The 55,558-nt window shown below is 62.3% G+C and carries 54 protein-coding genes, 1 tRNA gene and 1 riboswitch (1 of these 56 cut by a window edge); of the genes, 38 read left to right on the forward strand and 17 right to left on the reverse strand.

Features of this window, described 5'->3' with window-relative positions:
- Positions 1-10: 10 nt before the first annotated feature.
- A tRNA-Tyr gene (locus AB5Y80_RS14850) sits at positions 11-95 on the reverse strand.
- A gap of 126 nt (positions 96-221) precedes the next feature.
- Here AB5Y80_RS14850 and AB5Y80_RS14855 point away from each other — a divergent pair.
- Positions 222-734, forward strand: coding sequence for a VC2046/SO_2500 family protein (locus AB5Y80_RS14855; RefSeq protein WP_041215524.1), 513 nt, complete (start codon positions 222-224; stop codon positions 732-734).
- Positions 735-797: 63 nt separating this feature from the next.
- Here AB5Y80_RS14855 and raiA read toward each other — a convergent pair whose 3' ends face one another.
- A complete protein-coding gene (gene raiA, locus AB5Y80_RS14860) occupies positions 798-1,130 on the reverse strand; it encodes a ribosome-associated translation inhibitor RaiA (protein ID WP_010674126.1) in 333 nt (110 codons plus the stop codon).
- A gap of 392 nt (positions 1,131-1,522) precedes the next feature.
- Between raiA and AB5Y80_RS14865 the strand changes: the two genes are divergently transcribed.
- The 5 genes from AB5Y80_RS14865 to yciA all read left to right on the forward strand — a co-directional run bounded on the left by AB5Y80_RS14865 (position 1,523) and on the right by yciA (position 8,816).
- Positions 1,523-4,042 (forward strand): putative bifunctional diguanylate cyclase/phosphodiesterase, encoded by a 2,520-nt coding sequence (locus tag AB5Y80_RS14865; protein ID WP_368173130.1) that lies wholly within the window; start codon positions 1,523-1,525, stop codon positions 4,040-4,042.
- Between the two features lie 83 nt (positions 4,043-4,125).
- Complete coding sequence (locus AB5Y80_RS14870; protein ID WP_368173131.1) at positions 4,126-6,042, forward strand: transglycosylase SLT domain-containing protein; 1,917 nt, start codon at positions 4,126-4,128, stop codon at positions 6,040-6,042.
- A 177-nt stretch (positions 6,043-6,219) separates the two neighbouring features.
- On the forward strand, positions 6,220-7,218 hold the full coding sequence (locus AB5Y80_RS14875; RefSeq protein ID WP_039038828.1) for a LacI family DNA-binding transcriptional regulator: 999 nt from the start codon (positions 6,220-6,222) through the stop codon (positions 7,216-7,218).
- A gap of 247 nt (positions 7,219-7,465) precedes the next feature.
- On the forward strand, positions 7,466-8,278 hold the full coding sequence (locus AB5Y80_RS14880) for an NAD-dependent epimerase/dehydratase family protein (protein WP_368173132.1): 813 nt from the start codon (positions 7,466-7,468) through the stop codon (positions 8,276-8,278).
- A 139-nt stretch (positions 8,279-8,417) separates the two neighbouring features.
- The gene (gene yciA, locus AB5Y80_RS14885; RefSeq protein ID WP_029314261.1) at positions 8,418-8,816 is read left to right on the forward strand and encodes an acyl-CoA thioester hydrolase YciA; all 399 of its coding nucleotides are present in this window, start codon (positions 8,418-8,420) and stop codon (positions 8,814-8,816) included.
- A gap of 6 nt (positions 8,817-8,822) precedes the next feature.
- Here the strand turns inward: yciA and AB5Y80_RS14890 are convergent, their stop codons facing one another.
- Positions 8,823-9,047, reverse strand: coding sequence for a hypothetical protein (locus AB5Y80_RS14890; protein WP_010674132.1), 225 nt, complete (start codon positions 9,045-9,047; stop codon positions 8,823-8,825).
- 111 nt (positions 9,048-9,158) lie between these two features.
- Between AB5Y80_RS14890 and AB5Y80_RS14895 the strand changes: the two genes are divergently transcribed.
- Positions 9,159-10,004 carry an endonuclease/exonuclease/phosphatase family protein gene (locus tag AB5Y80_RS14895; protein WP_029314263.1) on the forward strand — a complete coding sequence of 282 codons (846 nt, stop codon included), beginning with the start codon at positions 9,159-9,161 and terminating at the stop codon, positions 10,002-10,004.
- Between the two features lie 95 nt (positions 10,005-10,099).
- Here the strand turns inward: AB5Y80_RS14895 and AB5Y80_RS14900 are convergent, their stop codons facing one another.
- Positions 10,100-11,422 carry a LysM peptidoglycan-binding domain-containing protein gene (locus tag AB5Y80_RS14900; protein WP_223302529.1) on the reverse strand — a complete coding sequence of 441 codons (1,323 nt, stop codon included), beginning with the start codon at positions 11,420-11,422 and terminating at the stop codon, positions 10,100-10,102.
- Between AB5Y80_RS14900 and AB5Y80_RS14905 the strand changes: the two genes are divergently transcribed.
- Positions 11,351-11,623: a hypothetical protein gene (locus AB5Y80_RS14905; protein WP_010674135.1), complete on the forward strand. Its 273-nt coding sequence runs from the start codon at positions 11,351-11,353 to the stop codon at positions 11,621-11,623. The two genes, AB5Y80_RS14900 and AB5Y80_RS14905, sit on opposite strands and share 72 nt — an antisense overlap.
- 87 nt (positions 11,624-11,710) lie before the next feature.
- Here AB5Y80_RS14905 and gloB read toward each other — a convergent pair whose 3' ends face one another.
- On the reverse strand, positions 11,711-12,475 hold the full coding sequence (gene gloB / locus AB5Y80_RS14910; RefSeq protein ID WP_039038832.1) for a hydroxyacylglutathione hydrolase: 765 nt from the start codon (positions 12,473-12,475) through the stop codon (positions 11,711-11,713).
- Positions 12,476-12,554: 79 nt separating this feature from the next.
- Here gloB and AB5Y80_RS14915 point away from each other — a divergent pair, with 79 nt between their 5' ends.
- Complete coding sequence (locus AB5Y80_RS14915) at positions 12,555-13,277, forward strand: class I SAM-dependent methyltransferase (protein WP_010674137.1); 723 nt, start codon at positions 12,555-12,557, stop codon at positions 13,275-13,277.
- A 6-nt stretch (positions 13,278-13,283) separates the two neighbouring features.
- Here the strand turns inward: AB5Y80_RS14915 and rnhA are convergent, their stop codons facing one another.
- Complete coding sequence (gene rnhA / locus AB5Y80_RS14920) at positions 13,284-13,748, reverse strand: ribonuclease HI (protein ID WP_010674138.1); 465 nt, start codon at positions 13,746-13,748, stop codon at positions 13,284-13,286.
- 75 nt (positions 13,749-13,823) lie between these two features.
- Here rnhA and dnaQ point away from each other — a divergent pair, with 75 nt between their 5' ends.
- Together dnaQ and AB5Y80_RS14930 are read left to right on the forward strand one after the other, a co-directional pair.
- The gene (gene dnaQ / locus AB5Y80_RS14925; RefSeq protein WP_161653403.1) at positions 13,824-14,558 is read left to right on the forward strand and encodes a DNA polymerase III subunit epsilon; all 735 of its coding nucleotides are present in this window, start codon (positions 13,824-13,826) and stop codon (positions 14,556-14,558) included.
- Positions 14,555-15,805 carry a TIGR03503 family protein gene (locus AB5Y80_RS14930; protein WP_226044884.1) on the forward strand — a complete coding sequence of 417 codons (1,251 nt, stop codon included), beginning with the start codon at positions 14,555-14,557 and terminating at the stop codon, positions 15,803-15,805. Before dnaQ ends, AB5Y80_RS14930 begins: the two co-directional genes overlap by 4 nt.
- Positions 15,806-15,880: 75 nt before the next feature.
- Here the strand turns inward: AB5Y80_RS14930 and AB5Y80_RS14935 are convergent, their stop codons facing one another.
- Both AB5Y80_RS14935 and fadE read right to left on the reverse strand, forming a co-directional pair.
- Positions 15,881-17,398: an HD domain-containing phosphohydrolase gene (locus AB5Y80_RS14935; protein WP_039038835.1), complete on the reverse strand. Its 1,518-nt coding sequence runs from the start codon at positions 17,396-17,398 to the stop codon at positions 15,881-15,883.
- Positions 17,399-17,572: 174 nt separating this feature from the next.
- Positions 17,573-20,029 carry an acyl-CoA dehydrogenase FadE gene (gene fadE / locus AB5Y80_RS14940; protein WP_053288599.1) on the reverse strand — a complete coding sequence of 819 codons (2,457 nt, stop codon included), beginning with the start codon at positions 20,027-20,029 and terminating at the stop codon, positions 17,573-17,575.
- 252 nt (positions 20,030-20,281) lie between these two features.
- Here fadE and lpcA point away from each other — a divergent pair, with 252 nt between their 5' ends.
- The 3 genes from lpcA (at position 20,282) to AB5Y80_RS14955 (ending at position 22,405) form a co-directional block, all read left to right on the forward strand.
- Positions 20,282-20,860 (forward strand): D-sedoheptulose 7-phosphate isomerase, encoded by a 579-nt coding sequence (gene lpcA / locus AB5Y80_RS14945; RefSeq protein WP_010674142.1) that lies wholly within the window; start codon positions 20,282-20,284, stop codon positions 20,858-20,860.
- 111 nt (positions 20,861-20,971) lie between these two features.
- Complete coding sequence (locus tag AB5Y80_RS14950) at positions 20,972-21,769, forward strand: class II glutamine amidotransferase (RefSeq protein ID WP_223954905.1); 798 nt, start codon at positions 20,972-20,974, stop codon at positions 21,767-21,769.
- A gap of 300 nt (positions 21,770-22,069) precedes the next feature.
- Positions 22,070-22,405 carry an Hpt domain-containing protein gene (locus AB5Y80_RS14955; RefSeq protein ID WP_039038838.1) on the forward strand — a complete coding sequence of 112 codons (336 nt, stop codon included), beginning with the start codon at positions 22,070-22,072 and terminating at the stop codon, positions 22,403-22,405.
- A 12-nt stretch (positions 22,406-22,417) separates the two neighbouring features.
- Here AB5Y80_RS14955 and yvcK read toward each other — a convergent pair whose 3' ends face one another.
- Entirely contained in the window at positions 22,418-23,341 is a 924-nt protein-coding gene (yvcK, locus tag AB5Y80_RS14960) for a uridine diphosphate-N-acetylglucosamine-binding protein YvcK (RefSeq protein WP_029314269.1), read from the reverse strand.
- 113 nt (positions 23,342-23,454) lie between these two features.
- Between yvcK and AB5Y80_RS14965 the strand changes: the two genes are divergently transcribed.
- Complete coding sequence (locus tag AB5Y80_RS14965) at positions 23,455-24,636, forward strand: FIST signal transduction protein (RefSeq protein WP_167824921.1); 1,182 nt, start codon at positions 23,455-23,457, stop codon at positions 24,634-24,636.
- 18 nt (positions 24,637-24,654) lie between these two features.
- Positions 24,655-26,730, forward strand: a complete 2,076-nt coding sequence (locus AB5Y80_RS14970) for an ATP-binding protein (RefSeq protein WP_182951319.1) — start codon at positions 24,655-24,657, stop codon at positions 26,728-26,730.
- 272 nt (positions 26,731-27,002) lie between these two features.
- Here the strand turns inward: AB5Y80_RS14970 and AB5Y80_RS14975 are convergent, their stop codons facing one another.
- The 4 genes from AB5Y80_RS14975 to narQ form a co-directional block, all read right to left on the reverse strand.
- On the reverse strand, positions 27,003-27,578 hold the full coding sequence (locus AB5Y80_RS14975) for an LON peptidase substrate-binding domain-containing protein (RefSeq protein WP_368173133.1): 576 nt from the start codon (positions 27,576-27,578) through the stop codon (positions 27,003-27,005).
- A 302-nt stretch (positions 27,579-27,880) separates the two neighbouring features.
- Entirely contained in the window at positions 27,881-28,306 is a 426-nt protein-coding gene (locus AB5Y80_RS14980; protein WP_039038868.1) for a globin domain-containing protein, read from the reverse strand.
- Between the two features lie 145 nt (positions 28,307-28,451).
- Positions 28,452-29,090 (reverse strand): two-component system response regulator NarL, encoded by a 639-nt coding sequence (gene narL / locus AB5Y80_RS14985; RefSeq protein WP_039038841.1) that lies wholly within the window; start codon positions 29,088-29,090, stop codon positions 28,452-28,454.
- Positions 29,090-30,802, reverse strand: coding sequence for a nitrate/nitrite two-component system sensor histidine kinase NarQ (gene narQ, locus AB5Y80_RS14990; protein WP_069784862.1), 1,713 nt, complete (start codon positions 30,800-30,802; stop codon positions 29,090-29,092). Before narQ ends, narL begins: the two co-directional genes overlap by 1 nt.
- A gap of 78 nt (positions 30,803-30,880) precedes the next feature.
- Positions 30,881-31,020, forward strand: a riboswitch (molybdenum cofactor riboswitch).
- Here narQ and moaA point away from each other — a divergent pair.
- The 18 genes from moaA (at position 31,008) to AB5Y80_RS15080 (ending at position 45,830) form a co-directional block, all read left to right on the forward strand.
- Positions 31,008-32,003, forward strand: a complete 996-nt coding sequence (gene moaA, locus AB5Y80_RS14995) for a GTP 3',8-cyclase MoaA (protein WP_010674152.1) — start codon at positions 31,008-31,010, stop codon at positions 32,001-32,003. Its footprint overlaps the riboswitch before it by 13 nt.
- Positions 32,004-32,254: 251 nt before the next feature.
- A complete protein-coding gene (napF, locus tag AB5Y80_RS15000; protein WP_010674153.1) occupies positions 32,255-32,764 on the forward strand; it encodes a ferredoxin-type protein NapF in 510 nt (169 codons plus the stop codon).
- Entirely contained in the window at positions 32,761-33,063 is a 303-nt protein-coding gene (locus tag AB5Y80_RS15005) for a chaperone NapD (RefSeq protein WP_048207324.1), read from the forward strand. Before napF ends, AB5Y80_RS15005 begins: the two co-directional genes overlap by 4 nt.
- Before the next feature lie 189 nt (positions 33,064-33,252).
- A complete protein-coding gene (gene napA, locus AB5Y80_RS15010) occupies positions 33,253-35,742 on the forward strand; it encodes a nitrate reductase catalytic subunit NapA (RefSeq protein WP_368173134.1) in 2,490 nt (829 codons plus the stop codon).
- 16 nt (positions 35,743-35,758) lie between these two features.
- Complete coding sequence (gene napG / locus AB5Y80_RS15015) at positions 35,759-36,493, forward strand: ferredoxin-type protein NapG (protein ID WP_103259832.1); 735 nt, start codon at positions 35,759-35,761, stop codon at positions 36,491-36,493.
- Positions 36,490-37,365 carry a quinol dehydrogenase ferredoxin subunit NapH gene (gene napH / locus AB5Y80_RS15020; RefSeq protein ID WP_368173135.1) on the forward strand — a complete coding sequence of 292 codons (876 nt, stop codon included), beginning with the start codon at positions 36,490-36,492 and terminating at the stop codon, positions 37,363-37,365. The genes napG and napH overlap by 4 nt, the downstream gene beginning before the upstream one ends.
- Positions 37,365-37,820 carry a nitrate reductase cytochrome c-type subunit gene (locus AB5Y80_RS15025; RefSeq protein ID WP_029314277.1) on the forward strand — a complete coding sequence of 152 codons (456 nt, stop codon included), beginning with the start codon at positions 37,365-37,367 and terminating at the stop codon, positions 37,818-37,820. The genes napH and AB5Y80_RS15025 overlap by 1 nt, the downstream gene beginning before the upstream one ends.
- An 11-nt stretch (positions 37,821-37,831) precedes the next feature.
- Positions 37,832-38,422, forward strand: coding sequence for a cytochrome c3 family protein (locus tag AB5Y80_RS15030; protein WP_010674159.1), 591 nt, complete (start codon positions 37,832-37,834; stop codon positions 38,420-38,422).
- Between the two features lie 193 nt (positions 38,423-38,615).
- Positions 38,616-39,122 carry a molybdenum cofactor biosynthesis protein B gene (moaB, locus tag AB5Y80_RS15035; protein ID WP_039038846.1) on the forward strand — a complete coding sequence of 169 codons (507 nt, stop codon included), beginning with the start codon at positions 38,616-38,618 and terminating at the stop codon, positions 39,120-39,122.
- A 50-nt stretch (positions 39,123-39,172) separates the two neighbouring features.
- The gene (gene moaC / locus AB5Y80_RS15040; protein WP_368173136.1) at positions 39,173-39,667 is read left to right on the forward strand and encodes a cyclic pyranopterin monophosphate synthase MoaC; all 495 of its coding nucleotides are present in this window, start codon (positions 39,173-39,175) and stop codon (positions 39,665-39,667) included.
- Positions 39,664-39,909 (forward strand): molybdopterin synthase sulfur carrier subunit, encoded by a 246-nt coding sequence (gene moaD, locus AB5Y80_RS15045; RefSeq protein ID WP_010674162.1) that lies wholly within the window; start codon positions 39,664-39,666, stop codon positions 39,907-39,909. Before moaC ends, moaD begins: the two co-directional genes overlap by 4 nt.
- A gap of 2 nt (positions 39,910-39,911) precedes the next feature.
- Complete coding sequence (moaE, locus tag AB5Y80_RS15050) at positions 39,912-40,391, forward strand: molybdopterin synthase catalytic subunit MoaE (RefSeq protein ID WP_368173137.1); 480 nt, start codon at positions 39,912-39,914, stop codon at positions 40,389-40,391.
- Positions 40,392-40,445: 54 nt separating this feature from the next.
- The gene (gene modA, locus AB5Y80_RS15055) at positions 40,446-41,168 is read left to right on the forward strand and encodes a molybdate ABC transporter substrate-binding protein (protein WP_368173138.1); all 723 of its coding nucleotides are present in this window, start codon (positions 40,446-40,448) and stop codon (positions 41,166-41,168) included.
- Positions 41,169-41,291: 123 nt separating this feature from the next.
- Positions 41,292-41,972 carry a molybdate ABC transporter permease subunit gene (gene modB / locus AB5Y80_RS15060; RefSeq protein ID WP_368173139.1) on the forward strand — a complete coding sequence of 227 codons (681 nt, stop codon included), beginning with the start codon at positions 41,292-41,294 and terminating at the stop codon, positions 41,970-41,972.
- Positions 41,969-43,024, forward strand: coding sequence for a molybdenum ABC transporter ATP-binding protein (gene modC, locus AB5Y80_RS15065; protein ID WP_210600196.1), 1,056 nt, complete (start codon positions 41,969-41,971; stop codon positions 43,022-43,024). Before modB ends, modC begins: the two co-directional genes overlap by 4 nt.
- Before the next feature lie 67 nt (positions 43,025-43,091).
- Entirely contained in the window at positions 43,092-43,868 is a 777-nt protein-coding gene (locus tag AB5Y80_RS15070) for an alpha/beta hydrolase (protein ID WP_324058621.1), read from the forward strand.
- Positions 43,869-43,981: 113 nt separating this feature from the next.
- Positions 43,982-45,025 carry a plasmid segregation protein ParM domain-containing protein gene (parM, locus tag AB5Y80_RS15075; RefSeq protein ID WP_223302530.1) on the forward strand — a complete coding sequence of 348 codons (1,044 nt, stop codon included), beginning with the start codon at positions 43,982-43,984 and terminating at the stop codon, positions 45,023-45,025.
- Positions 45,018-45,830, forward strand: coding sequence for a hypothetical protein (locus tag AB5Y80_RS15080; RefSeq protein WP_368173140.1), 813 nt, complete (start codon positions 45,018-45,020; stop codon positions 45,828-45,830). The genes parM and AB5Y80_RS15080 overlap by 8 nt, the downstream gene beginning before the upstream one ends.
- Positions 45,831-45,901: 71 nt before the next feature.
- Here the strand turns inward: AB5Y80_RS15080 and moeB are convergent, their stop codons facing one another.
- Both moeB and moeA read right to left on the reverse strand, forming a co-directional pair.
- Entirely contained in the window at positions 45,902-46,657 is a 756-nt protein-coding gene (gene moeB / locus AB5Y80_RS15085; protein ID WP_167824939.1) for a molybdopterin-synthase adenylyltransferase MoeB, read from the reverse strand.
- A complete protein-coding gene (gene moeA / locus AB5Y80_RS15090; protein ID WP_368173148.1) occupies positions 46,654-47,880 on the reverse strand; it encodes a molybdopterin molybdotransferase MoeA in 1,227 nt (408 codons plus the stop codon). Before moeA ends, moeB begins: the two co-directional genes overlap by 4 nt.
- A gap of 371 nt (positions 47,881-48,251) precedes the next feature.
- On the opposite strand from moeA, the gene folE reads away from it, so the two are divergent.
- The 3 genes from folE (at position 48,252) to AB5Y80_RS15105 (ending at position 53,144) form a co-directional block, all read left to right on the forward strand.
- Complete coding sequence (folE, locus tag AB5Y80_RS15095; RefSeq protein WP_010674171.1) at positions 48,252-48,908, forward strand: GTP cyclohydrolase I FolE; 657 nt, start codon at positions 48,252-48,254, stop codon at positions 48,906-48,908.
- Between the two features lie 249 nt (positions 48,909-49,157).
- The gene (locus tag AB5Y80_RS15100; RefSeq protein WP_368173141.1) at positions 49,158-50,807 is read left to right on the forward strand and encodes a methyl-accepting chemotaxis protein; all 1,650 of its coding nucleotides are present in this window, start codon (positions 49,158-49,160) and stop codon (positions 50,805-50,807) included.
- A gap of 249 nt (positions 50,808-51,056) precedes the next feature.
- Entirely contained in the window at positions 51,057-53,144 is a 2,088-nt protein-coding gene (locus tag AB5Y80_RS15105) for a methyl-accepting chemotaxis protein (RefSeq protein WP_368173142.1), read from the forward strand.
- A 126-nt stretch (positions 53,145-53,270) separates the two neighbouring features.
- On the opposite strand, the gene AB5Y80_RS15110 is transcribed toward AB5Y80_RS15105, so the two are convergent.
- Positions 53,271-55,004 carry a formate--tetrahydrofolate ligase gene (locus AB5Y80_RS15110; protein WP_368173143.1) on the reverse strand — a complete coding sequence of 578 codons (1,734 nt, stop codon included), beginning with the start codon at positions 55,002-55,004 and terminating at the stop codon, positions 53,271-53,273.
- Between the two features lie 66 nt (positions 55,005-55,070).
- Here AB5Y80_RS15110 and AB5Y80_RS15115 point away from each other — a divergent pair, with 66 nt between their 5' ends.
- On the forward strand, positions 55,071-55,472 hold the full coding sequence (locus AB5Y80_RS15115; protein ID WP_010674174.1) for a hypothetical protein: 402 nt from the start codon (positions 55,071-55,073) through the stop codon (positions 55,470-55,472).
- 8 nt (positions 55,473-55,480) lie between these two features.
- Here the strand turns inward: AB5Y80_RS15115 and AB5Y80_RS15120 are convergent, their stop codons facing one another.
- Positions 55,481-55,558, reverse strand: the final stretch of a protein-coding gene (locus AB5Y80_RS15120) for a LysR family transcriptional regulator (RefSeq protein ID WP_039038856.1). Its footprint extends 825 nt past the window's final position; the window shows 78 of its 903 coding nt (coding positions 826-903); its start codon lies off the right edge, out of view; its stop codon occupies positions 55,481-55,483.

Here is a 55,558-nt window from a genome sequence, read left to right on the forward strand (position 1 = left end):
CGCACTTGAATGGTGGAGGGAGAAGGATTCGAACCTTCGAAGGCAGAGCCGTCAGATTTACAGTCTGATCCCTTTGGCCGCTCGGGAACCCCTCCACAAGTGCGAGGCGCATACTAACAGATCTGTCGCGCTTGTGAACCCCTCTGCCGGGATTTTTAATGCTTAAAGGATCGGGTTGATGGCCGATAAGCAATGAAACCTTCATTTCCAAGATTTATCTCATGCTGCCCAGTGCGATTCGTGACCGCTTGCTCGTGGATGAGGCCCAGTTGGGCCAACGGCTCAACCAGGATCTCCGTGCGGGGGACCGTGCCGACTTCAGGCTGCACCTGGCGCTGCTGACCGATGCGGTGGAAGAGCAGCCCTGGTTTGATGCCCCGCCCAAGCCTGCGTCGGGTGAGCTGGATTGGCGCTCCCGTTTCGGTCTGATGCCCCGGGCGTCCCTGCAAGGCGGGGTGGAAGAGAGCGATGCCACCAGCCTCAACGAGCGTCTGCAACAGGGTGGGTGCATGACGGATGTGAGACTCTGGCTGGCGCTGCGCTCCCCGCCACTGGTGAGCCGAACACCCGCGCTGGATCCCGCGGTGTACGACAACCTCTCGGCACTGGGTCGCGAGCGCTGGCAGGCCCGACCTATGGGCGCTGACCCCAGGGAGGAGGCTCCACTGATGATGCTGCCGCTGCTCGATGAGCTTGCGCAAGGGGTGGATGCCAGGCTGCGCTGGCTGGGGTGACGGCACGGTAGAATGCAAAAAGGCGGGATGACCCGCCTTTTGCTTTATGAGTGGTGAACCTTGTCAGGCGTCTGCTTCGTCCGGTTGGGGCACTTCCTTGCCGGCGGCACGACGGGCGATGGGTTTTTCCGTGTGACGGTTGAGCTGGCGTTCCAGCTTCTGGCCCAGGTCCGTGATGGCGGCATAGAGATCCTCGTGCTCTGCCTGCGCAAACAGTTTGCCGTTGGGAATGCCGATAGTGGCTTCGACGATATACATCAAACGCTCTTTGGAGATGATCACATGGGGTGTGATAAGAGGCACCTGAAGACGCTCGAGCTTTTCAAAACGGGATTCAATGCGCTCGCGGATGGCTGGGGTGATGTCGATGATTTTACTGGTCATTTCGATTTTCATAATGGCCCCCTTCGGGTCGTCTTGCTTGTGTCTTCACCTCCAGATTACCCATGTCGCCAAATCAAAATGTGATCTGTGTCACGAAAAATCCCCTTGGGAATCCCGCTGTCCATAAATTGTGAGCTTTTCCCGTTTCATGCCAAAAACCGCTTGAGCTCAGTGAAACAGGCAGGCAGTATCAGCAAATAGGATCGTTTCTGTCCCCCCTCGGCAGCGCCTTGTGTCGACCCGATGTTTGGTTTTTGCCGCATAGTCTCGAATTTTCTCCACCCACATCGCCTCATCGCATCGCAACATCATTGCCATGCGCCGGTGGAGATATGCGCGCAAACGGATATGCTTTTCTGCAGGAGTCGGGGTGGATAACGTGGTTGTAGTGGTTGGAGTCGTAGATGAAGCAGCAAGCCACCCAGATGATGTGGTTTTATGATCGGCAGCATGGGCAATGGAGCCTGTCTGATCATGTCTCTTGTGAACCCTGGGCAGGGGAGGGAACCCACCCCTGGGCCACCCAACTTGAGCGGGAAGATGAAGCGGGTTTCGCCGATTTTCTTGCAAGACTCCACGATTCCGGCCAGCCTGGCCAGTTCATCGGTCACCTGCGCGATGAGGACGGCAAGGTACACCACGCGCTCTGGTACGGTCAGTGTGTGCCTGCACAGGGGCTCTGTTGTGGCTGGCTTGCCCCCCTCGAAATGATGCATCGCGAGATGGATCGCGCCGACTCCCCCGCAGGCGTGACACCGCCGCTTCCCATGTTGCAGGCCCCCTTGCTGGCCAAGCTGGCGCAGGCGCTCTCCGCCAAGACGGGGCTCGATTTTTGCCAGACCCTGGTCAACGAACTGGCCCATATCCTGGGAGCCACTGCCGTCTGGCTGACGGAGCGGGTCGGTCTCGACAGGCTCAGGGTGCTGGCGAGCCACGGCATCGACGTCAAGGAGTATGCCCTCTGTGACATGCCCTGCCAGCAGCTCTATCGCCAGGGGCCCTCCAGCGCGGTCCCCGTGAGTGAACCCCTGACTGGGTATCCCGACCTGCCCCCGGGCCAGCACTATTACGCCCAGCCGCTGCTCGATCGCAACGGTCAGATCCTGGGTCATCTCGCCCTGCTGTTCCCGAGCCAGACCCGGACCACGGATCTGGACTCCGTCCTGACCATCTTCTCGGTGCGCATGGTGGCCGAGCTGGAGCGCCTGCAGAGCGATGCCTTGATGCGGCTGTCTGCGGTGGCCTTTGAAACTCACGAAGGGATCATCATCACGGATCCCGAGTTCAAGATCCTGCGTGTCAATTACGCCTTCAGCCAGATCACCGGCTTTGACAACCAGGGGGTGATTGGTCTGCATCTTGGCAACGATCTCTGGTCGGGGCTGGGAGGGCTGGGTTACGAGCTCAACGCCCTGGATCGCTGGCAGGGGGAAACCCTGCGCCTGCACGCCGACGGTCACGCCTATCCCCAGTGGGAGATCGTCACGCCGGTGCAGGATGAGAAGGGGGGGATCAGCCACTATGTCATCTTCTTCGAGGATATTTCCGAGCGCAAGGCGGCGGAGCGCCGCATCCAGGATCTCGCCTTCTATGACGAGCTGACCGGCCTGCCCAATCGTCGTCAGCTGCACGAAACCCTGACCCAGGCGTTCACCGATGCAAATCGCAGTCACCTCATAGGGGCCCTGCTGTTCATCGATCTCGACCACTTCAAGACCATCAATGATTCCCTGGGTCACGCCACCGGCGACTGGCTTCTCAAGGAGGTGGCCAGCCGTCTCAAGCGGCTGGTGCGCCAGGGGGATTGTTTGGCCCGTCTCGGCGGCGACGAGTTCGTGTTGTTGCTGCCAGCGCTCTCCATCAGCCCGCCCCAGGCGGAGATGCAGGCCGACCTCATCGCGGAGCGGCTGATCGGGGAGATCGCCGCCCCCTATGATTTCAGAGGCCAGGTGCTGCACATCGGCGCCAGTGTCGGCATCACCCTCTTCCCCGGTCGGGAGCAGGAGGCGGGGGATCTGCTCAAGCAGGCTGACACCGCCATGTATCAGGCGAAATCGGCGGGCCGCAAGACCCGGCGCTTCTTCGATGCCTCCATGCAGTTGCAGGCCGACCGGCGTCTGCACATTCACAACGAGCTGCGCAGTGCCCTCGACAATGGGGAGCTGACCCTCCACTACCAGCCCCAGCATATGGTGGCGGGGGGGGAGATCATCGGTGTCGAGGCACTGATCCGCTGGCAACCCCCCGGGCGTGCCCTGGTGTCGCCTGCCGAGTTCATCCCCATTGCCGAGGAGACGGATCTCATTGTCGACATCGGCAACTGGGTATTGCACGAAGCCTGTACCCAGTACGTCTCCTGGGAGGAGAACGGGATCCACGTCCCCCAGCTGTCGGTCAACGTGAGCGCCAAACAGTTCCATGCTCCCGACTTTGTCGATCGCATTCACGACGTGCTGGCGGCCACCGGCATGGATCCCGCCTGCCTCAACTTGGAGATCACCGAGTCGGTGGTGCTGGGTCATGCGGAAGACACCATCAGCAAGATGGCGGAACTCAAGACCCTGGGCATCAGCTTTGCCATCGATGACTTCGGGGCGGGGTACTCTTCCCTGAGCTACCTCAAGCGGCTGCCGGCCGATGAGCTCAAGATCGACCGCTCTTTCATCCAGGACATTCCGAAGGATGGTGACAACATGGCCATCGTCGAGGCCGTGATCGCCATGGCCCGCCACATGGGGTTCAACGTGACGGCGGAGGGGGTGGAGTCCCGCCAGCAGCTGGAGTTTCTGCAGGCGCAGGGCTGCCATTTCTTCCAGGGATACCTCGCCTCCAAGCCGCTCCCTGTTCCCTACCTTGAACGCTATGTCAGCCGCCAGGTACGCGGTGATCGCCCCGTCTGCACCGATAAAAATAGTGTGGCGTAGCGCCCATATTTAACGGGTAGAATGAAGGTATCTCACCACCGCCAGCGGGCGGTGGTTATGCCTCTCAAGGGAGAATACCTTTCGTGAAAGCCGTGCAGGGAATCATCTTTTCGGCGCTGTGCGTGCCAGGGCTAGTGGCACCCGCCTTTGCGCAAACCATGGAGCAGTCTCTCTATCGCCAGGCCCATGAGGCCGTGCGTGCCAATGATCAGGTCAAATTCAGCCAGCTTCGGGCACGCCTGATCCACTATCCACTGCTGCCCTATCTGGATTACTACCAGCTTGCGTTCCGTCCCGGGGCGGCAGACTACAACGATGTGACCCGCTTCATCCGCCAGCACGGGGACACTCCTCAGTCCAACCGGCTCGAGCGCAGCTATCTCACCTATCTTGCCCAGAGCCAGCAGTGGTCCCAGTTCCTGCGCTTCTATCCGGCCAAGCCAAGCTCCACCGATCTGCTCTGTCAGCACTATCAGGCCCGCTACTACACGGGGCACCAGAGTGAAGCCCTGCAGGAGGCAGGCAAGCTCTGGTTGAGCGGTCAATCCAGGCCTGATGCCTGCGATCCCCTGTTCCAGCTCTGGCAGCAGGCGGGTCTGCGCACCCAGGAGAAGGTCTGGGAGCGCATGAACCTGGCTTTCGAGGCCCAGAACCCCAACCTCATTCGCCACCTCGGGGCCCAGCTCGGCAGCGGCATGAAGGGGTATGGCGATCAGATGATCGCCCTGTATGACCAACCCGTGCGGGCGATGAATCCGGCCAACTTCACGGCGGCGCCCCCGTCGCGCCATCTGCTCTCCCTGGGGCTGGCCCGCTACGCCAACCAGGAGCCCGACGCGGTTCTGCGCCAGCTGGGGGAGATGACCCGTCGCTTCGGCCTGAACCATGCCGAGGTGAGTCGGGTGGAGAAGGCGGCCGCCCGCCGCCTGTTGCTGGACCGATCTTCTGACCAGCGCGCCTGGCTGGATACGGCTCTGGTGCGGCTCAAGGATCCGGAGCTGGTGGAGCTGCGGGCCCGTCTTGCCATCTGGGAGCAGGATTGGCGCGGCCTCGAAGGCTGGGTCAAGCGGATGCCCATGGGGCTGCAAAAAGAGGATCGCTGGCGTTACTGGATGGCGCGCTCGCTGGAGAAACAGGGGCGGCAGAAACCGGCGCGGGACCTCTATCTCGAGACTGCGAGCCTGCGCGGCTTCTACGGCTTCATGGCGGCCCAGCGCACCGGTGTGCCCTATCGCATGAAGAACCAGAGCGTGGCGCACAAGGTGCCGGACTGGCAAAGTGCCAGCCGCCGCTGGCCCTTCCTGCTGCGGGTGCGTGAGCTGCTGGCGATGAACGAGATCACGGCGGCCCGCTCTGAGTGGATCCACAACATGGATCGCAACAGCGTGGCCCAGCGCCTGGAGTTTGGCCACATCGCCCTCAACCAGGGCTGGCACGAGCTGGCGATCCTCTCCAGCATCCGTGCCGAGGCCTGGGATGCGCTGGATCTGCGCTTCCCGCTGCCCCTCAAGCGCACCTTCTCCCAGATGGCACAAGAGCGCACCATGAACACCAGTCTGCTCTATGCCATCTCCCGTCAGGAGAGCGCACTCTATCCCCTGGCCCAGTCACCGGTCGGGGCGAGGGGGTTGATGCAGCTGATGCCTGCCACCGCGAGAGAGACGGCCGGCAAGCTTGGGGTGCCCTATCGCAACGAGCAGCAACTGTTCGACCCGGCCATGAACATTCGTCTTGGCAGCGCCTACCTCAAGCGCCTGCTGGATGTGTATGACGGCAACCGGATCCTGGCGGCGGCGGCCTACAATGCGGGTCCTGGCCGGGTCAAGCGCTGGCGCGAGCAGAGCGACAACAAGCCGATGGATGTCTGGGTGGAGAGCATCCCCTATCGGGAGACGCGCAACTATGTCCAGAACGTGCTCTCTTTCGATCTCATCTATCAACACAAGCTGCAGCAGCCCTTGCGTTTCATGTCGGAACGCGAGCTGAATCACGCCTATTGAGTTCGGGGGCAGTCGTTGTCGCGGCTGCCTCCCATTCTTGCCCCAGAATGGTTATCATCCCTTAAGCTTTGTTACAAAAGGAAACCTGCCAGGTGATCGGGCGCCGCGTCTTGGTCTGTCAGGTTCGATACAATGCCCGATCATCACTGACAGGCTTTTCCAACAAAGGAATCGAGAGTGGCAACGATCAAAGATGTGTCTCAGCTGGCGAATGTCTCCATTTCGACAGTGTCTCGAGTGATCAACAACACGGCGCAGGTGGCGCCCGAGAAGCGCGAGGCTGTCCTCGCGGCCATGAAGGAGCTCAGCTTTCGTCCAAACAGCTTCGCCCAGGCCCTGGTGAGCAAACGCTCCAACTGTATCGGTGTGCTGGTGGGGGATCTGTGTGGCGGCCCCTTCTTCGCCCAGATGATGCGCGGCATCGAAAGCATGGTCGACAAGGCGAACAAGTTCACCATCGTGGTGTCCGGAAACCACGACGCGACCCGTGAGCGACACGCCATCCAGGCGCTGCTGCAGCGCCAGTGCGATGCCCTGATCCTGCACAGCAAGGCGCTGCCTGACGAAGAGCTCAGCGAGCTGGCGTCGGGCACGACCCCCATCGTCTTCATCAACCGTCAGGTGCCAGGCTGCGAGGATCGCTGCGTCTGGCTGGACAACCAGGCCGGCATCACCACGGCTTGCCAGCATCTGCTGGACGCGGGACATCGCAAGATTGCCTTCGTCACCTCCGATGACGAGGAGTTTGTGGATGGTCAGCAGCGGATGGCCGGCTATCGCTTCGCCCTGCAACGGGCAGGTATCGAGCTGGATCCTGCCCTCATCGGCCGTGCCTATGCCGATGAAAAAGGTGGCTATGTGGCCATGAGCGAGCTGCTGGCGCGCGGCGTCGAGTTCAGCGCTGTGCTTGGTTTCAACGATGCCATGGTGGCGGGGGCCATCTCCTGTCTGCTGGAGCGGGGTTACAAGATCCCCCAGCAGGTCTCTGTGGTCGGTTTTGATGACATCCCCTATGCCCGATACATCTATCCCAAGCTCACCACGGTACGTTACCCCATCGAGGAGATGGGAGAGCGTGCCGCTGAGCTGGCCCTGAGGCTGCTGGATCACAAGCCGGTAGAGGGATTGGCGCTCAAATTCGAAGCCGAACTGGTACGGCGGGAATCTGTGGCCTGAGTCATGAAGTTGGCCCCGTGCGGGTCGACTTTTTTGCAAAACAGTGAAAGCGCTTTCAGAAATCCTTTTCAACTGTGATCCGCTTCAAAGCTTTTTGACCGCGCTGCCACTAGGATAGGCCCACGAATTAGGAGCGTGCGCTCCCGATTTTCCCGCTGTGGGAGGTAACCGGTTAATCCGGCTATTTCCTTCGTTACTTTCGACGGTCATCATTGGATGGCCGTTTTTTTTTTGTCAGGATCCGGGTATGACGAACGAATTTGAGTATCAGACGGGTATCGTGGGCGCCGGCTGGCTGGGGTTGCCCCTGGCCAGGGCATTGCAAGAGCAGGGGCAATCTGTCGCGGTGACGGTCAGTACGGCCGAAAAGGCTGAACGGCTGCGGGGGGAGGGTATTGCCGCCTGGCCGCTGTTGCTTACCCCTGACATGGGATCACTGCCTTTTCGCTGTCATGACCTGGTGATCTGTGTGCCCCCCAGCAAGACCGGTGATTACCCGGCGTCCGTGGCCAGCCTGTGTCGACAGGCGAGGGAGGCGGGTGTTCAGAGGGTTCTGTTTATCAGCGCGATTTCGGTCTGGGGGGCCGGACAGGGGGAGGATGATACGCCCGCTCCAGCCCATGACAGAGGCTTGCGGATGCGGGCGGCCGAGCTTGCCGTGCTGGAAGGGCATGTTGACTGCGCCATGATCTTGCGCCCGGCCGGACTCTATGGTCCTGACCGTCATCCCGGCCGTTTTCTGGCGGGCAAGACGCTGGCCGGGGGAGGCCAGGCTGTGAACCTGGTGCATCTGGACGACGTGGTGGCCGCCTGTGAGCTGATGCTGGCCCGGGGGCAGGATGGGGATGCCTACAATCTGAGTGCCCCCGTTCACCAACGTCGGGAGCAGCTCTACCCCTTCGCGAGCCGCCTGCTCGGGCTGGTGCCGCCGCAGTTCGTCGAGCCGGCGGGGGAGTTTGCTCCCATCGAAGGTCAGCGCATCTGCCAGCAGCTTGGTTTCGTCTATCGCTGGCCGGATCCGGCCCACTGGTTTGCGGACGGGGCGGCCTTGAAGGGTTGAACGGGTCGTCGCCATCCGGGCCCCGGAGTCGGTCATCTGGCGTGCAAACCAGATACGGCGCGCGCTCCGGGACAATTGAGGTTTGCCAAGGGGGGGATCGCCCCCTATCATGCCGCCATCCATGATAAAGAGAGCGGTAATGATGGAAGAGACCAAGCGCCACCCCGATGGGGAGCTGTTGCTGAGAACCCTGGCAATGCCAGCCGATACCAACCCCAATGGCGATATCTTCGGCGGGTGGATCATGTCCCAGATGGATATAGGTGGGGGCATCATGGCCAAGGAGCTGGCAAAAGGGCGCATCTGTACCGTCTCGGTGGAGGGGATGACCTTCCACAGCCCGGTCAAGGTGGGTGACGTGGTGTGCTGTTACGGTCGCTGCCTCAAGATTGGTCGCAGCTCCATGCGACTCAAGCTGGAGGTCTGGGTCAAGCCGGTATTGCGGGAGAACGAAGCCCAGCGGTACTGCGTGACCGAGGGCGTCTTCACCTATGTGGCCATCGACGATCAGGGCAAATCCCGCCCCGTCCCGGTCTGAGTCTGCTCAGATGAGCCGGGCATTGATGATGGATATTTCCTGCTCAAGCCCGGTTTTTTGCCGTATCATGCGCTCCAGCATCTCTTCCGACCCCACGCACTGCCGGGTGTCGAACAGACAGAGATCACATTGGGGATCCCGCCTGATTTGATAGACGGTGGAAAGCTCCACTTGATGACAGGTTCCCTGTTGATCGTAAAATGTCACGCGGTACTGGTGCTGTCTCGCCATCGTTGAATTCCTTCTGGATGAGTCGGGCCGGACACGAATAATGAGACTAGTCGGCGACCGTGGCCTGTGTGAGGGCCATGTCGTCTTGCAGAGGCAGGTGATTGTTAGCCAATGAAAAATAGTTATCGGATTCTGGGAACGTCCCTGCTGACGTTGGGGCTGGTCGGTTGCTTCGAGGTACCGGATCAAGATCATCTGGTGACTGCGGCAGGTATCATACCTGGCGCAAGCTGTGACAGACCGCCTCTGGTGGCGCTCGCCTCCACGGCCTTGCCGAGGGAGTTTGGCATCACCGTCTGGAACCTCTACAAGGGACAACGCAAGAACTGGCGGGAAGGGCTGGATGAGTATGCCAAGTCCCAGGATCTGGTGCTGCTGCAAGAGTCGGCGACCCGGCCCGAGATGCTGGACTGGCTGAAGAGAGGCGATTTCCAGTGGCAGCAGTTGCAGGCCTTCACCCAGGGAGGTGTCTCCTTTGGCGTGATGACGGTGGCGAAAACGCCGCAGGCGTTTGTCTGTGGCGTCCGTTCCCCCGAACCCCTGCTGCGCATCCCCAAGTCAGGTCTGGTCAGTCTCTATCCCTTGCAAGGGGATCCTGACGGCGTGCTGGTGGTGAATCTCCATGCGGTCAATTTCGAACTGGGCATGGCGACGTTCCGCGAGCAGCTCAACGATCTGACTGCATTGATCCATCGCCACCAGGGGCCGGTCATTCTGGGTGGCGATTTCAACACCTGGAGCGACAAGCGCGCGTTCTGGTTGAACAAGCTGGTGGGTGAGCTTGGTCTGCAGGAGGCCATACCTGTGCCTGATCTGCGTCGCACCGCTTTTGGCCGCCCGCTGGATCACCTCTACTATCGCAATCTGGATCTGGTGGAGGTGAGTTCACCGGCTACCGATGCCTCTGACCACAACCCCATTCTGGCGCGCTTTGCGGCCCAGGCCATCACTCCCTGAGTCATCCCTCAGGGGAGAGCGGCGTAGCCGCTGGTTCATGCAGACAAAAAAATACCCCGCATCAAGCGGGGTATTTTTTGGATTGCGACGAGCGATCAGCTGTTGTTCTTCACGAACAGAGTCAACTCCTGACCCGGCTTGAGATAGTCACTCTTGCCGAGCTGGTTCCAGCGCATCACATCGTTGACGGCGACCTGGAAGCGGGCTGCGATGGAGGAGAGGGAATCACCGCGGCGCACCTGATAGACCATGGACTTGTTGCTGCTCTTGCCCTGCTTGGGCCAGACCACCAGCTTCATGCCAGGCTTGAGGGCCGACTTGGCGTTCAGGCCGTTCCACTTGGCCAGGTCGGCGTGGGTGACCCCGTGTGCCTGGCTGATGCTCCACAAGTTGTCACCGGAGCGCACCTGATAGTTCACCTTGCCACCACTGCGGCTGGCGAGCTGCTGCGGCTTGCTCTGGGCAACCTGGGTTGCGCGCCCACCATTGGGGATGATCAGGCTCTGGCCACGGCGCAGGTTGTTGCCGCGCATGTTGTTGGCCAGCTTGAGCTGTTGCACGGTCACCCCGTGATTCTGGGCGATCCGTGACAGCGTATCACCACTGGTGACCTGATAGGAGCGCACACCACGGGTACGTTCACGCTGGGGCAGATCGGCCAGGGCCAGCTCCAGGGTGTCGGCGTACTCGACGGGGACCAGCAGGTTGTAAGGGCCCTGCGGCGAGGTCATGCCACGCTTGAGCGCAGGATTGAGCGCCTTGAGCTGGGAGGCGGAAACGCCAGCCAGCTGGGCGGCCACGTTCAAATCAATCTGACCACCGGTATTGATGGTTCGCAATTGCGGCTTGTTGGCCAGCACCGGCAGGGTGACATTGTATTTGTCCGCATTGCGGATCATGTCGGCCATGGCCAGGATCTTGGGCACATACATCCGGGTTTCGCGGGGCAGGTCCAGCGACCAGTAGTCGGTCGGACGACCAGCCCGTTCGTTGCGGGTGATGGCGTTGCGCACCCGACCTTCACCGGCATTGTAAGCGGCCAGGGTCTGCAGCCAGTCACCGTCGAAGAACCGGTTCAGGTACTCCAGGTAATCCAGTGCGGCATTGGTGGATGCAAGGACATCGCGTCGACCGTCGTACCAGTTGTCGTGGCGCAGGCCGAAATTCTTGCCGGTTGCAGGAACGAACTGCCAAAGACCGACCGCATTGCTGCGGGAGCGGGCATTGGGATCGAACATGCTCTCGATCATGGGGATGGTAATAAGCTCCATTGGCAGCTCACGCCGTTCGATTTCCTCTACCATCAGATACAGGTAGGGCTCAGCCCGGCTGGCAATGGTCGCCATATGCTTATCATTGCGCAACAACCAATCACGCTGTTGGCGAACCCGGGCATTATCGTGCGAGTCCAGCTGCATATCATCGCTGATACGCACCCACAGGTTATCAGTGTCATCCAGCTCTTCTATCTGTTCGTCGCCGAACAGCATCCGCGAAGAGTGTTTTTTGTACGTTTTCTTGCTGACTTGGGGGGATTTGATCGGCTCGATTGCCGTTACCGCCCGGTCATCCTGATGGCTCAGGTTTTGACAGCCGCTGAGAAACAGCGCTGCCAATAAGGCCGTTCGTAGCTTCATCTCGCTCAGGTCATCTGTGGAAAAACAGCTCGCATCATAAGGGGCAATGCCCCCCTGATCAAGGTTTGTTCAAAAAACGTCCTTCCAGGCTCGCAGAACAGCGAAGGTATCCTCTGGATTTTCCAAGCATTTAAGGGCGTATTTCTCAGCAGAAAATTTTACCGAGTCCTGCTCGCAGCGCAGAAAAACATTGAAATTCCGCTCATCTCCCAGCCGGGAGGGGAGACTCGGGAGGCCCTGCTGACGCAGTTTGCTGATCACGCCGATCTGCCGCTGGATCGCCAGGTTGTCGGGCTCGACCGCATGGGCGAAACGCAGGTTGGAGAGCGTGTATTCATGGGCACAATAAAGGAGGGTCTCATCGGGCAGTGCCGCGAGCCGTTGCAGGGAAGTGTGCATCTGTGCCGGGGTCCCTTCGAACAGACGGCCGCAACCGGCGCTGAAGAGGGTATCGCCACAAAACAGCATGCCCTGGCCGTAATAGGCGATGTGCCCCAGGGTATGACCGGGTACATGGAGGACATCCAGACTCAGGCCATGCCAGTTGATCTGATCCCCGTCGTCGAGCCATTGGCCGTGATGGTCCGGCATGGGGTCATGCTTGGGGCCATAGAGACGAGCGTGGGGGAAGTGTTGCAGCAACTCGGATACGCCCCCGACGTGATCGCGGTGGTGATGGGTCAGGAGGATGGCATCCAGCACCAGATCCAGCGCAGCCAGCCGTTCCAGCACGGGAGCGGCCTCGCCCGGATCGACGACCAGGCAGTGATTTTCATGACGGATCAACCAGATGTAGTTATCGCTGAAGGCGGGAACTGTGATGACGGTATACATGGGTCGAGGTCTCTTGTGTTCTCTTTAAGGAAGGGATCTTATATAACTGGATGGCATTCGCCCCCGAGTTGGTCCCATTATGCAACTGGCACGTACCGAACAACAGATCGCGCTTCCGACCAGTTGGTCCGCACTGCCCATGGGGGACTGGGTGGCCGCCGAGCTTCAGGAGCGCCTCGACAACTGGTGCCCCCACCTCTTTGGCTATCACTTGCTCAAGATAGGAGCCCTGAGCGCCGAACTCTCCTGCGGCTGCTCCACCATTCGCCATCAAATCGGTGTCGCTCCCGGCGGACGGCTGCTGGACATCCAGGGGGATCCGCTCGCCTTGCCGGTGCGATCGGGGAGCGTGGATGCCTGCCTGCTGGCTCACTGCCTCGATTTCTCGCCGGATCCTCATCAGGTGCTGCGGGAGGCAGAACGGGTGCTGACCGACGATGGCTGGCTCATTGTCAGCGGTTACAACCCGCTCAGCCTGGTGGGGCTGGGCCACTATCTGCCCTTCATGCGGCGGCATCTGCCCTGGTCTGCCCGCATGTTCACGCCCGCACGGGTGACCGACTGGCTGCAATTGCTCGGCTGCGAGGTGATGTTCGACGAGCGGTTCGGTTTCTCCTTCATGGGCAGGCAGAGCAAGATCGGCTGGTGGCGGGAGAGTCTGGGGCGGGACTATTGCCGCTCCCTGGCGTCTGTTTACGTGATTGCCGCCCGCAAGCGGCGTTTCCCCGTGACACCGGTGCGTCGCCGCTGGCGGCTGCCGGAGTCGATGGCCGCGCCAGGCATGGCGCGCCAGGGCGGCTAGCGGGCATCAGGGCTGGTAGCCGCTGTCTTCGGCAAGCTGCTTGCCGCTGGCGGCCTCACGGGCCAGCTCGTCACAGCGTTCGTTTTCCGGGTGGCCCGAGTGTCCTTTCACCCAGAGCCATTCGATCTGGTGACGGGCCACTTCCGCATCCAGGGCCTGCCAGAGATCGACGTTCTTGACCGGCTGACGGTTGGCGGTCATCCAGCCCTTCTTCTTCCAGCCGATGATCCATTGGGTGATCCCCTGGCGCACATACTGGCTGTCGGTGGTAAGCCGCACCTGGCAGGGTTCGTTCAGGGTCCGCAGCCCCATGATGGCAGCCATCAGCTCCATCCGGTTATTGGTGGTCAATCGAAAACCGGCGGAGATCTCCTTGCGATGCTTGCCATAGACCATGACGGCACCATAGCCGCCGGGGCCCGGGTTGCCTAAGCAGGAGCCATCCGTGAATAAATCAATCTGTTTCAACATGAGCAATCAATCTGTTTTAGCGAGAGGCTTGGGGTAAACTAGCGAGTAAAACCGAAGTTTGACATGGATTTGATCATGAGCACACCCCAACTGAATCGCCAGATCATTCTGGATACCGAAACCACCGGCATGAACACTGCGGGCGGCCCTGTCTATCTTGGGCACCGCATCATCGAGATCGGCTGTGTGGAGGTGATCAACCGCAAACTCACTGGCAACCATTTCCACGTCTACATCAAGCCGGATCGGCTGGTGGACCCCGAGGCCATCGCCGTGCACGGCATCACGGATGCCTTCCTGGCGGACAAGCCCTCTTTTAGCCAGATAGCGGACGATTTCATCGAGTTCATTCGCGGCGCCGAGCTCATCGCCCACAACGCCCCCTTTGACGTGAGCTTCATGGACTATGAGTTCAGCAAGCTCGGTCTGAACTTCAAGACGGCGGATATCTGCGGCATCACGGATACCCTGGCGATGGCGCGGGATCTCTTCCCGGGCAAGCGCAACAACCTGGACGTGTTGTGCGATCGCTACGGCATCGACAACTCTCACCGTACCCTGCACGGCGCCTTGCTCGATGCGGAGATCCTGGCGGACGTCTACCTCCTGATGACGGGTGGCCAGACCAAACTCAATCTCGCGAGCGAAACCAGCGAGAGCGAGACCAGCCAGGATACAGGCATTCGTCGTCTGGAGAGCAATCGCCCGCCGCTCAGGGTGTTGCGCGCGAGCGACGAGGTGGCGGCTGTCCATGAAGCGAGGCTGGATCTGGTACAGAAAAAAGGAGGTGCCTGCCTGTGGCGGCAATGAGATCGCTTTGGGGGCTGCTGCTGCTGGCCTCCCTCCCGGCCGCGGCCAACGAGGTGTTTGCGCCTTCCGACATTCCTCTGCTCGACAACCGCTTTCGCATCGATTATGGCGTGAAGGAGATCACCTTCATCATCAAGCGCAAGCCGGGGACGCCCTCGGTGATCCTGGTGCGACCCGATGGCAGCAAGCTCTATGTGGGCAAGGTCAAGCCGCCCGACGTGGGCTGGTTGCCCCTCAAGGATCAGGATCTCATCACCATCCGCGACCCCATGCCCGGCCCCTGGCAGGCGATCGGGGAGGTGGACCCCGACAATCGGGTGCGCCTGCTCACCGACATCCAGGTCGAGAGCGAGCCGCTGCCGGCCCGCCTCTATCAGGGTGAGCGGGTCAAACTGCAATCCCGTCTGCTGATCGATGGCGCGGCGCCTGGGGCGGGTTACTACCTCACCGATCTGGGCATGACCGTCAAGCTGCAGCAGTTCAACGATGCCAGCCAGAGCGGGGATCCCGTGTTCGAGGAGACCCTGGGACGCTACATGGATGATGGCAAGGGGGTGGACGAAGTGCCGGGGGACGGTATCTTGACCGCCGAGGCGGTACTGGACGTCCCTGCGGGAAAATACCGAGCCCTCTTCAGCACCGGCAATGAGGTCTTCTCACGAGCCCAGTCACAGCAGGTGCTGCTCTACCCTTGGCCGGTCAGCTATTCCCTGAATCCCCCCTCCGGGGAGGGGGGAGCCAAGCTCTCCCTGGTCATCGATGTGGATGAACTGGATCCCGCCTCCGTGGTCATCCAGGGCAAGGCCATCGACGGCGGGGGCAGTAGCATGACGTTCAACGAGGTGGCGACAGCGCCGCGTTTTGGCGTGGATCTCTCCGCCCTCAAGGCGGCAGGGCAGTACAAGGTGGAGGCCACCCTCTTTGGAACAACCCGGCTCGGTCGCGAGGTGCAACTGCAATTGCCGGCCAAGTCGTTCACCATAGCACCGCCTCCCCCTCCTCCCGCCCCCTCTGCGGCCATGCCCGCATCCGCCGCCACCCCCGACCGGTTCGAGGAGCGGGAGAGTCCGGTCTGGCTGCCCTGGGCGTTGGGGGGAGGTGGCGTGTTGCTGCTCTTGCTGGGGGTGGGTGGTTTCATTCTGCTGCAAAAGCGCCGCACTCTGCACAAGGCGATGGCGGCGCAGAAGGCGCAACTTGAAGAGACGCCAGCAACCCCCAAACTGGATCTCAATCTGCCGGAGCAATAATTCCGCGCACATTGCAAAGAAGCCGCCCAATGGGCGGCTTCTTCATGGTGGCAAGTGGATGGGGTGAATCCGATATCAGTGAGCGCCGATATAGATGTCTTTGTATTGCTCACGAATATCGAGGAACTTCTCCAGATTGGCCAGCATCAGGTCCACCAGGAGGGGGTCGAAGTGCTCTCCTTTCTCCTCCTTGATCAGCGCCAGCACCTGATCCAGCGGCCAGGCCTGCTTGTAGCAACGATCCGAGCCCAGGGCATCGAACACATCCGCCAGGGCGACGATGCGTCCTTCCAGCGGAATGTCCTCTCCCTTCAATCCGCGGGGATAGCCGCTGCCATTCCACTTCTCGTGATGGTTGCCCGCGATGGTGGCGCCTATCTGAAACAGGGCCAGATCACTGCCGGAGAGCATGTCCTGACCAAGCTGGGCGTGGGTTTTCATGATCTCCCACTCCTCGGGAGTGAGTTTGCCCGGTTTGTGCAAGATGGCGTCCGGGATCCCCACCTTGCCGATGTCGTGCAGGGGAGAGGCACGCTTGATGAGCTCGCACCTGTCCTCATTCATGCCGAGCAGCTTGCAGAACAGTTCGGTGTAGAGGGCCACCCGCTTGACGTGCAAGCCGGACTCTTTCGAGCGGCTCTCCACCAGTTCGCCGATGCGATAGATGATCTCTCGCTGGTTGTCACCGATCACCTCGTTGAGCCGGATATTCTCCAGCGCCACTATGATGTTTTCGGTGAACAGGCTCAGCAGCCCGGTATCCATCTGGCTGAGCGGGCGAGTGGTCTCGATGTGGAACAGCAGGTGATGACGGGCATTCTGGCAATAGAGCACCATCTGGTTGCCATCGTAGACATTGGCTCCCTTGGCCATGGCACAGCGCAGGATTTCCGGCGCATCGACGAGGCGCAGCATGGGACCATCGCTGAGCAGAGGCTCGAGCACCTGATCCCGCACCTCATACGCCAGGTGTTTCACATCGTAAATCTGGGACTCTTCCAGATTGAGCAGGGCGCTGAGCTGGGTCTGGGCTCCTTCGACGAACTGGCGCAGGGCACGCTGCTCGAAGATCCCCTTGGACGCCTCAATGACCTTCTCCAGCCCCTGTCGATTACTCTCAAGGGTTCGGATGTCCCGGTAAGAGCGCAGGCTGGCACGCAGCAGGGTGCGCAGTTTCTGGGAGGTAAGCTCGGTCTTGTCCTTGTAGTCGTTGATATCGTAGTTGGTCACCACGTCATCTTCCGGGGCCTGACCGGGCTGACCGGTTCGCAGCACGATGCGTACCATCTTGTTTTGCAGCTCGTCACGCACGAACTTGACCACCTCGAGACCGGCATGATCGACCTCCATGACGACGTCGAGCAGCAGCAGGGCGACATCCGGGGTGAGGGCGAGCAAGGCTTTGGCTTCAGCCGCAGAGTAGGCGTGCAGAAAATCGATCGGCTTGCCGTCGAATTCAAACTTGTTCAGGGTGATTTTGGTGATGCGATGCACTTCGGGTTCATCGTCCACTATCATCACCTTCCAGCCGGCGGGACGCGGTGCTGATTGGGGAAGATCTTCATCATCAATAATCAGGATTTGATCATCCATTATGCAATCCTGTGTGTGATCCTGTGCTTACCTTAACCGCTTCATTCAATATAGGAAACGGATTGATATCCAAAATATGATCCAGTCGGTTTCTCTTTCTTCGTATCGGATGCCATCCACCAGCCCTTTCATGAAAAACGCCTCCACAAGGGAGGCGTTCTGGCATCAGAGGCATCAAGCTGCCCTGTGATATGCGGAGGCTTCAAACAGTGCCTTGTTGGCCACCAGGTCGACGGGATCGAAGTCATCGACGTTGATGGTGCGAAGGCGACTCTCCTCGGCGCGCCGCAGCAGGTCCGCTTCGGCCTGATTGATGACACCGAGGCTCAGGCCCGCCTCTGCCACCTTGTCGAGCTGGGTGAAGGGGCGTTTGCTCCCTTCGGCTTTGCACACCTTGTCAAACAGTGGCTCTGCGGTCAGCACATCGTCCAGCGCCTGTTCCAGCAGCCCGAAGGGGTTGCCCTCCTCGCGCGTCAGATATTGACCCTCGGCCAGACGGCTGCGAGTGGCACTTGGCACCTGGAGCAGGCGGGCCACCTGGCTGTCGAGCTTGTCGGAGGGACGCTTCAGGTCGCGACCAAGGGGCAGCACGATGGCGCGCAGGGCCAGACCAATCCAGCGGTTCGGGAAGTTGCGCAGCAACTCGTCGATCGCTTCCTGAGCCTTGAACAGGGCGTCTTGCAGTGCCCAGTGCAGCAGCGGCAGGTCGGCCTGCTGGCGTCCTTCATCCTGATAGCGCTTGAGGGCGCTGGAGGCCAGATAGAGCTGGCTCAGCACATCGCCGAGGCGGGCAGAGACCCGCTCTTTGCGCTTGAGCTCGCCACCCAGGGTGCCCATCGCCATGTCTGACAGGAAGGCCAGGTTGGCGGAGAGGCGGGATAGTTGCTGATAGTAGCCCTTGGTCTGATCCTTGTAGGGCGCTGCGGCGAAGCGGGCACCGGTCAGCCCCAGCCAGAAGCTGCGCACCAGGTTGCTGATGGCAAAGCCCACGTGGCTGAACATCGCCTTGTCGAAATCTTTCAGCGCCTGCTCTTTGTCGGGGTGGCTGGCTGCCAGCATCTCCGGCAACACGTAGGGGTGGCAACGGATGGCTCCCTGACCGTAAATGATCATGCTGCGGGTCAGGATATTGGCTCCTTCGACGGTCACGGCGATGGGCGCCCCCTGATAGCCACGGGCCAGATAGTTGTTCGGCCCCATGCAGATGGCCTTGCCGCCATGGATGTCCATGGCATCAATGATGCACTTCTGGGCGCGGTCGGTGAGGTGGTACTTGACGATGGCGGAGATGACCGAGGGTTTTTCACCGAGATCGATGCCGGTCACCGTCAGTTTGGCGGCGGCGCCCATGATGTAGGCGTTGCCACCCAGGCGTGCCAGCGGCTCTTCAATCCCTTCCATCTTGCCAATCGGCAGCTTGAACTGGCGACGGATGCGGCTGTAGGCACCAGTGGCCAGGGCCAGCATCTTGACGCCGCCCGTGCTGTTGGAGGGCAGGGTGATGCCGCGACCGACGGAGAGACACTCCACCAGCATGCGCCAGCCCTGACCGGCCATGGCCGGGCCGCCGATGATGAAGTCGAGCGGTACAAACACGTCCTTGCCGCGGGTCGGGCCGTTCTGGAACGGCACGTTGAGCGGGAAGTGGCGGCGACCGATGTCGACTCCCTTGATGTGGGTCGGAATGAGGGCGCAGGTGATGCCGAGCTCTTCTTCCTCACCCAGCAGGTGGTCAGGGTCACGCAGCTTGAAGGCGAGGCCGAGTACGGTGGCGATGGGAGCCAGGGTAATGTAGCGCTTGTTCCAGGTCAGGCGCATGCCGAGCACCTCTTCCCCTTCCCACTCGCCTTTGCAGACGATGCCGAAGTCGGGAATCGAGCCCGCATCAGAACCCGCTTCCGGGCTGGTCAGGGCGAAACAGGGGATCTCCTTGCCGACGGCCAGACGGGGCAGATAGTAATCCTTCTGCTCGTCAGTACCGTAGTGTTGCAGCAGCTCCCCCGGCCCTAAGGAGTTGGGCACGCCGACGGTGGAGGCGAGCACGGCGCTGGCGCCGCACAGCTTTTGCAGCACGCAGGACTGGGCGTAGGCGGAGAACTCCAGCCCACCGTATTTCTTCTTGATGATCATGGCGAAGAACTTGTTGTCCTTCAGGTATTGCCACACCTCGGGGGAGAGATCGGCACGCTCGTGGGTCACTTCCCAGTCGTTGACCATGCGGCACACTTCTTCAACCGGGCCGTCCATGAAGGCCTGCTCCTCGGCGCTGAGGGTGCTCACCGGAATGGCGTGCAGCTTCTTCCAGTCCGGGTTGCCGGCAAACAGATCCGCTTCCCACCAGGTCGTCCCCGCTTCGATGGCTTCCTTCTCGGTTCGGGACATCTCCGGCATGATGGACTTGTAGATCTTGAACAGCGGCTTGGTCAGCTGGTTGCGGCGAAACTCCACCAGATTGAGGGGCAGGGCTATCACCGCGAACAGCGCCCACACCAGCAGGGGAACATGGCCATAGAAGGTGCCGGCGACCAGGGCGGCGGCCGTGGCAAGCGTGGCGGTGAACAGGGACGCACGGCGATAGGCCATGGCGCCTATCACCAGGATCACCCCGAGCAGAGTGAGGGTCGTCGTCATTGTTTGCTCCTTGCATGAATTGCCGAGGTTGGGAAATTGGCGTTAACTGATCCAGAGGTCTGACCTGTTGGATATGGCCCCTGTTGTAATTCATACGCACAAACTTATCAAGCTGTTTACAAGCCTGTTACCTTGGCTCTGTGATCGGCATAACGCGCTGCCCGCCCCATCTTGGCGGGCGGGGGGCGACGATTGGACTGGCTTGTGCGACAATGCCGCCACCCTATGTTGGACGACGAGATTTCAAGAACCATGTACCAAGAACTGATCCGCAACGAGTTGACCGAGGCTGCCAGCGTGCTTCAGGCGTTCCTGGCAGATGAGCAAAATCTGAAAAACATCGAGGCGGCGGCCAGGCTGCTCGCCGACTCCTTCAAGCAGGAAGGCAAGGTACTCTCCTGCGGCAACGGCGGCTCCCACTGCGATGCCATGCACTTTGCCGAGGAGCTGACCGGTCGTTATCGCGAGAACCGCCCAGGCTATGCCGGCATCGCCATCTCCGATCCCAGCCACCTCTCCTGCGTCTCCAACGACTTTGGCTATGACTATGTCTTCTCCCGCTATGTGGAGGCCGTCGGCCGCCGTGGTGACGTGCTGCTCGGCATCTCCACCAGCGGCAACTCCGGCAACATCCTCAAAGCCATCGAGGCGGCCCGTGCCAAAGGGATGAAGGTGATTGCCCTGACCGGCAAGGACGGCGGCAAGATGGCTGGCCTGGCCGATGTGGAGATCCGTGTGCCGCACTTCGGTTATGCCGACCGCATCCAGGAAGTGCACATCAAGGTGATCCACATCCTGATCCAGCTGGTTGAAAAAGAGATGGCCAAGTAATCAACGATCCGGGATTGAGAGGGGGGATGGGTGACCATACCGGCCCTCTCATCCAGCCGTGACGGTTGATTGACGAAACCAGAGTCAAGACATTCAGGGAGTGGATGGTATATGTGCGAACTGCTCGGCATGAGTGCCAATGTGCCGACCGACATCTGCTTCAGCTTTACCGGGCTGATGCTGCGGGGCGGCAAGACCGGTCCCCACAAGGATGGCTGGGGGATCACCTTCTATGAGGGGCGGGGTTTTCGCACCTTCAAGGATCCCGAACCCAGCGCCCAGTCTCCCATCGCCAAGCTGGTCCAGGCACTGCCCATCAAGAGCCGTGCCGTGGTCAGCCATATCCGGCAGGCGAACCGGGGGTGTGTCTCCCTGGAAAACACCCACCCCTTTACCCGCGAACTGTGGGGCCGTTACTGGACCTTTGCCCACAATGGCCAGTTGACCGGTTACAAGAGGCTGCCCACGGGGCGGCACCGCCCGGTAGGCGACACCGACAGCGAGCACGCCTTCTGCTGGCTGCTCGACAGGCTGGAGCACAAGTACCCCAAACGGCCGGCAAATTTCCCCGCCATGTTCCGCTACCTCGCGACCCTGTGCAACGAGCTGCGCGGGCTCGGGGTGTTCAACATGCTGCTGTCGGATGGAGAGTTCGTGATGACCTATTGCAGCAACAACCTTTACTGGTTGACGCGCAGGGCTCCCTTTGGCGAAGCCCGTCTGCTGGATGAGGATGTGGCCATCGACTTTCAGAGTGAAACCACGCCGAACGATGTGGTGACCCTGATCGCCACCCGGCCGCTCACCGGCAACGAGAATTGGGTGAAGATGGTGCCCGGGGAGTTCTGCCTGTTCAGGCTGGGCGAGCTGGAATATGGCAATGCAGCCAACTTGTTGAACCAGAAATAAAAAATACCAGGGTAGATATCTACCCTGGTTCTTCGCAGCAGCCATACAGGCAAAAAGGGATGAGAGAGGTGTTGCTGAGCCGCATCATTCTCATGGGTTGCATTGTTACTTTAATGTTAATTTTGTGACAACCTTTATCTCTCTCCATTCTGACTGACATACCGATAACTTGAAGCTGCTCACATTCTGGTGTCCCAAGAGCATCCGGAGCGATACGGGCATGCCCGAAGGGCGGGTGACAGCGGGGCTGTGGGCCCGCTATATTGTGGTCTGTTTGAATACCATCATAGGGAAGAGAAGATGGAGTGGCTGGATCAGAAAGTGCTGCGACAACTGGCAGATGACATCGGTCACGAGATGATGCCGGTCGTCATCTCGGTGTTTGTCGAAGAGGTAGGCGAGCAGTTGGCCCAATTAAGACCGCTTTTTGAGCAGCGGGACTGGTCAGCCCTGGCGCGTGTTGCCCACAGCATGAAATCGTCCTGTGGCAGCTATGGCGCCAAACCCAGCTATCAGCAGGTGATGGATCTGGAGTCCGCCTGTCGCCGGGAAGATGAGCAAGAGGCCGGCAGACTGCTGGCTGAGCTGGAGCACTCCCTGCCCCAGGTCTTCACCCATCTGGCCCAGTTTCACTGATCCAGAAGGGCATCAGCCCGCCATGTCGCGCTCGCCAAGCCTGCTCAGGATCACGGTGTCGAGTGCCAGCCGCAGCTTGAGGCGGTCGTGGCGGTGGGGGAGGGCCGCTTCACCCAGCTCGGCCCGAACGAGGCAGTGCTGCAACTCGGGTACCTGGGGGCCCTCGGGAGCCAGAATGGCATCGATCCGGCCGCTGCCTATCCGCTCTTCCAGCCAACGATGTTGACTGGACAGTGACAACTGGCCTGCCGGACCCTCTTCGTCCACCAGATTGCTGATGAACACGACGATGGCGCGGCTGCTGCGGATCGCCTCCGCAATCTCGCGCAGCAGCAGAGGAGGCATGATGGAGGTGAGGAAGCTGCCCGGTCCCAGGATGATCATGTCGGCCTGGCTCAGCGCCTCGACCGCTTCGCGCGTGGCGGGCACGACCGGTTTCAGGCTCAGGGCCCGTGGCGGTGTGGTGAGCTGATCGATGGAGACCTCTCCCAGGATCTGATCGCCACAGACGGTGTGGGCGCACAGATCGGTGGGATGCTCGGACATGGGCAGCAGATTGGGTTCAATTTCCAGCATGTCGCTGATGAGCCGGATGGCATCCAGGGGGCGCACGCAGAGGTTGTCGAGGGCCAGCAGCATCAGGTTGCCGAGGTTGTGGCCCGCCAGCTCGCCGCGGCCGGTAAAGCGGTGCTCGAACAGCTGGCTACCGATGCTGGGGGTGGTCACCAGCTGGTTGAGGCAGTTGCGCAGATCCCCCCAGGCGATGCACTCCTGGCTTTTGCGCAGGCGTCCGGTGGAGCCGCCATCATCCGTGGTGGTGACGATGCCCGTCAGCCGGGATCCCAAGAACGACAGGGAAGAGAGCACCCTGCCCATACCGTGCCCGCCGCCGATGGCGACGACCCGGTCGAAGTCATTGATATTTTTCTGCCACATGCAGTGATCCCGTGGGAGGCCAGTGAGCACCATTCTAGTCTCCATGGCCAGGTAATTGTTTGATAAGGGTATGATTTTTGCTTGATGCCAGCATTCCGTACCCCTAGGAGACGATGTTGAACTTCCTGACGGCTCACTCGCTTGCCGAGACGACCCCACTGGCCGCCCAACAAGTTACAGAGCGGTTGCATGCCCAGTCATCCCATGTTCCATCGCTGTTGCTGGTCTATTTTACCCAAGCACACGAGGCGGCGGAACTGCGCCGTGCGCTCAAGGCATGTTTTCCCGATACCCGGCTGATCGGTTGCAGCTCCTGCGGCGGTATCCTGACCCAGGATGGCCATCATGGTCGGCATGGCTGGAGCCTGTCGGTCGCCGCCCTTTATGATGGCAAGGGGGCCTATGGCGTGGCTGGCCAGATGGGGGATCAACCGGATGTGCGGGCATTGCTGCGCCGCGCCATCGCCGATGGTGGTCGACCGGGAGAGCTGCCGCAGCTCGTGTTGCTGCACACCAGCCCGGGGCTGGAGGAGGCTGTGCTCGCGGGGATCGACGCCGAGTTTGGCGCGACCGTTCCCGTCGTCGGCGGGTCGGCGGCAGACGACGGCGTGGCCGGGCAGTGGCAGCTGTGCTGGGACGAAGGGGAGGGATCACAAGGGTGCGTGTTGGCGGTGCTTTACCCCGACTGCCAACTGGCGTTCCAGTTTCACTCAGGCTATGTGCCCACCGAGTGTCGCGGCATCATTACCGGGATAGACGGGCGGGAGGTGCTGACCATCGATCACGAGCCGGCGGCCCGGGTCTATGGTCGCTGGACCGAGCGTGCGACGCCCTGGCCGGTGGGCCCCATCCTCAGGGAGACGACGCTCTCGCCATTGGCCCGTCAGGTCGGCATGCTCGATGACCTGCCCTACTACAAGCTCTCCCATCCCGAGGCGGTGACGGCGCGGGAGGGGCTGCGCCTCTTTACCGAGACCCGACTGGGAGAGCGGCTGCTGCTCATGTACAGCAGCCAGGAAGGGTTGTTGCAGCGTAGCCTGAATGCGGTGAATATCGAGCCTGAATATGGCATGGCGAGCAATATGCGCCCCTTTGGCGCCCTGGTGGTGTTTTGTGCCGGTTGTCGGCTGGCACTGGGGGACAGGCTGGGGGACATCGTCAGTCAATTCAGTCAGAGGCTGGGTGAGATCCCCTTCATCACGCCCTTTACCTTCGGTGAACAGGGACGATTACCCCATGGTGAGCTGGCACACGGCAACCTCATGGTGTCGAGCGTAATCTTCCTCGAGAGCTGACACTGTGCTGGATTCAAGATGATAGGCAATAGCGAACTCGAAACCCTGGGTGACAAACTGCAAACCACGCTGGTGGAGCTGATGCGTTGCCGGGAGCGGGAGGCCAGATATCGGGAGGAGTCCCAAGCCCTGCTGTGCGGGGTGGCGACCCTGGCACAGGCCCAGAGTCTGGAGCAGGTACTGGAGAGTCTCATTCTTGCTCTCAAGCCCTTTATCGGATTTGAGCAGGCGGACGTGGTCGCCTGGGAGGCCGTGAGGGGCAGCACCCATCTGAGCACCCAGCCGGACGAGGTGGGCCGGACCTGGTCGCTGACACCGCTCTTCTCCAGGGCCATCGAGGGAGAGACCCTGGTGATCTATGATCCCGCCCAACTGCCTGAGCTGGCGCCGCTGGCGGGGGCGCCGGGCTGGGCCAGCGTCATGATGACAGGCTTGCAGGGACCGGGGTTTTCCGGTGTGCTCATCTGCCGGCACAGCGTGGCGGGCACCTTCGATCTCAAGAGCAAGGCGGCGATGCAGCGTTGTCGCCCGCTCATCTCCCAGGCCCTGGTCAACATCGCCTATCGGGCTCGCCTGCAAGAACAGGTTGACCTCAAGACCCTGGCCCTGCAGGCCAGCGAACAGCGTTTTCGCAGTTTTGCCGCCATGGCTTCCGACTGGTTCTGGGAGACCGATCCCCAGCACAGGCTCAGCTATGTCTCTGCCCCTGGCTATCAGGGGGAGGTGCTGGCCCGCCAGACGGGGAGAAGCCTCTATGATTTTGCCCACGACAAGCAAGACCCGGCCTGGAGCCACTACCGGCACCTGATCGCCCACCATCTGCCGGTGCGGGGAATGCGGGCCCAGGTGATGCTGGCGGGCGGGCCTTGCTGGATGGAGATCAATGCGGAGCCTTGCCATGATGCCGGTGGCCGCTTCCTCGGCTATCGGGGCACGGCGCGGGAGATAGGCAGCCAGATCCGCCGGGAGCAGGAGCTGGCGCGGGCGCGGGACGATGCCGAGACGGCCAACCGTGCCAAATCCCAGTTCCTCGCCATGATGACCCACGAGATCCGCTCTCCCATGAACGCCGTGCTGGGGATGCTGGATCTGCTGCAGCACGGCCGGCTCGACACTCCGCAACAGACCCTCATCGGTCATGCCACCCACTCTGCGCATCTGTTGCAGACCATCATCGACGACGTGCTCGATTTCTCGAAAATAGAGTCACATACCCTGACGCTGCACTGCGAACCTTTTCAGCCTGCCGAGCTGTGCCGTGCCCTGGTGGAGCCCTTGCAGGCACAGGCCAGTGCCAAGGGAATCACACTGCACTGGCATCTGGATGAGACGCTCCCCGAACGCCTTCAAGGGGATGCCGTCCGCCTCTCCCAGGTGATAGGCAACCTGCTTGGCAATGCCGTGAAGTTCACCTCCGCCGGCAGCGTGCGTCTGGCATTGACCTGGGAGGAGGAAAAGTTGGGGGTCATGGTCAGCGACACGGGGATCGGCATCTCCACCGAGGATCAGGCGTTGCTGTTCGAACCCTTCTATCAGGTCGACAGTTCGGCAACCCGCCGCTTCTCCGGCTCGGGGCTCGGACTGGCCATCTGCAGGCGGCTGGTGCAGCTGATGGGGGGAGATATTTGCGTGCAGAGCACGCCTGGGCTGGGAAGCTGCTTCTGGTTCGAGCTGCCCGGGATGGCCTCTCCCTGTGCTCCGGCCACCGCCCCCGGCAGTGAAGAGTGCGCCAGACTGGAGCTGGATGTGCTGGTGGTGGAAGACAGTCCGGTCAATCAGCTGGTGGTATCCCTGATGCTGCAGAAGCTGGTGTGCAGGGTGAGGCTGGCAGGCAATGGTCTGGAGGCCCTGGCACAGGTGGCGAAGCAGCAGCCGGACCTTGTCCTGATGGATATGCGGATGCCGCAGATGGATGGGCTGGAGGCGACCCGGCGCCTACGGGACATGGGGTGCGAGGTGCCCATCGTCGCGTTGACGGCCAATGCCATGATGGAGGACAGGGCCCGCTGCCTTGCCCAGGGCATGAACGATTTTCTGGCCAAACCCATCAGTCTTGCCAGGCTGCGAAGCTGCCTGCTCCGCCATTGCAGGTGATGCCGGCCGATTTTGGGTAAAAAAAATGGTCAACCTGGTGGTTGACCAATTCTTCAGCAAATACTGAAGAGAGCACGGGATAAATCGGGTTGTACGGTTTTATATGAAAAAGTCGTGCCAACTTTTCAAAACCTGTTATTTGCGGCCTGTAGCTGAGTTGTGTGTTATTTATCGCTACCGTGATTGCAAAATGCAATTCTCATTTTTTCATTATAAGAATGCAGTGCCGAGAATTCGCGTTTTGCAAACCAACCGTTGACTCACTCTTTGACTCACTGTGCGATCAGTCGGCGCAAGAACTGGCGCGCCGCTTCACTGTTTTGTTTGGCAATCAACATCTGTTTTTCATAGATCGGCATGGGCAGGATCTCGAGCCAGCGTTGGCAGAGCCAGGCTGCATCGTCGAACTGCTTGTCCGGATAGAGCTCATCCAGTTCCGGGTATTGTGCAAAGACCTCTCTCAATCGGCTGACCAGCTGGTTGTCGCTGACATCAGAATCCGCACTCGGCCAGTTGGGCAACGGCTCGACCTGGGCGTGCCTGAGGCCTGTGCTATCCGTTTCCATCTCGTGGATGCAGAAGCGTTCAAGGCCGAGCACGGTGACCCCGAGCAAACCGTCGTTGAGGGTATAAAAATCAGTCACCTTGACGCGGGTTCCGACCGGGAGAATCCGTCCGCAGGTACCCGTGCTGGTGGTCTCTTCCATCACGATGCCAAAACCCCGGTCCTCGTGGAAGGACTCCTTGAGCATCTGCAGGTGGCGCGGCTCGAACAGGCGAAGGGGGAGCTTGCCGCCGGGCAGAATGTGGGACGGCAAGGGGAACAGTGCCAGTTGTTGAAGTTTCATGTTCCATCCTCCTAATCAGTCATTGCTGAATGTGACAATGCAGTGACCGTGCCAGAGAGAGGTGGCGTGGCGAAGTGGTGAGTCATTTCCCGTGGTTATTTTTAATATCCATTTAAAATCAATCTATTGTGATTTGATGTCGCGAATGCAAGCAAGGTAGTGCGAAAGGGATTCAGGTGAGGTGTTAGGGCGCCGAACATACCCCGTGTGCAGAATGAGTCTATTTTCGCATATTGCAAATTTGATTCATGCAAAATGCCTGTTACAGACCCATTGAGCGACTGGAGACAAAGGCCAGGGGATCAGGTGGTGAATTCGGTGTGCTGTGTCATGCCGTCCAGCATCAGGGCGGCTATCTCGTCATACATCTGCGACCAGGCCTGTGCCAGTGCCGGGGTAAAACCACTGCCGAGACGCCGTGCCAGTACCTGGGTCAGGGCCTGTTTGAGCAGCGCAAACTGGTGGGGTTGAACGTTGAATCGCTGGTGACGCCTGCCGAGATCGCGAATGATGAAACCCAGTGCATCCAGCTGGGAGAGGCTGGTGATGACGGTGTTCAGGGTGTCCGACACCTTGGCAACGGGCAGCTCCTGATGTGGGGGAAAGAGGGCCCTGAGTTCGGGGGACAATCTGAACAGCTCTTCATACACCTCCTGGACATAGCTGTTGTTCAGGGCACTCACCCTGCCCCAGGCTTTCTGGACCAGCTCTATCTGCTCAAAGGTCATGTCGATGTTTCCTTCCCGTGCGATGTCATGAAAATAATAATCCATCTACTCAATAGAGCACCGGGTTCCGCGCCATTTGGGGAAAAGGAAAGGGGCCAGCAAGGAGGCACGGATGGTGACCCCTTGCTGGCAGGAGGCCGGGACCTCAGTTGCGCTGTTCCAGGTACATGACGGCTGCTTCGACGCGGCTTTGGGCCTCGAGCTTTTTCAGCAGGCTCTTGACGTGGACCTTGACGGTTCCCTCGGAGATATGGAGCACGGAGGCGACCTGCTTGTTGGACAATCCCTTGGCGATTTCACGCATGATCTGCATCTCGCGTCGGGTCAGGCTCTCCAGCTTCTGCTGCAGGTGGTCCAGCTCGTAGATGTTCTCGAGATAGGGACGTAGCGGCTCGCTCAGGATCTGCTTGCCGGTCATCACGTCAGCCAGCTGGGCCAGCAGCATGTCAGGCTCGGTGTCCTTGAGCAGATAGCCGTCCGCGCCTGCCTTGAGCAGGGCAACCACATCCTGGCGGGCGTCAGAGACGGTCAGGATCACCACGCGGGAAGTCACCTCTTCGGCCCGCAGCGCCTTGAGGGTATCGAGACCTGACAACCCCTTCATGTTGAGGTCGAGCAGGATAAGGTCCGGTTCGGACTCCTTGGCCATGGCCACGGCGTCGGTGCCGTTGGAGGCCTCGCCAACCACGTCGATGTTATCCTCCAACTCCAGCAGTTGCACAATTCCCTTGCGCATCAGGGGGTGGTCATCCACGACCAGAACACTGTATTTCATCTCGTCCATCAGGCGTCTCTTGTTAGGCTGGTGGGAAAGGTCAGGTGTATGCGGGTGCCCCCGGAGGGCGGTTCACTGATGGTCAACTGGCCGCGCAATTTGCTGGCGCGTTCATTCATGATGCTGAGACCGTAGTGATTCACCGCCGAGCTTGCGCCCCTTATTCCAACACCATCGTCTGCAATCTGAACCTGGATGTTACCATCAGCCAGGGTCTCACAGCTAACGTCAATGTGCCGCGCGCTGGCATGCTTGATGGCATTGAGCACTGCCTCACGGATCAGCTGCAGGATGTGGATGTGCTGCCCCGCTTCAAGGTCGGTGTCCGTCAGGCCGTACTGGAGCCTGATGTCGGCGTGCGTCTGGGGTTTGAGCTGCTCGAGCATGACCGCGATGGCTTCACCCAGGTTGGCATCGCCGATACTGAGGCGGAAGGTGCCGAGCAGTTCGCGCAACTGGGTATAAGCATTGCTGAGTCCCTCGTCGATCTGCTCCATGGCTGCCTCGGTCTTGGCCCTGTCCCCCTTGGCGAAGGAGCGCTTGAGCAGCGTGGCCTGGATCTTCAGGTAAGAGAGGGCCTGGGCGAGGGAGTCGTGCAGTTCACGGGCGATGACGGCGCGCTCTTCCATCAGCAGCAGGCGCTGGTGCTGCAGCAGGGTCTGATCCTTGTGCAGCACCTGGGCCAGCAACATGGAGAAGTTCTTCATCAGCCGCTCGTCGATGGGGTGGTCGCTTATCAAGTCGAGCCGGCCGTACTCCTCGTCATCCATCTGCAGGTAAAAGCTCACCACGGCCGCCAGATCCCCCGGCCACCCCTTGCGCCCAGTGATGTAGACCGGCATCGCATTGTGCTCGAAGCGGGTGAGGCGGATGTACTCGATGTGCTGGTGGGCGGCGGCCCGCTCCAGCAGCTTTTGCAGGGTGCGGCGGCTGAGGGGCGCCGCGTGCAGTTTCTGGGCGGTGGAATAGAGGAAGGAGAGGGTGTCATTGGCCTGTTGCAGCTTGGCCGTTTTCTCCTCCACCTTGCTCTCCAGCTCCCGGTAGAGTTTGCCAAGCTCGTCGGCCATGGTCGCGAACGCCCCCGACAGCTCTCCCAACTCGTTTTCACAGTGGGGGGGCAGGGTGAGATCGAATTCCTGACGCTGGATCTGGCGTGCGCAATAGACCAGCTGGTTGAGGGGCGCCACCACCTGCTGGCGGGTGAAGCGCACCGTGCACCAGGCGATGGTGATGATGGCGAGCAGCCCTAGCCCCTCGGCCAGGGCCAGCATGCGCACCTTGAACTCCACGTGGTACTGCATCTGGTTGACGAAGTCATCGATGGCGGCGACGAACTGCTCCGTATTGTCGGTATAACGGCTGGGGGTGGCATTCTCGATGTGTTCGCGCATCACTTGCCATTGCAGCAGGACTTCACCATAGGTGCGGCGCAGGGAGGCGGGCGTGATCCAGCGCTGGGTCTCCTGCAGCTCGGGGGCATGAAGGGTCTGTTCAAACTGGGCGAGCCGGCCGAGGACGACCTGATCCTTCTCGATTTCATAGGCCATGCGGTAGGCCTGCATGCGCAGGGATCCCGACAGGTTGATGGCCTTGGCATCGGGAACCGAATAGAAGAGGGTGACCATGGCCACCACGGCGATCAGGCTGGCCATGAACAGGATCAGCACCATGGAGCGACCGATGGCGCTGCTGACCGACTGCACTCTGAACCATTTTCCCATGCCGACCGGCTCCCTTTTCACCCACAAAGACCCCACAAAGTAGCATGGGAGTGTACTCCAAGTTGTGCTAGCATCGAAAAACTAGATGAACTCCGAGCGATTTTGCCTAAGTCATTGAGATAGGGGGAGATCGCCGTCAGCCGCTGTTCGAGCTGAAAGGGTCAGGAAAGAAATGCCCTGGCCTCCCGTATTTGGAAAGGTGTTTATGTTGCCACTTGAAGATGGTTTTTCCCGTCGCTTTTACTATTTGCGTCTGTCGGTCACCGACGTCTGCAATTTCCGCTGTACCTACTGTCTGCCGGACGGCTATCACCCGCCGAAAGGAGATGGTGAGGGGCGCCAGTCCTTCCTCTCCCTGGAGGAGATCCGTCGCGTCGTCTCCGGGTTTGCGGCCATGGGGACGCGCAAGGTGCGTCTGACCGGAGGCGAACCCTCCCTGCGCCGTGACTTCACGGCCATCATCGAGACCGTGGCCAATACCCCCGGCATCGAGAAGGTGGCCATGACCACCAACGGGTATCGTCTCAAGGAGCGTGCCCGCGAGTGGTTCGATGCGGGGCTGACGGCCCTCAACGTCAGTGTCGACAGCCTGGATCCCCGCCAGTTCCACCAGATCACCGGCGAGAACAAGCTGGCGGAGGTGATGGCGGGGATAGACGCCGCCCTGAGTGCAGGTTTTCGGTCGGTCAAGATCAACGCCGTGCTGCTCAAGGGGCTCAATGATCATCAGCTCGAGACATTCCTCGCCTGGATCCGGGACAAACCCATCGAGCTTCGTTTCATCGAACTGATGCAGACCGGCGAGATGGACGCCCTGTTTCGCGATCACCATACCAGCGGTGAACTCATCAAGCAGCGTCTGCAAGAGAGCGGCTGGGTGCAGCAGCTGCGCGGCCTGGATGATGGCCCTGCCCAGGTGTTCACGCATCCGGACTCGAGGGGCGGGGTGGGGCTCATCATGCCCTACAGCAAGGATTTTTGCGCCGGTTGCAACCGGCTGCGGGTCTCCTCCAAGGGCAAGCTGCACCTGTGTCTCTTTGGCGACAACGGGGTGGAACTGCGGGATCTGCTCACCGATGACAGCCAGCAGGAGGCGCTGCAATGGCGTATTCGCCAGGCGCTGACCGGCAAGGCCGCCACCCATCGCCTCCATGAAGGCAATGCAGGCATGACCCCCCACCTGGCCTCCATCGGCGGCTGACAGCCGCCGTGCACCTCAAATAACCTTCGATTAATTATCAATCCTCACATAGGGGTAATTTACCTTGCCCCTGCTGTGTCTAATTGCGCCAAGGGTTTGATCCAGCGCAAGAATCCCCCCTGTTTATCTCCCTGGTGGTATATCCCCTGACTTGTCAGGGCCGCAATATACACCCACGCTTATAATTGGTATTGAAAATGCCAGTCACGGGATCCGCGCGGGGGCATCCGTCCCCGAAAAGAGGAGTCGATATGACCGACGGGGTCAACTTGTCACGCAGAGGCCTGTTTCGGGGACGCCTGAGCGCCCCCAAGGCCGGGATCCAGTTGCCCTGGTCCGTCTCCTGGGACGAGTTCGTGGCCGGCTGCACCCGCTGCGGCGACTGTCTGGCGGCCTGTCCGGAGCAGATCCTGATCAAGGGAGACGGGGGCTTCCCCACGGTGGATTTTCACCGCGGCGAGTGCACCTTCTGCACCGAGTGTGTCAGCGCCTGCCAGGCGCCGGTGTTCAGGCCGACAACCCAGACACCCTGGGAGTATGTAGCCCATATCGAGGCGGGCTGTCTGGCCACTGCCCAGGTGTTCTGCCAGCGCTGTCAGGACAGCTGCGAGCAGCAGGCCATCCGCTTTTCCCCCCGGCTGGGGCGCGTACCCACCCCCAGCATCCATGCCGAGTCGTGCAACGGCTGCGGGGCCTGCGTGGCGGATTGCCCGGTGGGCAGCATCAGCATCGGTCTGTCTCGTGGCGAAGCTTCGCGATGACCCAAGAGACGAACAAGTTGGAAAACGGTGATATGACGCGAGAAGAGTTCCATGTATCCAGCCTGGTGGTGCTGACCCAGCCCGATCTGCGCCACGCCCTGGCAGAGCGGATTGCGACCCTGGACGGGGCCGAGATCCACGCCGTCAGCGAGGAGGGCAAGCTGGTGGTGACCCTGGAGGGGCCGAGCCAGCGCCCCATCATGGCGGCCATCGACACCATTCAGGGGTTGCCCGGGGTGCTCTCTGCGGCCCTGATCTACCACCAGTTCGATGAAGTGGACGCCGAAGATGGGGAATAAGGCGTCATGTGGCAGAAGCGCAAGAGTCGTTCGCTGACCGCCACGGGTAATACACGGGATGCCGGGTCTGTTGTCTGCGTTCGATGAACGAAAAGCCCAGAGCAAAGGAATAAAGCGCCATGGAGCTGAGCCAGCGCGGCTCGTCACAATGGCTGTCATTGATGTGATTAAGCAATGCGAGGATATGTCATGAAGCTGAGTCGACGCGACTTTATGAAGGCCAATGCGGTGGCGGCAGCCGCTGCCGTGGCCGGTGTCAGTGCCCCCACTCTGGCGGCGAACCTGATCACCAGTACCGACAAGACCGCCATCACCTGGGACAAGGCGCCATGCCGCTTCTGCGGGACCGGCTGCTCCGTGCTGGTGGGCTCCCAGGCTGGCCGCGTCGTGGCGACCCAGGGGGATCCCGATGCACCGGTCAACCGTGGCCTGAACTGCATCAAGGGCTACTTCCTCTCCAAGATCATGTACGGGGAGGATCGCCTGACCCAGCCCATGCTGCGCATGACGAACGGCAAGTTCGACAAGAACGGCAACTTCGCCCCCATCAGTTGGGATCAGGCCTTCGACATCATGGCCGAGAAGTTCAAGGCGACCCTGAAAGAGAAGGGCCCGACCGCCGTCGGCATGTTCGGCTCCGGCCAGTGGACCGTCTGGGAAGGCTATGCCGCCGCCAAGCTGATGAAGGCAGGCCTGCGCTCCAACAACCTGGATCCCAATGCCCGTCACTGCATGGCCTCCGCGGTGGTGGGCTTCATGCGTACCTTCGGCATGGATGAACCCATGGGCTGCTACGACGACATCGAGCAGGCCGACGCCTTCGTGCTGTGGGGCTCCAACATGGCCGAGATGCACCCCATCCTCTGGTCGCGCATCTCCGATCGCCGTCTGTCCCACCAGGATGTGCAGGTGCACGTGCTCTCCACCTTCGAGCACCGCAGCTTCGAGCTGGCGGACAACGGGCTGGTGTTCACCCCCCAGACCGATCTGGCGATCCTCAACTACATCGCCAACTACATCATCCAGAACGACAAGGTGAACTGGGAGTTCGTCAACAAGCACACCCAGTTCCGCAAAGGGGTGACCGACATCGGCTACGGCCTGCGTCCCACCAACCCGCTGCAGCAAAAGGCCAAGAACCCGGACAGCGGCGACTCCACCCCCATGAGCTTCGAGGACTTCGCCAAGTTCGTGGCGGATTACGATCTGGAGTCCGTCTCCAAGCTCTCCGGCGTGCCCAAGGACAAGCTCGAGAAGCTGGCCCAGATCTATGCGGATCCAGACAAAAAAGTGGTCTCCTACTGGACCATGGGCTTCAACCAGCACACCCGCGGTGTCTGGGCCAACAACCTCTGCTACAACATCCACCTGCTGACCGGCAAGATCTCTACCCCGGGCTCGGGTCCGTTCTCCCTGACCGGTCAGCCCTCCGCCTGTGGTACCGCCCGTGAAGTGGGTACCTTCGCCCACCGTCTGCCGGCGGACATGGTGGTCACGGATCCCAAACACCGCGCCATCGCCGAGAAGATCTGGAAGCTGCCGGAAGGCACCATCCCGGAGCAGGTGGGCTACCACGCCGTGCTGCAAAACCGCATGCTGAAAGACGGCAAGCTCAACGCCTACTGGGTGATGTGCAACAACAACATGCAGGCCGGCCCGAACATGAATGAAGAGGCGCTGCCCGGTTATCGCAACCCGGCCAACTTCATCGTGGTCTCCGACCCTTATCCGACCGTGACCGCCCAGGCGGCCGACCTCATCCTGCCCACCGCCATGTGGGTGGAGAAAGAGGGTGCCTATGGCAACGCCGAGCGTCGCACCCAGTTCTGGCACCAGCAGGTGAAGGCACCGGAAGGCGCCAAATCCGACCTGTGGCAGCTGATGGAGTTCTCCAAGCGCTTCACCGTGGAAGAGGTGTGGCCGGCCGAACTCATCGCCAAGATGCCGGAAGTGAAGGGCAAGACCCTGTTCGATGTGCTCTATGCCAACGGCCAGGTGAACCAGTTCCCGAAAGAGCAGAGCAAGGGGGCCCTGAACGACGAGGCCGAGCACTTTGGCTTCTACGTCCAGAAGGGGCTCTTTGAGGAATACGCCTCCTTCGGTCGCGGCCATGGCCACGACCTGGCGCCGTTCGATCAGTATCACGAAGCCCGTGGCCTGCGCTGGCCTGTGGTGGACGGCAAGGAGACCCTGTGGCGCTATCGCGAAGGGTTCGACCCTTATGTGAAAGCGGGGGAGGGGGTGCGTTTCTACGGCAAGCCCGACGGCAAGGCGGTCATCTTCGCGCTGCCCTATGAACCCGCCGCCGAGGCTCCGGACAAAGAGTACGACATGTGGCTCTCCACCGGCCGCGTGCTGGAACACTGGCATACCGGCACCATGACTCGCCGGGTGCCCGAGCTCTATCGCGCCTTCCCGGATGCGGTGCTCTTCATGCACCCGGAAGATGCCAAGGCTCGCGGTGTGCGCCGTGGCGAAGAGGTGATCGTCTCCTCCCGCCGGGGCGAGGTGAAGACACGGGTCGAGACCCGCGGCCGCAACCGTCCGCCCAAGGGACTGGTCTTCATGCCCTTCTTCGATGCGAGCCAGCTGGTCAACAAGCTGACCCTGGATGCCACGGATCCGCTCTCCAAAGAGACGGATTACAAGAAGTGCGCCGTCAAGGTCGTCAAGGCATAAGGCGGGGGAGCGCGAGATGAGTCGTAGTCGGCGCCAGTTTCTGGCCGACATGGCCAAGGGGGCCTGCGGTGTGGGCCTGCTTGGCGTGGGGCTTGGCGGCGTGGCGCGCCAGCAGGTGCAGGCTTTGCCTGCCCAGGCGCTGCGCCCGCCGGCTGCCCTCGACGAGGCCGAGTTTCTCGGCGCCTGCGTGCGCTGCGGACTCTGCGCCCTGGCCTGCCCCTACGACACTCTCAAGCTCGCCCGGCTGTTTGAACCCGTGACCACCGGCACCCCCTACTTCAAGGCGCGCGCCGTCCCGTGTGAGATGTGTGACGACATCCCCTGCGTGGCGGCCTGCCCGAGCGGGGCGCTGGATCGGGCCATGACCGACATCGATCAGGCGCGGATGGGGGTGGCGGTGCTCATCGATCACGAGACCTGCCTCAACTACCTGGGGCTGCGCTGCGACGTTTGCTACCGGGTCTGCCCCCTCATCGACAAGGCCATTACCCTTGAGCTGCAACACAACCCGCGCACCGGCAAGCACGCCATGTTCCTGCCCACGGTGCACAGCGATCTCTGCACCGGCTGCGGCAAGTGCGAGCACGCCTGCGTGCTGGAGGAGGCGGCCATCAAGGTGGTACCTCGCGGGCTTGCCAAGGGGGAGCTGGGTCACCACTACCGGCTCGGCTGGGAAGAGAAGGAGAAGGCGGGCAAGTCCCTCATCGGTGAGCGACTGACCCTGCCGACCCGCAAACCGGAGGGTCTATGAGTCGGTATCCAGGGGCCGAGGCCACGGCCAGGCTGGGGTGGTGGCGTGCCCATCGCTTCCTGCTGCTGCGCCGGCTTTGCCAGTTCGGGGTGCTGGGGCTGTTCCTGCTGGGGCCGCTCGCGGGCATCTGGATCCTCAAGGGCAACCTCTCGAGCTCCCTGCTGCTGGAGACGGTGCCCCTCACGGATCCCCTGACCCTGTTGCAGTCGGTGGCGGCGGGCCAGTGGCCCATCCCCACCCTGTGGCTCGGGGCCGGGCTGGTGCTCGTGGGTTACTGGCTGGCCGGGGGGCGGGTGTTCTGCTCCTGGGTCTGTCCGGTCAACCTGGTCACCGATGCCGCCGCCTGGCTCAGGGGGCGGCTCGGGCTCAAGGGCAATGGTCAGTTCAACCGCGCTACCCGCTACTGGCTGCTGGCCATGGTGCTGGTGGCACCGGCCATCACAGGCGTGCTGGTGTGGGAGCTGGTCAATCCGGTGTCGCTCACCCTGCGCGGCCTGTTGTGTGGCATGGGGGCGGGCTGGGGCCTGCTGGCGACGCTGTTCCTGTTCGACCTTTTTGTGGTGGAGCGGGGCTGGTGCGGCCACCTCTGTCCGGTGGGGGCCTTCTATGCCTTGGTCAACCGGGTCGGGTTCATCAAGATTGCAGCCTCGGGGCGCGAGCGGTGCAGCAACTGCATGGATTGTTATGCGGTCTGCCCGGAGCGTCCCATCCTGCGCGGCCCCGTTCATGGTGCCAGGCGTGGTCACGGGCCCTTGATTGCGGCTCAGGAGTGTACCAACTGCGGCCGTTGCATCGATGTCTGCGCGGAGCAAGTTTTTGAAATCACTGTAGGTTTTGCCGTCAAGGCAGAGAAAACGTCGGAGAACACATAATGAAGAAGCTGATTGGAGCAATGCTGGCCTGCCTGATGGCGGGTTCCTTGATGGCGGCCGTCCCCGAGATCACCAACAGCACGGGGGGCATCAAGTCGGAGCGGGGAAGCACGGATCTGGTGACGGATGCCGACGCGGCCCCCATGAAGAACTTTCGCAAGGATGGCGACCTCTACGATCGCCAGTACATGCACCAGCCCCCGCTGATCCCCCACGACACCCGCAACTATGAAGTGGACAACAAGGTCAACAAGTGCCTGGCCTGTCACAGCTTCAAGAACGCCAGTGCCATGAAGGCCCCCAAGATAAGCCCCACCCACTTCGAGACCCGCGACGGCATGACCCTGGGCGAAGTCTCGCCGCGTCGCTACTTCTGTCTGCAGTGCCACGTGCCGCAAGCGGATGCCAAGCCGCTGGTGAACAATACCTTCAAACCGGTTGAAGCGCTGAACTGAGGAACCCATAGATGAAATTACCCGGCTTTGTGAAGCGTCTGTGGACCACCTTCAAGTCACCGTCGAAGGCGGCCCTCTGGGTCATCCTGCTGATGGGCTTCTTCGGTGGCGTCATCTTCTGGGGCGGGTTCAACACCGCCATGGAGGCGTCCAACACCGAGGCCTTCTGCACCGGTTGCCACGAGATGAAGGACAACGTATTCGTGGAGTACCGCGACACCATCCACTACGCCAACCGCTCCGGCGTGCGGGCCAGCTGCCCGGATTGCCACGTACCCCACGAATGGACCTACAAGATCATCCGCAAGGTGCAGGCCTCCAAGGAGCTGTGGGGCATGATCACCGGCAAGGTGGATACCCGCGAGAAGTTTGAATCTCACCGGCGGGAGATGGCCGAGCGGGAGTGGCAGCGGATGAAGGAGACGGATTCGCGCGAGTGCCGCAACTGCCACAACTTCGAGTACATGGACTTCTCCCTGCAAGGGCGTCGAGCCGCCCAGATGCACTCCACCAACCTGGCAAGCGGGGCCAACACCTGCATCGACTGCCACAAGGGGATTGCGCACCAACTGCCTGACATGAAAGGGGTGCCAGGCTTCTGATGGGAAGGCCGCCGGATCCCCGGGATCCGGCGGCCTTCGAGATTAATGGGCAATGACGCCCCCCAGCCAGACATCTTTTGATAGAATCCCTTCCCGGCAACGCGGCGCCCACCGGCTCCTTTCATGGCTGGCACCACGGTGCGGCGCGTTCACCTCATCCTCTCGTGGTCAATGATTGACAGGAATGGCCCCAATGGCACCCAAACACAGCGAATTCATCCCTCTCAAGATCGCCGTCCTGACGGTTTCCGACAGTCGTACCGCTGCCGATGACAGCTCGGGGGACTATCTGGTCGAGGCCCTGACCCAGACCGGCCACGTGCTGGCCGATCGGGCGCTCTGCCCCGACAACCTGTTTCGCATCCGCGCCCAGGTGAGCGACTGGATTGCCGACGAGGGAGTCCAGGTGGTGCTCATCAATGGCGGCACCGGCTTCAACGAGCAGAACCGGGTGCCCGAGGCGGTCGGCGTGCTGTTCGAGCGCACGGTGCAGGGTTTTGGCGAGATGTTCCGCCAGCTCTCGTTTGCCGAGATAAAAGGCTCCGCCATGCAGAGCCGTGCCCTGGCAGGGCTCGCCAATCGCACCCTGATCTGCTGCCTGCCCGGCTCCACCGGCGCCTGCCGTCTGGGCTGGGAACAGCTTATCCGGGATCAGCTCGACGCCCGTACTCGGCCGTGCAACTTCGTGACCCATCTGTGATCTCGGGAGTAAACCCGGATCATCCATCTTATTTTTCGATAGGGGCATAGATGAACCTGACCCATCTCAACCAGAGCGGCGAGGCCCACATGGTGGATGTCACCGACAAGCAGGTGACCGAACGCGAGGCCCGCGCCGAGGCTTTCGTGACCATGGCCCCCGAGACCCTGGCGTTGATCCTGAGCGGTCAGCACCACAAGGGGGACGTGTTCGCCACCGCCCGCATCGCCGGCATCATGGCGGCCAAGAAGACCGCCGACCTCATTCCCCTGTGCCATCCCCTGGCCCTGACCCGGGTGGAGGTAGATATAGCCCCCCAGACGGCGCACAATCGGGTCCATATCCGCACCCTGTGCAAGCTCTCGGGCAAGACCGGGGTGGAGATGGAAGCGCTCACCGCCGCCTCGGTGGCGGCCCTGACCATCTACGACATGTGCAAGGCGGTGCAAAAGGACATGGTGATCGAGCAGGTGCGTCTGGTGGAGAAAAAGGGCGGCAAGTCCGGTCATTTCCAGCTGGGTGCGACCAAAGGAGAGCAGGCATGATCAAGGTTCTGTTTTTTGCGCAGGTGCGTGAGCTGGTCGGCTGCGACGAGCTCAGCCTGCCTTGCGACTACGCCAGTGCCGATGCCCTTCGCGCCGCCTTGAGCGAGCGAGGTGACAAGTGGGCGCTGGCGCTCGAATCCGGCAAGCTCCTGGTGGCGGTCAACCAGACCCTGGTGCCGCTGGATACCCCCCTCCATGACGGGGATGAGGTCGCCTTTTTCCCGCCGGTGACCGGAGGCTGATGATGAGCGAGGCAACCATGACCGATCGCATTCTGGTGCAGCGGGATGACTTCTCGCTGGCCGACGAATATGCCCGCCTTGCTGCCCGGCAGGACACAGGCGCGATTGTCAGCTTTGTCGGCAAGGTGCGCGACTTCAATCAGGGGGAGCATGTAAAAGGGCTGGCCCTCGAACACTACCCCGGCATGACCGAGAAGGCGCTGGCGGACATCGTGGCCGAGGCCCGCGGGCGCTGGCCCCTGCAGGAGTGCACCCTCATTCACCGCATCGGCGAGCTGCTGCTCGGGGACCAGATCGTGCTGGTGGTGGTGAGCAGCGCCCACCGCGAGGCGGCTTTCGAGGCCTGCCACTTCATCATGGATTTCTTGAAGACCCGGGCGCCGTTCTGGAAAAAAGAGCTGACCGCCGACGGGGTGCAACGCTGGGTCGAGGCCAGGGCGAGCGATGATGCCGCCCTGGCCCGCTGGCAACAAGGGGAGTGAGCCTCGAGCTCGTGTCAATCGATCCGGCCGTGCCGGAACATAAGGAGCAAAGGAATGAAGAGATGGGTATCCCTGTTGGTGCTGGGCGCCAGCGCCATGTACAGCGGTGCTGTGCTGGCTGACGAGGTCAAGGTGGCGGTGGCGGCCAACTTCAAGGGCACCATAGAGCGCATCGGCAAGGAGTTCACCGCCAAGACCGGCCACAGCGTCGTCATCAGTTCGGCGGCCACCGGCGTGCTCTATACCCAGATCACCCACGGTGCACCCTTCGATCTCTTCCTCTCGGCCGACGTGGCGACCCCTCAAAAGCTGGAGTCGGAAGGCAAGGGGAGCGAACGCTTCACCTATGCCATCGGTCAGCTCGGCCTCTGGCAGAAGGGGGGGCCTGCTCCCGACGAGGCCACCTTGCGCCACTGGCAGGGGGAGCTGGCCATCGCCAACCCCAAGACAGCGCCCTATGGCGCCGCCGCCATGGCGACCCTGGCTCACCTCAAGATCGATCCCAAGCAGTATCGGGTGCTGACCGGCACCAACATCAGCCAGACCTGGCAGTTCGTCGAGACCGGCAATGCGAAGCTGGGCTTCGTCGCCTGGGCCAACCTGGTGGAGGCGGGCAAGACCGGCGAAGCCTGGGCTGTGCCGGCCAGCTTCTATCCCCCCATCGAGCAGCAGGCCCTGGTGCTGAGGAAAGGGGCGGCGGTGGATGCCCTGGTCGCCTGGCTCAAGGGGCCGGGACAGGCGCAGATCAAGGCGGCGGGTTACGCCCTGCCGCAGTAAGCGCCCGGCGTCTGCCGGGGGCCGGCCAGCCCCGTGCTGGCCAGATCCGGTGCCTGATGTGCCCCAAGGCGGCGCCCGTCATGACGGCGCCCTGTTTTTTATCGACACCCGAGAGGGGACCCTATGAGTGAAGGGGATCTGCTGGCGGTCTGGCTGACCCTGAAACTGGCGGCCAGCACCACTGCCATCCTGCTGCTGCTGTCGCCGCCGCTCGCCTGGTGGCTGTCTCGCAGCCAGCACCGGCTGCGCCCCCTGGTGGAGGCCATGGTGGCCCTGCCGCTGGTGCTGCCGCCCACCGTGCTCGGTTTCTATCTGCTGCTGGCCTTCTCCCCGGAGTACGGCCTCGGTGGCTGGTGGCGGGAGACCTTCGGGGCCCCGCTCGCCTTCAGCTTTCTCGGCCTGCTCATCGCCTCCGTCATCTATTCGCTCCCCTTCGTGGTACAGCCCCTCACCTCCGCCTTCGTCAACATGGGCAACAAGGAGCTGGAGGCTGCTGCCACCCTGGGGATGGGCCCGTTTGAGCGCTTCTTTCGCATCACCCTGCCCATGACGCTGCCCAGCTTCGTGATGGCGGCGGCGCTGGGCTTTGCCCACACCCTGGGGGAGTTCGGGGTGGTGCTGATGATCGGCGGCAACATTCCCGGGGAGACCCAGGTGCTCTCCATCGCCCTGTTTGATCACGTGGAGGCGATGGATTACCAGAATGCCCATATTCTGGCAGGCGGCCTGATGGGCTTCTCCCTGGTGATGCTGGTGCTGGTCTACGGCGTGCTGCAACGTCGGCAACGGAGGCTGTTCGGATGAACCTCTACCTCAAGGCCAGACGTGATTTCGGCCCCTTCACCCTGGCGTGCGATCTGGCACTGCCCCCCAGCCGCATCCTCGGTCTGTTCGGTCCTTCGGGCTGTGGCAAGAGCACCCTGCTGCGCATCATCGCCGGGCTCGACAAGGCCCCGGGCGATGCCCTGCGCTGGCAGGGGCGCGAGCTTGCAGCCCTGCCCCCCGAGGCGCGGCGCATCGGGCTGGTGTTTCAGGATGCCCGTCTCTTCCCCCACCTGAGCGTGCTCGGCAACCTGCAACTGGCGGCTCGCAAGGGGAGGGGGCGCTGGCAGCCAGAGGATCTGGCTGCGCGCCTCGGTTTTGCCGAGCTGCTGGGGCAACCGGCCCACGGCCTCTCCGGCGGTCAGCGTCAGCGGGTGGCACTGGCCAGGGCCTTGCTGGCCGAGCCCGACTTGCTGCTGCTGGATGAACCCTTCTCGGCGCTGGACAGGCGCAGCCGCATCCATCAGGCCCACGTGCTCAAGGGCTTGCAGCAGGAGAGCGGCATCCCCATGATCTTCGTCAGCCACGCCATGGAGGAGGTGAGCCTGCTCTGCGATGGACTGGTGCTGCTGGCAGAGGGACGGGTGGAGGCCCAGGGCACCCCCGAGGAGATCTTCGCCCGCACCGACCTGTCGCTGGCCAGTCGCGACGACGTCGGGGTCATGCTCTCGGCGACCCTGTCCCACTACGACGAGCACGAGCAGATGGCGACCCTGCGACTCGGGGAGCAGACCCTGATGGTGACCATGGAGCATGCCCCCGATGAAGCAGGCCCCTTGCAGATCAAGGTGGCGGCGCGGGATCTGGTGATCGCCACTGAGCCCATCGTGCACTCCAGCCTCTCCAACTGCCTCGAGACCCGGCTGCTGGAGGTGCGGGAGGTGCGACCCGGGCAGACCCTGTTGCAGTTGGCGCTGGGGCAGCAGATACTGCTGGCCCGGATCACCAGCCGCTCCGCGCAGCGGCTCGCCCTGACGCCGGCCATGCGCCTCTACGCCTACATCAAGGCGGTGAGCCTGGTGGGAGAGGGGTAGGCAGGGGACCGGAGTACGGATTGGCTGGCCATGAGTGGCCGGCATGGCGTCGAGAAAGGGGGGACGGGTGCGTCGCAATCAGGTAATGAAATCCCATGGCTTGGCCCTGCGCAGTGCGGGGGAGGGGCCCTTGCTGCTCTTGCTGCACGGGCTGGGCTCTTCCAGCCTCGACTGGCAGGCGCAGATCGAGCGTTTTTCCGAGCGCTACCGGGTGGTGGCCATGGACTTGCGCGGCCACGGCCAGAGCATGCAGGAGGGGCCCTTTGACGTGCCCACCCTGGCGGCGGACGTGGCCCGCTGGCTCGACGAGCAGCCCGAGCCTGCCTGGGTAGTGGGGTTGTCGCTCGGTGCCATGGTGGCGCTGGAGCTGGCGCTGCAACTGCCCCACAAGGTGCAAGGGCTGGTGCTGATCAACGGCTTCAGCGAATTTCTGCTGGAGACGCCAAAGGAGCAGGAGCGCTATGCCATGCGCCTCAAGTGGCTGCGCTGGTTCGGCATGCGGCCGCTGGCGTGGTGGCTCGGTCGCGAGCTCTTTCCCGGCCCCGATCTCGCCCAGGTGCGCCACACCTTCCGGGGGCGCTTCGTGCGCAACAAAAAGAAGACCTACAAGGCGCTGCTGGAGGCGCTGCCCGGCTGGTCGGTGCGGGCTCGTCTCGGCACCCTCTGGCAGCCGGTGGCCATCATCTCCACCAGTCACGACTATCTGCCCCTGGCGCGGCGGGTGGAGCAGTTCGCCTCCCTGCCCAATGCCACCATCCACACCCCGGATGGTCACCACGCCTGGCCGGCGGAAGATCCCGCCGGGTTCAATCATTTGCTTCACCGGATTTTAGAAACCCATTAGACTTGTCGCCTTTTGACCTTGATCCCCCGTGTATGTATTGGTCCGATCGCCTTGCCAGTGGCAGATGGCAAGGCAATCGGACCCATCTTGCCCTATTGAACAGGTATTTCCTCATGTCTGAAGTAATGAAAATGGCCATCGACGATGGTTCAACCAACGTCAAGGTGAGCTGGATTGAGAACAAGGTGCTCAAGACCATCATCTCCCCCAACTCCTTTCGCAAGGATTGGAAGAGTGCCGCCTTGCGCAAGGACAAGAAGATCTACAACTACGAGATAGGCAACACCAAGTACACCTACGACGCCACCTCCGACAAGTCCCTGGCCACCACCCACGTGGAGTACCAGTACGACGATCTCAACCTGCTCTCCGTGCACCATGCCCTGTTGCAGACCGGCGTGACCCCCTGCGATGTGGCCATCACCGTGACCCTGCCCATCACCGAGTTCTACAACCCGGATGACTGCCAGCGCAATGAGGAGAAGATCGAGAAGAAGCGCCGCAACCTGATGCGGGCCATCAGCCTCAACAAGGGTGAGCTGTTCAACATCGTCAGCGTGGAGGTGATGCCGGAAAGCCTGCCGGCGGCGCTCTCCCGCCTGATTGGCTCGGGCTGCAACGAGTTCACCAAGACGCTAGTGATCGACTGCGGTGGCACCACCCTGGACATGGGGATCATCGTCGGCGAGTTTGACGACGTTTCCGATGTGTATGGCAACAACGAGATCGGCGTCTCCATGGTAACCGACGCGACCCGCAAGGCGCTGGCGGCGGCAGACAGCGATTCGAGCTATCTGGTGGCCAACGAATTCATCAAGCGCCGCCACGACATGAGCTTCGTGCGGGACGTGGTCAACGACGAGAGCCAGATCCCGAAGATCCTCGAGAAGATGCAGAACAAGATCGACGAGCTGGGCTCCCAGGTGGCCCACGAGGCGAAGAAGTTCGCCAAGAACCCGAACCGGATCTATCTGGTCGGTGGCGGCGCGTCCCTGATCGTCGATGCCATCAAGGCTGCCTATCCGACCCTGGGGGAGCGGGTGGAGCTGCTGGACGATGCCCAGTCCGCCCTGGCGCGGGAGATCTGCCTCTACACCACGGAAGAGGAAGAGGTGTACCGTGAGGCGCCCGTGATGGCCGAGGTCGGCGATGAGTAGTCAACTCAAGCGCATGACCTTCTCCATCTTCATGGATCCGGGTGCGCTGGAGTCTGATCGCTATGCGGCCGGGATCTTGCAAAGCTGGTATCAGCGGGCGCGCAAGATCCAGGACGACGTGGAGGAGTTCGACTTCTCCAAGAGCCGTTTTCACAAGGACATCTACCTCAGCGGCATGTTCCTGTACGTGCTGGCACCGAGCCTGTGCAAGGGGATGGCCAATGCCTTCGGCCCGGAGCAGGTGAACCTCTCGACCCTGCGCCATGTCTTCGCCAGTTGCGGCTTCGATCTGGGGGAAGGGAGTGCGCCCGTGGCGACCGATACCCTGATCGATGAAATCGTGGCCAGGCTGGCTCCCCAGCTGGGGCAGGGAGACAACCGGGGGCTGGCGGATGAAATCGTTCAGCGTCTGGGTCAGCAGGCGGCGGCGCCACTTCCGGACAGCCTGGTGGACGAGATTGTAAGCCGCATCGGCGAGCAGCAGCCCACCGGGCTCTGGGACGAGTCGAAGCAGGGGTTGCCGGCCCCGCTCGATCACGATTTGCTGGCAGAGGCCATCGCGGGCAAGCTGCCGACGGCGGGGGGAGAGGCGGATCTGGCCCCCCTTGCGGGCAGCATCCAGCTGCTCTCCCGCCAGTTGGAGGAGCAGTCCCGGCTCATTCGCGAGCAGCACCGCCTGATCCAGCGCCTGGCCAGCCAGCCCGCCCGGGGGGCTGGCTCGTCCGAGCTGGCCGAGCCCCTCATCGAGGATCTCTCGAACCAGGTGGCGAGCATGAAGAAGGTCAAGGCGAAGGGGATCTTCTAGGCTTTTTGTGACGACCCGCAGCCCAATGAAAAAAGCCGAACCCCGGGGTTCGGCTTTTTTGTGGGCGCAGCTCAGGGCCTTGAGCAGACCGGGCAGTCGGGGCGTTTGGGCAGTTTCAGCTCGCGAAAGCTGCCACCCAAACCGTCGATCACCAGCAGGCGGCCGCTGTAGCTTTTGCCCATGCCCGCCAGCAGCTTGATGGCTTCGAGCGCCTGCAGGCTGCCCACCAGTCCCACCACGGGGGCCAGTACCCCCGCCTCGACACAGGTGAGGGCCTGATCGCCAAAGAGGGCGCTGAGACAGGCGTAGCAGGGTTCATCCTCCTGCCAGGTGAAGCTGCAGAGCTGCCCTTCCAGCCGGATGGCGGCGCCGCTGACCAGGGGCACCTTGTGCTGGCGGGCACGCTGGTTGAGGAGGTTGCGGATGGCGACGTTGTCGGTGCAGTCGAGCACCAGCTGATGGCCTGGCAGCAGGGCATCGAGCAGCGCCTCATCGGCGAGGGCGGCGTGGGTCTCCACCTCGAGCCAGGGGGTGAGGGCGCGCAGGGACGTCGCCGCGGACTCCACCTTGAGCTGGCCGATGCGCTCGTCGCTGTGCAGCACCTGGCGCTGCAAATTGGAGAGCTCCACCCGATCGAAATCCACCAGGGTAAGGTGGCCGACCCCGGCCACCGCCAGATACTGGCTGGCGGCGCAGCCGAGGCCCCCGGCGCCGATGACCAGCACGCGGGATTGCTTGAGCGCCTCCTGTCCCTCGAAGTCGAAGGATTTGAGCACGATCTGGCGGTTGTAGCGAAGGAGTTCTGCGTCGCTCAGGATCTCGCTCACAGCAGCAGCCCCGAGAAGGGCTCGACGGTGACCGTCTCACCGGCGGCCACCTTGCCGCGCTCCTGCTCGAGCACGATGTAGCAGTTGGCCCGGGACAGGGAGCTGAACACCCCGGAGTCCTGGGAGCCGGTGCTGCGTACCTCGAGGCCATTGGGGCCCACGCTCAGGATGCCGCGCTGGAAGTCCTGGCGCCCCGGGCTCTTCTTGAGCGGCGCTGTCGCCAGGGCCTGGAGGGGGTGCGGGCGTGCAAACTGCTGACCGGCGAGTCTGGCCAGGGCCGGTTGCACCAGCTGATCGAAGGTGACCATGGCGGAGACCGGGTTGCCCGGCAGACCGAAGAACCAGGCGTTTGGCAACCGACCAAAGGCGAAGGGTTTGCCCGGCTTGATGGCGAGCTTCCAGAAGCCAATTTCCCCGAGCTCTTCGAGCAGTTGCTTGGTGAAGTCCGCTTCCCCCACCGAGACTCCCCCGGTGGTGATAAGGGCATCGGCCTCGCGGTCGGCCTGCAAGAAGGCGGCGCGCAGGGCCGCCGGATCGTCGGGGATGATGCCAAGGTCCAGGCACTCACAGCCCATGCGGCTCAGCATCGCCTTGACCCCGTAGCGGTTGGAGTCGTAGATGTCCCCGTGCTGGAGCGGGGTGCCCAGGGGCTTGAGCTCGTCCCCTGTGCTGAAGATGGCGACCCTGAGGGGACGGCGCACCGTGACGTTCGCGATGCCAAGGGAGGCGAGCAGCGGTAGCTCCCTGGGGCTCAGGCGCAGGCCGCTTTCGAGCACCCGGGCGCCCTGCGCCAGATCCTCGCCGCGGCGACGGATGTTCTGGCCAGGCGTGGGCGCGGTCAGGAAAGTGATCCCGTTGTCGCCGGCATGCGTTTCTTCCTGCATCACCACTGCGTCCGCACCCAGGGGCACAGGGGCCCCGGTCATGATGCGGATGCAGTGGCCGGCGGGCCACTCCCCCTCATAGGGCTGGCCTGCAAAGGCCTTGCCCGCCACGGGGAGCGGCACCCCGGCGGCGAGATCCCCCAGGCGCACGGCATAGCCGTCCATGGCGGCGTTGTCGAAGGGGGGGACGAAGAGAGGGGAGCTTATCTCCTCGGCCAGGATCCGATCCAGCGCCTGGGGCAGGTGCAACCGCTCCGTCTCGCAGCAGCAGGTGAGTTGTTCCAGCATCCCTTGCAGGGCCTTGTCCAAGGGGAGGAGTGCACCGGTATCGAATCCCATCATCATGACCTCTCTGGTGTGTAGGGGGCGGATTATCCCAAAAATCCGCTCCGATGGGCAGACCGAAGGTGCGGTAATGGGGGGGCAGATGCCCCGGTGTGATCGGATTCTGGGGCGCTATCCCGTTGAATTACCTCCTGATGGGTAACCAGGGCGAGGCTTGCGCGGGATGGCAGGTGGGGAAGAGGCGGCACGGCCGTGCGCCTTGCCCCCGAATGGGCAGGCCGGTGCGGACAAAACGGGGTGGTTTGGCATAAAGTCGGGCACCGGGCTTGAGTTAGACAGAATTATGACAATAATCGCCCTGTAAGATTGCGCCGCGGCACCATGCCGCAGGCCAGCACAGTCCCTGAGCGTGGGAGAGAAACACGATGACGAGCTTAAGCCAGGAAGCCCTGTTGGTCAGGGCGGCGCTCGAGGCCGAGGGCCTTGAGACACCTCTGGTGGCCAATGAATTGAGCGGCCAGCAGAAAAAGGAAAAAATCGAAGGTCATATGCGCGCCATCATGGAGACGCTGGGACTGGATCTGGCCGACGACAGTCTGGCCGAGACCCCGCACCGCATTGCCAAGATGTACGTGAACGAGATCTTCTCCGGCCTCGACTATGCCACCTTCCCCAAGGTGACGGTGATCGAGAACAAGATGAAGGTGGACGAGATGATCATGGTGCGGGACATCAGCCTCACCAGCACCTGCGAGCACCACTTCGTCACCATAGACGGCTTTGCCCACGTGGCCTACATTCCCCGCGGCAAGGTGATTGGCCTGTCGAAGATCAACCGCATCGTGCAGTTCTTCGCCCGCCGTCCCCAGGTACAGGAGCGGCTGACCCAGCAGATCCTGCTGGCGTTGCAGACCCTGCTTGGCACCAGGGACGTGGCCATCAGCATCAAGGCGACCCACTTCTGCGTGAAGGCCCGTGGCGTGATGGACTCCACCTCCTACACCACCACCACCTCCCTGGGCGGCGTCTTCAAGACCCAGCCCGACACCCGCGCCGAGTTCCTCGGTGGTCTGAAAGGGTAGTGCTCCCGGGGCCTGTCGCCGACAGGCCCCGGCTCCTTTCCCTCACTTTTTTTGAAAAATACCTAAAGTTGTGACCGTGCCGGTCGCTATGGCTCTGTGTGTTGTCGGACGGTCTGGTTGACGCCGACACCCCGGGCCCGCCCTTGTGCGCGCCAACAGGGACGAGATGTGCTGCCAAGGAGGGTAGTGAAGGCGCAGGCCAGGCCTGCGCCCAGCAATGCCACTTGTTTTCCCCATGCAGGACATGCCATGAACACCATGACGATAGGCAAAAAACTTACCGCCGGCTTTGCCGTACTCGGCCTGATGATGGCCTTTATCGGCGGCTTCTCGCTGTTTGAATTCAGCAAGATGAACCGCGCCGCCATCGGCTTTACCGACAGCATCCTGCCCGCCGTCGTGCGCACCAGCACCCTCGGCGAGACCATCAATGCCCTGCGCCGCTACGAACTGGATGTCTTCCTGGTGGCGGACGATGCCCAGCAGAAGGCCCGCTATCGCAACGAGAGCGAGAAGAGCCTGCAAGAGGCTGCGCGCCAGATAGTGGCCCACGATGGCACCATCTGGGTGGAGGATCGGGAGGAGCGCCGCGCCTTCGACATCGTCAAGGCGGACTGGGAGCGATATGTCGCCCTGCACCAGCGCATCCGGCAGATGCAGGACTCGGGACAGATGGCCGAAGCCCAGCACCTCTTCATGGGGGAGGGGGTCACCCTCTATACCAATCTGACCAAGTCGGTGGGTGAGCTTATCCGCATCAACCACGGCTACTCCGTGGGCTCCCGTGCCGAGGTGGTGGACGCCTTTGACAACGCCAAGCTGAGCGTGACCCTGGCCCTGGTGATAGGCCTGGCCCTGGTTGTCGCCCTCTCGGTGGTGCTGACCCGCCAGATCCGCGACCCGCTCATCATGCTGGCCCGTCAGGCCCAGCGCATCGCGAGCGGCGATCTCGGCCGGGGCGAGCTGCAGGAGTGGGTCCGCGGCAACCGCTTCAACCGCGACGAGCTGGGTCAGCTGGGGTCGGCCATCGACCGGATGCAGGGGGCACTGGCAGAGCTGGTGAGCGAAATCTCCGGCTCGGTGAGCCAGCTCAGCAGCGCGGTAGAGGAGGTGAGCGCCATCTCCGAGCAGTCCGCCAAAGGCATGGCAAGCCAGCAGGGAGAGGTCTCCCAGGTCGCCACCGCCATGAACGAGATGCAGTCCACCGTCAATGAGGTGGCTCGCAACACCACGGACGCCATGGGGGCGGCCAAGCAGGCTTCCCGCACCTCCACCCAGGGCAACCAGGTGGTACGCAGCGCCATCGGCAGCATAGAGCAGGTCTCCCGTCAGATAGAGCAGGCCGGGAGCGTGGTGCAGCAACTGGAGACCGACAGCGCCAGCATCAGCATGGTGCTGGACGTGATTCGCGGCATCGCCGAGCAGACCAACCTGCTGGCACTGAATGCGGCCATCGAAGCGGCCCGTGCCGGCGAGCAGGGCCGTGGCTTTGCGGTGGTGGCGGACGAGGTGCGCAGTCTGGCCCAGCGCACCCAGGCGTCCACCGCCGAGATCAGCAAGATGATCGAGGTGTTGCAGGAGCGCACCGCCGAGGCGGGCAGCGCCATGCAGCTGAGCCGTCAGCAGATGCAGGAGAGCGTGGAGCTGGCGCGGGAGGCGGGGAGCAGCATCGACAGCATCAACGGTGCCGTCACCCAGATCACCGACATGAACACCCTGATCGCCACCGCCACCGAGCAGCAGAACGCGGTCACCGAGGAGCTCAACCGCAGCATCGTCAAGATCCACACCGCCGCCGACGAGAATGCCCAGGGGGCGCAGCAGACCGCCCAGGCCTGTGTCGAGCTGAGCAAGCTGGCCAATACCCTGCACCATATGACCCAGCGTTTCACCCTCTGAGTCTTGCTGCCACCCGGCACAGCGCAGAAGGCCCCGCCAATCGGCGGGGCCTTGTTGTTTGTCATCGCCCTCCCTGTGCCCGTTTCAACCGGCCCGCCTGCCCCGTCACCTACCGGATGGGGGGATGACAGGCCGGATGTTCGAATTCGCTCACAAATCGGCGATTAATTTCATGCAGGGCCGTTTGCGACCTGTTTGCGAGCCCGTATGATGCCCCCCTTTTTTGGCTCAAGAGACCCACCATCCGTCATGTTCCGTTCCATCAAGTATCAAGTCATGTTCTTTGCGGGTTGCATCCTGCTGACCACCGTCCTCAGCGTGGTGAGTTACAGCTATGTTTCCCTGGCCAGCATGCAGGAGAAGATCCAGCAGGAGAGCCACGACGCGGCCCGCCAGCAGGCCAGGCAGTGGCTGCTGACCCTGGCGGATGGTCAGGCGAGCGAGGTGGCACGCTCCTTCGAACTGGCGCTGGATGCGGCCGAAACCCTGGCGGCGCTGCTGGCGGGCAATGTCCATCAGTCCGAGCCTCTCGATCGGGACGAGGTCACGGCCCTGCTCAAGGACATAGGGGATCGCAACCCGGATTTCCTCAGCATCTACAGTGGCTGGGAGGCGGATCGTTTCGACGGTCAGGATGTGCTCCATACCGGTGATGGCCGGCATAGCCAGGCATCGGGCAACTTCGCCCCCTACTGGAGCCGCGGCCCGGCCGGTTTTGACCTCAAACCCCTGGGGGATTTCTACAGCAAGACGCCGAGCGCGACCGGGATCCGGGCCTCCGAGTGGTATCTCTGCCCGCAGGAGAGCAAGGCAAGCTGCGCCGTCGACCCCTCCGTCTACCAGGTCAACGGTCAGCCCACCCTGCTCACCTCCTTCGTGGTGCCTGTGCTGAACGGGGATCAATACCTCGGCATGGTGGGCATCGACTACTCCCTCAACTACCTGCAACGGCTGGCCGCTGACATCAGCCGACGGGTATTCGACGGGCAGGGCAGGGTGCGCATCATCAGCCCCATGGGCATCATCGCCGCCGACTCCCGCGATGGCGACGGGGTAGGGCAGCGCTTGCAGGATCCATCCTTGCTGGCCCAGTTGCAACGTGGCGAGAGGGGCAGCGACGAGCACGCCGATGGCTTGAGGGTCTTCGCACCCATCAGCCTCAACAAGGTCACACAGGCCTGGGGGATCGCCATCGAGGTGCCGGGCAGCGCCCTCTATGCCGAGTACGAGCGGATGGCGCAGGCCCGTGCCGAGGCCTTTGGCAAGGGGGTCTGGACCCAGTTGATGGTGGGCATCCTGGTGGCGGGTATCGGTCTGGTCGGGCTCGCTTTCGCGGCAGGGTCCATCTCCCGGCCGGTGCAGGAGACGGCTCGCATGGTGGCGCGTCTCTCCAGCGCCGGAGGGGATCTGACCCAGCGGCTGACCCAGCACCGGCGCGATGAAACCGGGGTGCTGGCAGAGGGGATCAACCAGTTCGTCGCGACCGTGCAGGGCATAGTGACCGACACCGCCACCAGCGTGCACGAGTTGCAGCAGGCGGCGGTGAACTCGGCCAGGCAGGCCCAGCAGGGGCTGGCGAACAGCCATCACCAGCTGGAGCAGGTCGAGCTGGTGGCCACGGCCATCCATGAAATGTCATCGACCGCAGACTCCGTCTCCAGCAGCGCCCAGATCACGGCCCAGGCGGTGGATGAGACCCGTCATGCGGTGCACAAGGGTCAGCAGGTGGTGAGCGCCTCTGCCAACGGCATCCGCCAGTTGAGTGCCCAGGTCAGCGAGGTGTCGGACAGGATCACCGCCTTGCAGCAGCAGGGGGGGCAGATTGGCAGCATCCTGGATGTGATCCGGACCATCTCTGAGCAGACCAACCTGCTGGCGCTGAATGCAGCCATCGAGGCGGCACGGGCCGGTGAACATGGTCGCGGTTTCGCCGTGGTGGCCGACGAGGTGCGTACCCTGGCCTCCAAGACACGGGCCTCGACCCAGGAGATCCAACAGATGATAGACAGGCTGCGGGACACCACGCGCGCCGCGGTCGACACCATGACAGAGGGGCGCCAGTTGAGCAGCCTGGCGCTGCGTGATGCCGAGCAGGCGGTAAGCGAGTTGGCGACCATAGTGCAGGCCGCCGACCGTATCCAGGACATGGCGACCCAGATTGCGAGCGCCGCCGAGCAGCAATCCAAGGTGAGCGAGGAGATTAACCAGAACGTCAGCAACATCCACGAGCTGGCGAGCGCCTCCACCCGGGTGGCCCGGGAGCAGGATGCCCAGAGCCGGCAGATGCACGGGTTGACCGAGACGGTCATGAGCAAGCTGGGACGCTTCCACTACTGATGGCGTTCTGATACGCACAACAAGGCCCCGCCAATCGGCGGGGCCTTGTTGTTTATGGCGGGTCTGTTGATGTCAGGGTCGATTAGCGCCGCGTCATCGGCCGACGGCAGCCTGCCAGCCTGTACGTCAGCTCAGGCCGACAATCTCCCCGTCATCGTCGATGTCGATATGACGATAGGCCGGCAGGCTGCCCAGGCCCGGCATGGTCATGATGGGGCCTGCCAGGGCATAGACGAAGCCTGCCCCCGCGCAGAGTTTCACCTCCTCAATGGGGACCTCGAAGTCCGTCGGCACGCCCTTCCTGGCGGGGTCATGGCTCAGGGAGAGCGGCGTCTTGGCCATGCAGACGGGCAGGTGATCCTGGCCCTCTGCCGAGAGTCTGGCCAGTTGCTGGCGCGCCTTGTCCGAGAGGGTGATGCCCCGGCCGCCATAGCCGCACTCCACCAGGGTGGCGAGCTTGGCGGCAAGGCTCATCTCATCGGGGTAGAGCAGCCTGACCTCACTGGGCTGCTTGCAGGCCGCCACCACGGCGTGAGCCAGATCCGCCGCGCCCGCGCCACCGTCAGTGAAGGCCCGGGAGAGGGCGACCCCACAGGCACCGGCCTGGCGCGCCGCCTCCTCCAGCAGGGCCAGCTCGGCATCGCTGTCGGTGGGGAAGCGGTTGATGGCGACCACCACGGGCACCCCGTAACGGCGGGCGTTGTGAATATGCCAGGCGAGGTTGGCGCACCCCGCTGTCAGGGTGGGCAGATCTTCCCCTTGCAGGCTGGCCGGCAGCGGCTGGCCCGGCCGGATGTCGAGCAGGCCGCTGTTGGCCTTGAGGCCGCGCACCGTGGCCACCAGCACCACGCAGGCGGGGGCGAGGCCGGACTGGCGATACTTGATGTTGAAGAACTTCTCCAGCCCCATGTCGGAGCCAAAACCCGCCTCGGTCACCACGTAGTCGGCAAGACCCAGCGCCATGCGATCGGCGATGACGGAGGAGTTGCCGTGGGCGATGTTGGCAAAGGGGCCGGCGTGGACCAGCACAGGGGTCTGCTCCGTGGTCTGCATCAGGGTGGGCTTGAGGGCGTCTTTGAGCAGCACCGTCATGGCCCCCGCCACTTCCAGCTGCTCGGCGGTCACGGGCTGGCCGCGCAGGTCGAGGGCGAGCTGGATGCGGCCGATACGCGCGCGCAAGTCCTTGAGATCCCTGGCCAGCGCCAGAATGGCCATCAGCTCGGAGGCGGCGGTGATGACGAAGCGATCGGGGCGCTCGACCCCATCGGCAGCGCCGCCCTGGCCGAGGGTGAGGTGGCGAAGCGCCCGGTCGTTCATGTCCAGGGTGCGGGGCCAGAGGATGTTGGCCGGGTCGATATCGAGCCGCGCCAGACCGGTTCTGGCGCTGAACTGGTCACCAAGTTTGCGTTCATGGAACAGGCGGGCATCCAGGGCGGCAGAGGCCAGGTTGTGGGCGGCGGTGAGGGCGTGAAAATCCCCGGTGAGGTGGAGGTTCATCTCCTCCATCGGCACCACCTGGGCCATGCCGCCCCCGGCGGCGCCCCCCTTGACCCCGAAGACGGGGCCGAGGCTCGGTTGGCGAATGGTGGCGATGCTGGACTGGCCGATGTGGTTGAGCCCCATGGAGAGGCCGATCGTGGTGACCGTCTTGCCCTCCCCAAGGGGGGTCGGCGTGATGGCGCTCACCAGCACCAGCTTGCCGGGCTCGCGGGCGGGGGCGTGATGGAGCAGCGCGAGGTCGAGTTTGCCCTTGTAATGGCCGTGGGGGTGGAGATGGGCGGCCGCTATGCCGAGCTGTGCTGCCACCTCGGCGATGGGCAGGCGGGGGGACTGGCGGGAGATCTCGATATCGCTTAGCATCAGCACCTCGTTGGCATGTCAGGTCAAATATGCGGCGAAGTCTAGAGGAATCAACAGGGTAATCCAATGAGCAATACTATTTTATCCGGCAGTCGTGAGCCCCATCAAAGCCCCATCCTGCTGGATCTCAACGCCCTCTATCACCCGCCCAAACGGCCCCTCACCGCCCTTGGCATCGTCAGCGCCTTCATCCCGCTCTTTGGCTACGGCTGGCAGGCGATGACCCAGGATCCCGAGACCCACTTTCGCCACGAGCTCGGCAAGCGCATCAACAAGCACAAGAGCGACGAGGCGAACCTCGCCCTGATGATGCAGTTGGCGGCCATGCTGGATTGCCACTGCCTGCACGTCACCCTGCCCTATGCGCTGGGGGAGGCCGAACTCGCCGCCTTGCGCCAGCGCCTGCCACGCTGGCAGATGAGCCAGCAGGATCACCTGCTGGTGGCCGAGCTGATGCCCACCCCCTGATCCCGGGCTCAGGTTTCCCTGTCCCAGTAGTGGGGCGCCAGATAGCGCTCCTGCACGAATTCGATGAAGCAGCGCACCTTGGCCGA

Origin of the sequence: Aeromonas sp. R2-1, from assembly GCF_040908425.1 — a bacterium.
Lineage (GTDB): Bacteria > Pseudomonadota > Gammaproteobacteria > Enterobacterales > Aeromonadaceae > Aeromonas > Aeromonas caviae.

Excerpts from the sequence above, each read along its gene's own strand:
- modC (WP_210600196.1), top strand. The coding sequence starts at position 41,969 with ATGAACCTCTACCTCAAGGCCAGACGTGATTTCGGCCCCTTCACCCTG.
- AB5Y80_RS14900 (WP_223302529.1), bottom strand. The coding sequence starts at position 11,422 with ATGCAGCTGGACTCGCACGATAATGCCCGGGTTCGCCAACAGCGTGAT.
- AB5Y80_RS14880 (WP_368173132.1), top strand. The coding sequence starts at position 7,466 with ATGACGAACGAATTTGAGTATCAGACGGGTATCGTGGGCGCCGGCTGG.
- AB5Y80_RS14915 (WP_010674137.1), top strand. The coding sequence starts at position 12,555 with ATGCAACTGGCACGTACCGAACAACAGATCGCGCTTCCGACCAGTTGG.
- AB5Y80_RS14955 (WP_039038838.1), top strand. The coding sequence starts at position 22,070 with ATGGAGTGGCTGGATCAGAAAGTGCTGCGACAACTGGCAGATGACATC.
- moaA (WP_010674152.1), top strand. The coding sequence starts at position 31,008 with ATGTTGCCACTTGAAGATGGTTTTTCCCGTCGCTTTTACTATTTGCGT.
- AB5Y80_RS15110 (WP_368173143.1), bottom strand. The coding sequence starts at position 55,004 with ATGCTAAGCGATATCGAGATCTCCCGCCAGTCCCCCCGCCTGCCCATC.
- AB5Y80_RS14890 (WP_010674132.1), bottom strand. The coding sequence starts at position 9,047 with ATGGCGAGACAGCACCAGTACCGCGTGACATTTTACGATCAACAGGGA.
- moaB (WP_039038846.1), top strand. The coding sequence starts at position 38,616 with ATGGCACCCAAACACAGCGAATTCATCCCTCTCAAGATCGCCGTCCTG.
- modA (WP_368173138.1), top strand. The coding sequence starts at position 40,446 with ATGAAGAGATGGGTATCCCTGTTGGTGCTGGGCGCCAGCGCCATGTAC.
- AB5Y80_RS14980 (WP_039038868.1), bottom strand. The coding sequence starts at position 28,306 with ATGACCTTTGAGCAGATAGAGCTGGTCCAGAAAGCCTGGGGCAGGGTG.
- napF (WP_010674153.1), top strand. The coding sequence starts at position 32,255 with ATGACCGACGGGGTCAACTTGTCACGCAGAGGCCTGTTTCGGGGACGC.
- AB5Y80_RS14970 (WP_182951319.1), top strand. The coding sequence starts at position 24,655 with ATGATAGGCAATAGCGAACTCGAAACCCTGGGTGACAAACTGCAAACC.
- gloB (WP_039038832.1), bottom strand. The coding sequence starts at position 12,475 with ATGTATACCGTCATCACAGTTCCCGCCTTCAGCGATAACTACATCTGG.
- narL (WP_039038841.1), bottom strand. The coding sequence starts at position 29,090 with ATGGACGAGATGAAATACAGTGTTCTGGTCGTGGATGACCACCCCCTG.
- AB5Y80_RS15025 (WP_029314277.1), top strand. The coding sequence starts at position 37,365 with ATGAAGAAGCTGATTGGAGCAATGCTGGCCTGCCTGATGGCGGGTTCC.
- parM (WP_223302530.1), top strand. The coding sequence starts at position 43,982 with ATGTCTGAAGTAATGAAAATGGCCATCGACGATGGTTCAACCAACGTC.
- moeA (WP_368173148.1), bottom strand. The coding sequence starts at position 47,880 with ATGGGATTCGATACCGGTGCACTCCTCCCCTTGGACAAGGCCCTGCAA.
- napA (WP_368173134.1), top strand. The coding sequence starts at position 33,253 with ATGAAGCTGAGTCGACGCGACTTTATGAAGGCCAATGCGGTGGCGGCA.
- AB5Y80_RS15005 (WP_048207324.1), top strand. The coding sequence starts at position 32,761 with ATGACCCAAGAGACGAACAAGTTGGAAAACGGTGATATGACGCGAGAA.
- fadE (WP_053288599.1), bottom strand. The coding sequence starts at position 20,029 with ATGACGACGACCCTCACTCTGCTCGGGGTGATCCTGGTGATAGGCGCC.
- lpcA (WP_010674142.1), top strand. The coding sequence starts at position 20,282 with ATGTACCAAGAACTGATCCGCAACGAGTTGACCGAGGCTGCCAGCGTG.
- AB5Y80_RS14930 (WP_226044884.1), top strand. The coding sequence starts at position 14,555 with ATGAGATCGCTTTGGGGGCTGCTGCTGCTGGCCTCCCTCCCGGCCGCG.
- AB5Y80_RS14950 (WP_223954905.1), top strand. The coding sequence starts at position 20,972 with ATGTGCGAACTGCTCGGCATGAGTGCCAATGTGCCGACCGACATCTGC.
- rnhA (WP_010674138.1), bottom strand. The coding sequence starts at position 13,748 with ATGTTGAAACAGATTGATTTATTCACGGATGGCTCCTGCTTAGGCAAC.
- folE (WP_010674171.1), top strand. The coding sequence starts at position 48,252 with ATGACGAGCTTAAGCCAGGAAGCCCTGTTGGTCAGGGCGGCGCTCGAG.
- moaE (WP_368173137.1), top strand. The coding sequence starts at position 39,912 with ATGAGCGAGGCAACCATGACCGATCGCATTCTGGTGCAGCGGGATGAC.
- AB5Y80_RS15105 (WP_368173142.1), top strand. The coding sequence starts at position 51,057 with ATGTTCCGTTCCATCAAGTATCAAGTCATGTTCTTTGCGGGTTGCATC.
- raiA (WP_010674126.1), bottom strand. The coding sequence starts at position 1,130 with ATGAAAATCGAAATGACCAGTAAAATCATCGACATCACCCCAGCCATC.
- AB5Y80_RS15030 (WP_010674159.1), top strand. The coding sequence starts at position 37,832 with ATGAAATTACCCGGCTTTGTGAAGCGTCTGTGGACCACCTTCAAGTCA.
- AB5Y80_RS14855 (WP_041215524.1), top strand. The coding sequence starts at position 222 with ATGCTGCCCAGTGCGATTCGTGACCGCTTGCTCGTGGATGAGGCCCAG.
- AB5Y80_RS14895 (WP_029314263.1), top strand. The coding sequence starts at position 9,159 with ATGAAAAATAGTTATCGGATTCTGGGAACGTCCCTGCTGACGTTGGGG.
- napH (WP_368173135.1), top strand. The coding sequence starts at position 36,490 with ATGAGTCGGTATCCAGGGGCCGAGGCCACGGCCAGGCTGGGGTGGTGG.
- AB5Y80_RS15080 (WP_368173140.1), top strand. The coding sequence starts at position 45,018 with ATGAGTAGTCAACTCAAGCGCATGACCTTCTCCATCTTCATGGATCCG.
- AB5Y80_RS14975 (WP_368173133.1), bottom strand. The coding sequence starts at position 27,578 with ATGAAACTTCAACAACTGGCACTGTTCCCCTTGCCGTCCCACATTCTG.
- modB (WP_368173139.1), top strand. The coding sequence starts at position 41,292 with ATGAGTGAAGGGGATCTGCTGGCGGTCTGGCTGACCCTGAAACTGGCG.
- moaC (WP_368173136.1), top strand. The coding sequence starts at position 39,173 with ATGAACCTGACCCATCTCAACCAGAGCGGCGAGGCCCACATGGTGGAT.
- moaD (WP_010674162.1), top strand. The coding sequence starts at position 39,664 with ATGATCAAGGTTCTGTTTTTTGCGCAGGTGCGTGAGCTGGTCGGCTGC.
- AB5Y80_RS14965 (WP_167824921.1), top strand. The coding sequence starts at position 23,455 with ATGTTGAACTTCCTGACGGCTCACTCGCTTGCCGAGACGACCCCACTG.
- AB5Y80_RS14865 (WP_368173130.1), top strand. The coding sequence starts at position 1,523 with ATGAAGCAGCAAGCCACCCAGATGATGTGGTTTTATGATCGGCAGCAT.
- narQ (WP_069784862.1), bottom strand. The coding sequence starts at position 30,802 with ATGGGAAAATGGTTCAGAGTGCAGTCGGTCAGCAGCGCCATCGGTCGC.
- yciA (WP_029314261.1), top strand. The coding sequence starts at position 8,418 with ATGATGGAAGAGACCAAGCGCCACCCCGATGGGGAGCTGTTGCTGAGA.
- AB5Y80_RS15115 (WP_010674174.1), top strand. The coding sequence starts at position 55,071 with ATGAGCAATACTATTTTATCCGGCAGTCGTGAGCCCCATCAAAGCCCC.
- dnaQ (WP_161653403.1), top strand. The coding sequence starts at position 13,824 with ATGAGCACACCCCAACTGAATCGCCAGATCATTCTGGATACCGAAACC.
- AB5Y80_RS14905 (WP_010674135.1), top strand. The coding sequence starts at position 11,351 with ATGCTTATCATTGCGCAACAACCAATCACGCTGTTGGCGAACCCGGGC.
- AB5Y80_RS14935 (WP_039038835.1), bottom strand. The coding sequence starts at position 17,398 with ATGGATGATCAAATCCTGATTATTGATGATGAAGATCTTCCCCAATCA.
- napG (WP_103259832.1), top strand. The coding sequence starts at position 35,759 with ATGAGTCGTAGTCGGCGCCAGTTTCTGGCCGACATGGCCAAGGGGGCC.
- AB5Y80_RS15100 (WP_368173141.1), top strand. The coding sequence starts at position 49,158 with ATGAACACCATGACGATAGGCAAAAAACTTACCGCCGGCTTTGCCGTA.
- yvcK (WP_029314269.1), bottom strand. The coding sequence starts at position 23,341 with ATGTGGCAGAAAAATATCAATGACTTCGACCGGGTCGTCGCCATCGGC.